This window comes from Catellatospora chokoriensis, assembly GCF_011297315.1.
Lineage (GTDB): Bacteria > Actinomycetota > Actinomycetes > Mycobacteriales > Micromonosporaceae > Catellatospora > Catellatospora citrea.
Genome location: NZ_JAAOTI010000011.1, coordinates 223,270 through 280,360, shown reverse-complemented (window position 1 = coordinate 280,360; position 57,091 = coordinate 223,270). Strand labels below are relative to the sequence as shown.

50 protein-coding genes and 1 tRNA gene are annotated in these 57,091 nt (G+C 74.0%); 26 read left to right on the top strand and 25 right to left on the bottom strand.

Going from position 1 to position 57,091, the window contains the following annotated elements; translation table 11 throughout:
- Positions 1-80 precede the first annotated feature (80 nt).
- Together HAV39_RS18865 and HAV39_RS18860 are read left to right on the top strand one after the other, a co-directional pair.
- Positions 81-536 carry a MaoC family dehydratase gene (locus HAV39_RS18865; RefSeq protein WP_191840515.1) on the top strand — a complete coding sequence of 152 codons (456 nt, stop codon included), beginning with the start codon at positions 81-83 and terminating at the stop codon, positions 534-536.
- Complete coding sequence (locus tag HAV39_RS18860) at positions 533-964, top strand: NUDIX hydrolase (protein ID WP_191840514.1); 432 nt, start codon at positions 533-535, stop codon at positions 962-964. Before HAV39_RS18865 ends, HAV39_RS18860 begins: the two co-directional genes overlap by 4 nt.
- A gap of 12 nt (positions 965-976) precedes the next feature.
- On the opposite strand, the gene HAV39_RS18855 is transcribed toward HAV39_RS18860, so the two are convergent.
- From HAV39_RS18855 to HAV39_RS18840, 4 genes are all read right to left on the bottom strand, one after another.
- Positions 977-1,414: a hypothetical protein gene (locus HAV39_RS18855; RefSeq protein WP_191840513.1), complete on the bottom strand. Its 438-nt coding sequence runs from the start codon at positions 1,412-1,414 to the stop codon at positions 977-979.
- Between the two features lie 278 nt (positions 1,415-1,692).
- The gene (locus tag HAV39_RS18850; RefSeq protein WP_191840512.1) at positions 1,693-2,583 is read right to left on the bottom strand and encodes a MauE/DoxX family redox-associated membrane protein; all 891 of its coding nucleotides are present in this window, start codon (positions 2,581-2,583) and stop codon (positions 1,693-1,695) included.
- A 115-nt stretch (positions 2,584-2,698) separates the two neighbouring features.
- The gene (locus HAV39_RS18845) at positions 2,699-3,301 is read right to left on the bottom strand and encodes a cell wall protein (protein ID WP_191840511.1); all 603 of its coding nucleotides are present in this window, start codon (positions 3,299-3,301) and stop codon (positions 2,699-2,701) included.
- A gap of 17 nt (positions 3,302-3,318) precedes the next feature.
- Positions 3,319-3,729, bottom strand: a complete 411-nt coding sequence (locus HAV39_RS18840) for a septal ring lytic transglycosylase RlpA family protein (protein ID WP_239120920.1) — start codon at positions 3,727-3,729, stop codon at positions 3,319-3,321.
- Positions 3,730-3,988: 259 nt separating this feature from the next.
- Here HAV39_RS18840 and HAV39_RS18835 point away from each other — a divergent pair, with 259 nt between their 5' ends.
- The 5 genes from HAV39_RS18835 to HAV39_RS18815 are packed head-to-tail and all read left to right on the top strand — an operon-like array spanning position 3,989 to position 9,399.
- The gene (locus HAV39_RS18835) at positions 3,989-5,296 is read left to right on the top strand and encodes a YbfB/YjiJ family MFS transporter (protein WP_191840510.1); all 1,308 of its coding nucleotides are present in this window, start codon (positions 3,989-3,991) and stop codon (positions 5,294-5,296) included.
- A 4-nt stretch (positions 5,297-5,300) separates the two neighbouring features.
- Entirely contained in the window at positions 5,301-5,711 is a 411-nt protein-coding gene (locus HAV39_RS18830) for a universal stress protein (protein ID WP_191840509.1), read from the top strand.
- Positions 5,712-5,730: 19 nt separating this feature from the next.
- The gene (locus tag HAV39_RS18825) at positions 5,731-6,720 is read left to right on the top strand and encodes a GlxA family transcriptional regulator (RefSeq protein ID WP_191840508.1); all 990 of its coding nucleotides are present in this window, start codon (positions 5,731-5,733) and stop codon (positions 6,718-6,720) included.
- A gap of 44 nt (positions 6,721-6,764) precedes the next feature.
- The gene (locus HAV39_RS18820; RefSeq protein WP_191840507.1) at positions 6,765-7,559 is read left to right on the top strand and encodes a hypothetical protein; all 795 of its coding nucleotides are present in this window, start codon (positions 6,765-6,767) and stop codon (positions 7,557-7,559) included.
- 4 nt (positions 7,560-7,563) lie between these two features.
- Positions 7,564-9,399 (top strand): glycoside hydrolase family 15 protein, encoded by a 1,836-nt coding sequence (locus HAV39_RS18815; RefSeq protein ID WP_191840506.1) that lies wholly within the window; start codon positions 7,564-7,566, stop codon positions 9,397-9,399.
- Between the two features lie 80 nt (positions 9,400-9,479).
- On the opposite strand, the gene HAV39_RS18810 is transcribed toward HAV39_RS18815, so the two are convergent.
- On the bottom strand, positions 9,480-10,154 hold the full coding sequence (locus HAV39_RS18810) for an esterase/lipase family protein (RefSeq protein ID WP_191840505.1): 675 nt from the start codon (positions 10,152-10,154) through the stop codon (positions 9,480-9,482).
- A gap of 118 nt (positions 10,155-10,272) precedes the next feature.
- Between HAV39_RS18810 and HAV39_RS18805 the strand changes: the two genes are divergently transcribed.
- The 3 genes from HAV39_RS18805 (at position 10,273) to HAV39_RS18795 (ending at position 14,922) form a co-directional block, all read left to right on the top strand.
- A complete protein-coding gene (locus HAV39_RS18805; RefSeq protein ID WP_203736643.1) occupies positions 10,273-13,041 on the top strand; it encodes a LuxR C-terminal-related transcriptional regulator in 2,769 nt (922 codons plus the stop codon).
- Positions 13,042-13,105: 64 nt separating this feature from the next.
- Positions 13,106-14,473 (top strand): transaminase, encoded by a 1,368-nt coding sequence (locus HAV39_RS18800; protein WP_191840504.1) that lies wholly within the window; start codon positions 13,106-13,108, stop codon positions 14,471-14,473.
- Positions 14,473-14,922 carry an Lrp/AsnC family transcriptional regulator gene (locus HAV39_RS18795; RefSeq protein WP_191840503.1) on the top strand — a complete coding sequence of 150 codons (450 nt, stop codon included), beginning with the start codon at positions 14,473-14,475 and terminating at the stop codon, positions 14,920-14,922. Before HAV39_RS18800 ends, HAV39_RS18795 begins: the two co-directional genes overlap by 1 nt.
- 109 nt (positions 14,923-15,031) lie before the next feature.
- On the opposite strand, the gene HAV39_RS18790 is transcribed toward HAV39_RS18795, so the two are convergent.
- The 9 genes from HAV39_RS18790 to HAV39_RS18750 form a co-directional block, all read right to left on the bottom strand.
- Positions 15,032-15,847: a class F sortase gene (locus HAV39_RS18790; RefSeq protein ID WP_239120919.1), complete on the bottom strand. Its 816-nt coding sequence runs from the start codon at positions 15,845-15,847 to the stop codon at positions 15,032-15,034.
- On the bottom strand, positions 15,828-16,340 hold the full coding sequence (locus tag HAV39_RS18785) for a hypothetical protein (RefSeq protein ID WP_191840502.1): 513 nt from the start codon (positions 16,338-16,340) through the stop codon (positions 15,828-15,830). The genes HAV39_RS18790 and HAV39_RS18785 overlap by 20 nt, the downstream gene beginning before the upstream one ends.
- Before the next feature lie 71 nt (positions 16,341-16,411).
- Positions 16,412-17,737 carry a vWA domain-containing protein gene (locus tag HAV39_RS18780; RefSeq protein ID WP_191840501.1) on the bottom strand — a complete coding sequence of 442 codons (1,326 nt, stop codon included), beginning with the start codon at positions 17,735-17,737 and terminating at the stop codon, positions 16,412-16,414.
- A complete protein-coding gene (locus HAV39_RS18775; RefSeq protein WP_191840500.1) occupies positions 17,734-18,912 on the bottom strand; it encodes an AAA family ATPase in 1,179 nt (392 codons plus the stop codon). The genes HAV39_RS18780 and HAV39_RS18775 overlap by 4 nt, the downstream gene beginning before the upstream one ends.
- A 130-nt stretch (positions 18,913-19,042) precedes the next feature.
- Positions 19,043-20,692 (bottom strand): ankyrin repeat domain-containing protein, encoded by a 1,650-nt coding sequence (locus HAV39_RS18770; RefSeq protein ID WP_191840499.1) that lies wholly within the window; start codon positions 20,690-20,692, stop codon positions 19,043-19,045.
- Positions 20,689-21,831, bottom strand: coding sequence for a leucine-rich repeat domain-containing protein (locus tag HAV39_RS18765; protein ID WP_239120918.1), 1,143 nt, complete (start codon positions 21,829-21,831; stop codon positions 20,689-20,691). The genes HAV39_RS18770 and HAV39_RS18765 overlap by 4 nt, the downstream gene beginning before the upstream one ends.
- Positions 21,828-23,333 carry an SDR family NAD(P)-dependent oxidoreductase gene (locus HAV39_RS18760; protein WP_191840497.1) on the bottom strand — a complete coding sequence of 502 codons (1,506 nt, stop codon included), beginning with the start codon at positions 23,331-23,333 and terminating at the stop codon, positions 21,828-21,830. Before HAV39_RS18760 ends, HAV39_RS18765 begins: the two co-directional genes overlap by 4 nt.
- A gap of 25 nt (positions 23,334-23,358) precedes the next feature.
- Positions 23,359-23,431: transfer RNA gene (locus tag HAV39_RS18755), tRNA-Cys, on the bottom strand.
- 379 nt (positions 23,432-23,810) lie between these two features.
- Positions 23,811-24,647 (bottom strand): patatin-like phospholipase family protein, encoded by an 837-nt coding sequence (locus HAV39_RS18750; protein WP_244958831.1) that lies wholly within the window; start codon positions 24,645-24,647, stop codon positions 23,811-23,813.
- 336 nt (positions 24,648-24,983) lie between these two features.
- Here HAV39_RS18750 and HAV39_RS18745 point away from each other — a divergent pair, with 336 nt between their 5' ends.
- From HAV39_RS18745 to HAV39_RS18725, 5 genes are read left to right on the top strand one after another with little or no spacing between them, the layout of a single operon-like run.
- Entirely contained in the window at positions 24,984-25,913 is a 930-nt protein-coding gene (locus HAV39_RS18745; protein ID WP_191840495.1) for a DUF4132 domain-containing protein, read from the top strand.
- 2 nt (positions 25,914-25,915) lie between these two features.
- Positions 25,916-30,694, top strand: coding sequence for a hypothetical protein (locus tag HAV39_RS18740; protein WP_191840494.1), 4,779 nt, complete (start codon positions 25,916-25,918; stop codon positions 30,692-30,694).
- On the top strand, positions 30,691-31,848 hold the full coding sequence (locus HAV39_RS18735; RefSeq protein ID WP_191840493.1) for an ATP-binding protein: 1,158 nt from the start codon (positions 30,691-30,693) through the stop codon (positions 31,846-31,848). Before HAV39_RS18740 ends, HAV39_RS18735 begins: the two co-directional genes overlap by 4 nt.
- Positions 31,841-35,350: a DUF5682 family protein gene (locus HAV39_RS18730; RefSeq protein ID WP_239120917.1), complete on the top strand. Its 3,510-nt coding sequence runs from the start codon at positions 31,841-31,843 to the stop codon at positions 35,348-35,350. The genes HAV39_RS18735 and HAV39_RS18730 overlap by 8 nt, the downstream gene beginning before the upstream one ends.
- Positions 35,351-35,393: 43 nt before the next feature.
- A complete protein-coding gene (locus HAV39_RS18725) occupies positions 35,394-37,334 on the top strand; it encodes a hypothetical protein (RefSeq protein WP_191840491.1) in 1,941 nt (646 codons plus the stop codon).
- A 79-nt stretch (positions 37,335-37,413) separates the two neighbouring features.
- On the opposite strand, the gene HAV39_RS18720 is transcribed toward HAV39_RS18725, so the two are convergent.
- On the bottom strand, positions 37,414-38,256 hold the full coding sequence (locus tag HAV39_RS18720; protein WP_191840490.1) for an SDR family oxidoreductase: 843 nt from the start codon (positions 38,254-38,256) through the stop codon (positions 37,414-37,416).
- A 231-nt stretch (positions 38,257-38,487) separates the two neighbouring features.
- Between HAV39_RS18720 and HAV39_RS18715 the strand changes: the two genes are divergently transcribed.
- Both HAV39_RS18715 and HAV39_RS18710 read left to right on the top strand, forming a co-directional pair.
- A complete protein-coding gene (locus tag HAV39_RS18715; protein WP_191840489.1) occupies positions 38,488-38,742 on the top strand; it encodes a DUF6343 family protein in 255 nt (84 codons plus the stop codon).
- 69 nt (positions 38,743-38,811) lie between these two features.
- The gene (locus HAV39_RS18710; protein WP_155392128.1) at positions 38,812-39,165 is read left to right on the top strand and encodes a VOC family protein; all 354 of its coding nucleotides are present in this window, start codon (positions 38,812-38,814) and stop codon (positions 39,163-39,165) included.
- A gap of 36 nt (positions 39,166-39,201) precedes the next feature.
- Here HAV39_RS18710 and HAV39_RS18705 read toward each other — a convergent pair whose 3' ends face one another.
- Positions 39,202-39,780: a TIGR03086 family metal-binding protein gene (locus tag HAV39_RS18705; RefSeq protein ID WP_191840488.1), complete on the bottom strand. Its 579-nt coding sequence runs from the start codon at positions 39,778-39,780 to the stop codon at positions 39,202-39,204.
- A 108-nt stretch (positions 39,781-39,888) separates the two neighbouring features.
- Between HAV39_RS18705 and HAV39_RS18700 the strand changes: the two genes are divergently transcribed.
- The 5 genes from HAV39_RS18700 to HAV39_RS18680 all read left to right on the top strand — a co-directional run bounded on the left by HAV39_RS18700 (position 39,889) and on the right by HAV39_RS18680 (position 43,651).
- Entirely contained in the window at positions 39,889-40,494 is a 606-nt protein-coding gene (locus HAV39_RS18700; protein WP_191840487.1) for a putative antibiotic biosynthesis monooxygenase, read from the top strand.
- Between the two features lie 39 nt (positions 40,495-40,533).
- Complete coding sequence (locus tag HAV39_RS18695; protein WP_191840486.1) at positions 40,534-41,154, top strand: SGNH/GDSL hydrolase family protein; 621 nt, start codon at positions 40,534-40,536, stop codon at positions 41,152-41,154.
- Between the two features lie 234 nt (positions 41,155-41,388).
- Complete coding sequence (locus HAV39_RS18690) at positions 41,389-42,003, top strand: glycine zipper family protein (protein ID WP_191840485.1); 615 nt, start codon at positions 41,389-41,391, stop codon at positions 42,001-42,003.
- 33 nt (positions 42,004-42,036) lie between these two features.
- On the top strand, positions 42,037-43,047 hold the full coding sequence (locus HAV39_RS18685) for an aldo/keto reductase (protein WP_239120916.1): 1,011 nt from the start codon (positions 42,037-42,039) through the stop codon (positions 43,045-43,047).
- A gap of 13 nt (positions 43,048-43,060) precedes the next feature.
- Entirely contained in the window at positions 43,061-43,651 is a 591-nt protein-coding gene (locus HAV39_RS18680; RefSeq protein ID WP_191840484.1) for a TetR/AcrR family transcriptional regulator, read from the top strand.
- Position 43,652: 1 nt separating this feature from the next.
- Here the strand turns inward: HAV39_RS18680 and HAV39_RS18675 are convergent, their stop codons facing one another.
- Both HAV39_RS18675 and HAV39_RS18670 read right to left on the bottom strand, forming a co-directional pair.
- Positions 43,653-44,312 (bottom strand): class I SAM-dependent methyltransferase, encoded by a 660-nt coding sequence (locus tag HAV39_RS18675; protein WP_191840483.1) that lies wholly within the window; start codon positions 44,310-44,312, stop codon positions 43,653-43,655.
- A 67-nt stretch (positions 44,313-44,379) separates the two neighbouring features.
- Positions 44,380-45,060: a hypothetical protein gene (locus HAV39_RS18670; RefSeq protein ID WP_191840482.1), complete on the bottom strand. Its 681-nt coding sequence runs from the start codon at positions 45,058-45,060 to the stop codon at positions 44,380-44,382.
- 94 nt (positions 45,061-45,154) lie between these two features.
- On the opposite strand from HAV39_RS18670, the gene HAV39_RS18665 reads away from it, so the two are divergent.
- Positions 45,155-46,213 (top strand): hypothetical protein, encoded by a 1,059-nt coding sequence (locus tag HAV39_RS18665; protein WP_191840481.1) that lies wholly within the window; start codon positions 45,155-45,157, stop codon positions 46,211-46,213.
- 60 nt (positions 46,214-46,273) lie between these two features.
- On the opposite strand, the gene HAV39_RS18660 is transcribed toward HAV39_RS18665, so the two are convergent.
- On the bottom strand, positions 46,274-46,771 hold the full coding sequence (locus HAV39_RS18660) for a hypothetical protein (RefSeq protein WP_191840480.1): 498 nt from the start codon (positions 46,769-46,771) through the stop codon (positions 46,274-46,276).
- Between the two features lie 219 nt (positions 46,772-46,990).
- Positions 46,991-47,917, bottom strand: coding sequence for a LysR family transcriptional regulator (locus HAV39_RS18655; protein ID WP_191840479.1), 927 nt, complete (start codon positions 47,915-47,917; stop codon positions 46,991-46,993).
- 95 nt (positions 47,918-48,012) lie between these two features.
- On the opposite strand from HAV39_RS18655, the gene HAV39_RS18650 reads away from it, so the two are divergent.
- Positions 48,013-49,203 (top strand): DMT family transporter, encoded by a 1,191-nt coding sequence (locus HAV39_RS18650; protein ID WP_191840478.1) that lies wholly within the window; start codon positions 48,013-48,015, stop codon positions 49,201-49,203.
- 633 nt (positions 49,204-49,836) lie between these two features.
- Here HAV39_RS18650 and HAV39_RS18645 read toward each other — a convergent pair.
- From HAV39_RS18645 to HAV39_RS18635, 3 genes are all read right to left on the bottom strand, one after another.
- A complete protein-coding gene (locus tag HAV39_RS18645; RefSeq protein ID WP_191840477.1) occupies positions 49,837-51,315 on the bottom strand; it encodes a saccharopine dehydrogenase NADP-binding domain-containing protein in 1,479 nt (492 codons plus the stop codon).
- Entirely contained in the window at positions 51,312-52,499 is a 1,188-nt protein-coding gene (locus HAV39_RS18640) for a type III PLP-dependent enzyme (protein ID WP_239120915.1), read from the bottom strand. Before HAV39_RS18640 ends, HAV39_RS18645 begins: the two co-directional genes overlap by 4 nt.
- A gap of 215 nt (positions 52,500-52,714) precedes the next feature.
- Positions 52,715-54,253: a M28 family peptidase gene (locus HAV39_RS18635; protein WP_425321548.1), complete on the bottom strand. Its 1,539-nt coding sequence runs from the start codon at positions 54,251-54,253 to the stop codon at positions 52,715-52,717.
- 147 nt (positions 54,254-54,400) lie between these two features.
- Between HAV39_RS18635 and HAV39_RS18630 the strand changes: the two genes are divergently transcribed.
- Complete coding sequence (locus tag HAV39_RS18630; RefSeq protein WP_203736737.1) at positions 54,401-54,856, top strand: acyl-CoA thioesterase; 456 nt, start codon at positions 54,401-54,403, stop codon at positions 54,854-54,856.
- Positions 54,857-54,871: 15 nt separating this feature from the next.
- Here HAV39_RS18630 and HAV39_RS18625 read toward each other — a convergent pair whose 3' ends face one another.
- On the bottom strand, positions 54,872-55,486 hold the full coding sequence (locus HAV39_RS18625; protein WP_191840475.1) for a TetR/AcrR family transcriptional regulator: 615 nt from the start codon (positions 55,484-55,486) through the stop codon (positions 54,872-54,874).
- A gap of 130 nt (positions 55,487-55,616) precedes the next feature.
- On the opposite strand from HAV39_RS18625, the gene HAV39_RS18620 reads away from it, so the two are divergent.
- Positions 55,617-56,204, top strand: a complete 588-nt coding sequence (locus tag HAV39_RS18620) for an ester cyclase (RefSeq protein ID WP_191840474.1) — start codon at positions 55,617-55,619, stop codon at positions 56,202-56,204.
- Between the two features lie 57 nt (positions 56,205-56,261).
- On the opposite strand, the gene HAV39_RS18615 is transcribed toward HAV39_RS18620, so the two are convergent.
- The gene (locus HAV39_RS18615) at positions 56,262-57,038 is read right to left on the bottom strand and encodes a nucleotidyltransferase domain-containing protein (RefSeq protein ID WP_191840473.1); all 777 of its coding nucleotides are present in this window, start codon (positions 57,036-57,038) and stop codon (positions 56,262-56,264) included.
- Between the last annotated feature and the right edge of the window lie 53 nt (positions 57,039-57,091).

Genomic DNA, 57,091 nt, shown 5'->3' with positions numbered 1-57,091 from the left:
GACGGCGCGGGCAGCCCATCTCTCGTCCGCGGCGCGACGCTCTACGATCACCGGGACCAGCCGTGATCCGGAGGTACGTCGTGAGAGTGTTCAGTTCCGCCGCCGACCTGACCGCCGCCGTCGGGCAGAGCATCGGGCCCGGCCCCTGGCACCCGGTCGAGCAGGCCCGGGTCGACACGTTCGCCGACGCGACCGGCGACCACCAGTGGATCCACACCGACCCGGTGCGCGCCGCGGCCGGGCCGTTCGGCGGGACCATCGCGCACGGCTACCTCACCCTGTCGCTGCTGCCGCTGCTGGTGCGTGACCTGTACGGGTTCGAGGGCGCCCGGATGGTCGTCAACTACGGGCTGAACAAGGTGCGCTTCCCCGCGCCGGTGCCGGTGGGGGCGTCGGTGCGGCTGTCGGCGTCACTGGTGTCCGTCGAGGAGGTCGCCGGCGGGGTGCAGGTCACCGCGCGGATGACGATCGAGACCGACCGCGCCGACAAGCCCTGCTGCGTCGCCGAGACGGTGACCAGGGTGTTCTTCGGATGAAGCGGGTGAGCAAGGTCGTCGCGTACATCGTGCACGACGGGCGGCTCGTGGTGTTCGCCCACGGTGACGACGAGACCCTGGCGCTGTCGGGGATCCAGGTGCCCGCGGGCACGGTCCGGCCCGGCGAGCTGCCCGAGGACGCGGTGCTGCGCGAGGCGTACGAGGAGACGGAGCTGCCCGGCCTGCGCCTGGTCCGCTACCTGGGCGTCGGCGAGTACGACGCACGCCCGTCGGCCGACGCCGTGCACGTGCGCCACTTCTACGAGCTGGCCGTCGACGCCGACGAGGTGCCCGAGCGCTGGACGACGTACGAGACCGGCGACGGCTCCCACGACCCGATCCGCTTCGACCTGTACTGGATGCCCCTGGAGCAGGCGCACGTGCTGGTCGGCGGCCAGGGCTCCCACCTCGGCCGCCTCTTCGACTGAGGCGGCCGGGCGTCAGTCCCAGCCGAGGCCGAGGAGCAGGTCGAGGAAGTCGGCGAGGCGCTGCGGGCCGCGGCATACCAGCCGGTGCGCGACGTCGCCGCAAGCCCAGCGGGCCTCGAAGCCGCGCCAGGTGGTGCCCGCGCTGACCCGCACCCGGTGCGGGCCGAGGTTGATCCGGGCGATCTGCCGCTCCATCGTGTCCTCGTCGAAGCCGAGCACGGAGTGCAGCTGGATCTCCGTCGTGCCGCGCCGGTAGGCCGTGAAGCGCTGGGTCGCGGTGCTGATCCGGTTGTCGGGGTCGGCCAGCCAGGCGGCGGGCAGCTCGGGCAGGCCCGGCCACGCGTCGACCGCGCGCCTGCCCCGTCCGGCCAGTAGCGCGGCGGCCGTGGTCAGGCCCGTCGCGGCGTGGCGCAGCGCGGTGGCCTGGAGCGGGGGGACGGTTGCGAGCACGGTGACTCCCGGAGGTCGCGGCGTGCGCGACTCGGGGTGGGGAGCGCGACGCGGTGAAGCGGCGGGGGTGGTCGCCGCGGGAGCCCGACGCTGCGCTCGTTCCTACAGTTCACACCACCGCAACCCGCCGCGCTGCCAAGAGCCCACTCTCCGGGAAAACGGATTCCACTCCCGCCGCCGGCCGCGCGCGGGCGAAGATCGCTGTCTCATGCCAAAACCTGAGGTCAGACCACGGGTTTGGACACGAGACAGCGATCTTCGCGGGCGGGCCGAGCGGCTCAGGCCGCTGCGGTGGCCGGGGTCGGGGACGGGCGGACCCAGTCCGGCTCGGGGGAGTCGGGAGGGGACTGGCGGCTGAGGAGGACCTGGCCGGTGGGCTCGTCGACGAGCACCACCCGCACCGCGGCGGGCTGGTAGCGCAGGCGTGGGACGGCGTACACCGCGGAGGCCTCCTGCCCGGCGTGGCGGGCGGTGAAGACCAGGATGCGCCACTCGTCGTCGTCCCAGTGCTCGCGCAGGTCGGAGGTGAGCAGTGCGGCGGTCTCCCGCCACACCGGGCTGCGGTGCAGCTGGTCCACCGTGGAGTCCAGCGGCACGTCGAATCCGCCCGCCGGCAGCGGCCGGGTGAGCTGGACCTTGAGCTGGCGCAGCGGGTCGAGCCAGTGCCGGTCCAGCTCGGGGGAGAGGGCGACCAGCAGGGCCGTCTCGGCCAGCAGCAGTGCCACGGCGGGCAGCGGCCGGGCCCACAGCACGCCGCTCCAGCCCGCGGTCGCGGGCAGCGCGACCAGGCTCGCGGCGATCAGGCAGGTGGTGCGCGCGAAGGAGCGCCACCGCACCGGGGTGCTGGTCGCCGACAGGCATCCGCACGACGACTCGGGTGCGGCGAGGCGGGCGTAGGCGAGGTAGCCGGTGAAGCCGAGCGACAGTGCGGCGGCGGCCAGCGCCTCGGCCGGCAGCGCGGGTGGGGCGAGCAGGACCAGCCCGAGTGCCGCCTCGACCGCGCCGACCAGCCGGTATGCGGGCAGCGCGCGGGTGTCGCCGACGAGCCGGCCCAGCGCGCTGCGTCCGGCCGCCGCGGCGGCGTGCGGGGAGAGCAGCTTGAGCCGGGCCGACCAGAGCAGCACGATGCCGAGCAGCAGCGGCTGCAGCGGCGCGATCCACGAGATCATCGATCCTCCGGGGTGTCGAAGGGCGTCGTAGGGGAGCGGGCGGACGCCGGGGGTCGCAGCGTCCGCCCGGATTCGGCGGCGGCGCCGGGCGGGTGTGCCGTCCGGCGCCGCCCGGTCAGGCGTTCGCGTACACGGTCGCGATCTCGACTTCGTTGGTGTCGGGCACCCACGCGCCGATGACCTGGACGTGCTTGCCGACGCGCAGCATGGACATGTCGGCCACGGCCGGGGTGTCGTTGTAGCGGGCGGCCGAGGTGCCGGGCACCAGGTGGCCGACGATGCGCTTGCCCTTGTGGTCCAGGTGCAGCACGTTGCGGCCGATGGCGGCGATGTGGGCGTGCACGTTGACGATGTTCACCCACACCGAGTCGGCGGCCAGGGTGCCGTCGGGCAGGCGCAGGCCGCGGGCGTACAGGCCGTCGCCGATGGCGACCTGGTCGAACGTGGTGGGGCGCAGCTTCCAGATGCTGGTGCCGCTGGTGATCCGGATGCGCCACAGCGCCAGGTCGGAGCCGGTCACGAACAGCATCCCGGCGCTGATGCCGGTGATGCGGCCCTCGGCGAAGTCGGGGTCGGGCGCGCCGGGCTCGGTCGTCTGCTCGCCGGCGGCGAAGGCCGCCTCCGGCGCGAGCGAGCCGAGCGCGGTCGCGCCGGCCAGGGCGGCGCTGCCGACGACGGCGGAGGTGAGCAGGCGGCGACGGTCGACGGTCTCGGTCATGTCGATTCCTTCCCGGCTCAGACGGTGTCGACGCTGCAGGGCAGCAGGCCGGCGGAGAGGCTGCCGATCTGGCTGAACGCGGCCGGGGTGAGGTCGACGATGCGGTTGGTGCCGCACACCGAGCCGCAGCAGGCGCGCTCGCCGCACCACAGGTCGGTCTGCGGGCCGCAGTCGGCGATCGTGGTGCCGACGCGCTTTCCGTTGCAGCGGTTGGTCGTGTAGTGCCGGAAGCCGCAACCGCGGCGGGTCATGCTGACACCGCAGGCGTCCGGTCGGGTGATGTTGAAACAGGCGGCCGAGGCGTTCGGCCAGGCGTGCTGGTAGCTCCCGCTGTTGCAGGTGCCGCAGGCGCCGTGCCCGGCGGTGCCGCACGGGCCCCAGGAGTTGCCGCAGCAGAACCAGGACATCGTTCCGGTGAGGGCAGCCACTTTCCGCCTCCTTTCGTGGTGGGGGTGTTTACCAGGAGGAGCGGCGATGGGCCCATCGACGTTTGTCGAACATCATGGAGGGCGGAGAGCTTCGCGGTCAATCCATACAATGAAATATTTCTTCAGGCATGCAGATGGTGGTCAATGGCTCGAACCGAGGGTGGGGCGTCTCGAAAGGCGGCGATGGACTCACTGCCGCCGCGCCTTGACCTGTGTGGGCCGGAAACCCCGGCCACGCACGGCAAGGAGAGACGACGTCATGGACGACAACCGCGGCCTGCGACCACAGGTCATGACCGCGCTCGCGCTGGCAGCCGGGCCGGTGGTGGCGCTGGGCTTCACGCGTTTCGCGTACGCCCTGCTGCTGCCGCCGATGCACACCCAGCTGCACTGGAGTTACGCCCAGGCGGGCGCGATGAACACGGCGAACGCCGTCGGTTACATCATCGGCGCGGCCACCGCCGCGTACTGGGCCCGGCGGCTCGGCGGGTCCGCCGCCTTCACCGGCAGCCTGGCCGTCGGCGCGCTGGCACTGCTCGCCGCCGCCGCCACCGCGCACCTCACCGGGTTGCTCGCGCTGCGCTTCGTGGGCGGTTTCGCCACCGCCGTCACCTTCGTGGTCGGGTCCACCCTGGCCGCGCGGATCGCGGTGGGCGTCCACCAGCGGCGCTCGGCGCTGCTGGTCGGCGTGTACATGGCGGGCGTCGGCATCGGGGTGGTGCTGTCGGGCCTGATCGTGCCCGTGGCGCTGGCCGCCGGTGGCTGGCGGCTCGGCTGGCTGCTGCTGGGCGTGCTGTCCGTGCTCGCGGTGCTGCCGGCCCGGTGGGGGTCGCGTGCCGTGGCCGAACCACGCGGCGCGCACACCGCGCTGCTCAGCCGGGCGCAGATCCGCCGGCTGGGCCCGACGTTCGCCTGGTACGTGCTGTTCGGCGCGGGCTACGTCAGCTACATGACCTTCGTCGTGGCGCTGCTGCGCGGCCAGGGCCTGGGCGCCGGGCTCACGGCCGTGTTCTTCGTGGTGCTGGGCGCGGTCTCCGCGCTCACCACGCTGACCGTGTGGGGCCGGGTCATCGGCCGGCTGCCCGGCGGCCGCGCGCCCGCCCTGGTCGCGGCGCTGGTGCTGCTCGGCGTCCTGCCGGTGCTGCTGATCGAGGCGGGCCCGTTCGCGGCGCTGCTGTCGGCGGTCGTGTTCGGCGCGGGCTTCATGGCCGGCCCCACCGCGGCCACCCTGATGGCGCGCCGCATGCTGCCCGCCGAGGGCTGGGCCGCCGGCATCGCCCTGCTCACCGTCGCGTTCTCGGCCGGCCAGGCGATCGGCCCGGTGCTGTCCGGGCTGCTGTCCGACGGCCCCGGCGGCGTCGCCCGTGGACTGTGGCTGTCCGCCGCCCTGCTCGGCGTCGCCGCGCTGGTCGCGCTGTGGCAGCGCGAGCATCCCGTCGACCCGCAGGCCGTGGCCGACGGCGCTCGTCACGGCGAGCCGGGCCCCGTCCGGGCCGCCGCCGCCGCCCGACCGAGGGCCGTGCCGGCCCCCGGCATGCTCGCCCCCGTCCCGACCCGATCGGAGTGACCCCATGTTCGACACCATCCTGGCCGCGATCGACGGCTCGGCCCGCGACGAGCACCTGCTCGACACCGTCGCCTACCTGGCGCGCACGAGTGGCGCGAACGTCCACGTGGCGCACGCCGACGAGTCGATGATTGTCTACGACACCATCGTCGACCTGGAGGACGACGCCGTCGCCCGCAAGCTCGTCCGCGCGGCGGTCGAGCGGCTGCGGGACAGCGGGATCGTCGCCGACGGCAGCGTGCTGCCGGCGCTCCACGCCGACGTGCCGCGGCTGCTGGTGGACCGGGCGCGCTCGGTCGGCGCGGACCTGATCGCGCTCGGCCCGCGCCACCACGGCCGGCTCGGCGCGCTGGCGGGCAGCGTGAGCAGCGACGTCAGCCGCCTCTCGGCGGTGTCGGTGCTGCTGGTGCAGTGAGGTGAGGAGGCCGTCCGGCATGGGTGCGACGCGCGAGGTCGTCGTGGTCGCCTACGACGGCGTACGGCTGCTCGACGTCACCGGCCCGGTGGAGGTGTTCACCGTCGCCGACGAGCACGGGGCCGACTACCGGGTGCGCATCGCCTCGCCGGGCGGCGCCGACGTGCGCACCAGCAGCGGGGTGCGGCTGGGCGCGGACGTCGCGCTCGCGGACGTGGCGCCGGGCATGCACGTGCTGGTCGTGCCCGGCGCCCCCGACGTGGCCGCCAGCGAGCGGAACACCGCGCTGCTGGCCGAGGTCCGGCGGCTGTCCGCGGACGCGGGCAGCACCGCCTCGGTCTGCGCCGGCGCGTTCGTGCTGGCCGCCGCAGGACTGCTGGACGGGCGCCGGGCGGCCACCCACTGGGATCTGGCCGAGCAGCTCGCCGACCGCTACCCGAAGATCGACGTCGACCCTGAGTCGATCTTCGTGCGGGACGGGGCGGTCGTCACCTCGGCCGGGGTCACCTCCGGCATCGACCTGGCGCTCGGCCTGGTCGAGGAGGACCACGGCCCCGAGCTGGCCCGGCTGGTCGCCAAGCACCTGGTGGTGTTCCTGCAGCGCCCCGGCGGCCAGTCGCAGTACAGCGTGCGGCTGCGCGGCGGCGGACGGCACAGCGAGGTGCTGCGGCCGGTGCTCGACGCGGTGGTGCTCGACCCGGCGGGCGACCACTCGCTGGCCGCGATGGCCGGCCGGGCCATGCTCAGCGTCCGGCAGCTCACCCGGCTGTTCCGGGACGAGACCGGGATGAGCCCGGCCAACTACGTGGAGCTGGCCCGGGTCGAGGCGGCGCAGAACCTGCTGGAGACCGGTGACGAGCCGCTGGACGTGGTCGCGCGGCGGGCCGGGTTCGGCTCCCCGGAGACCATGCGCCGGGCGTTCCTGCGCCGGCTCGGCATGCCACCGGCCGCCTACCGGGGCAGGTTCCGCACCTCGGGCGCGCTGCGCGAGGACCGGACGGCGCCTTGAACCGACCGGCCGCCGCCCGCCGCCGATGGGCGTACGCTGCAAAGATGGATGCGACGCGAGCGGGCGTCGGCAGCGACCCGCTGGCCCATGTCAATGTCTCCCGGCTCCGGTCCGACCTGCGGGCGGTGCAGGCCCTCGGCACCACGTCCGGGGCGATGCAGGCGTGCACCGTGAGCGCGGACATCCGCCAGGCCTACGGCACGGCGCTGCGCGCCCGCGACGAGGCGGCGGCCTACCTGCACGGCAACCGCGACTGGACCACGGAGGACCTGGCCGAGGTGATCTGCGGCCACCGCGCCGACGAGAGGCGGGTGCGCCTGATCGCCGAGTGGTCGACGGCCCCGCAGCACCTCTATGACGCCGGGCATGAACTGCTGCACCGCCAGCAGCTGGCCAACGAGCTGCGCGACCTGCTGTCCGAGGCCCGCGCCACGGCGGTGCACCACCTGCGCGAAGCCGAGCTCATGCTGCCGCCCGACCCGCTGACCCGGGTGCACAAGGCGACCGACATGGTCCGTTTCAGCAGCTACCACCTGGACGTGGTGGCGGCCAACCGCAACCTGTACGCGGCCAACCTGGTCGTGCACCACGAATGGGACCTCGACGAGATCGCGGAGCTGGCCGAGACGGAGCCGGACGCGATCGCCGGCGCCTTCGACGCGGCCCGCACCAACCCGCCGTCGGACGCCGACTCCCGTTCCGTGCGGGAGCTGGCGGCGATCGCGGCGGCCATCGCCGCGCGCCGCAGCCACTGGGAGTCCGCGCGCCAGGAGGCCGTGGCCGAGTGCCTGGCCGCGGGCGTCGATCCGGAGCGGGTCGCCGCTTACGCCGGAGGCTGAGCCGATGAGCGGTGTGCCGATCGCCGACCACGCCCTGCTGTCGGACTGCCATACCGCGGCGCTGGTCACCCGGCACGGCTCGGTCGACTGGCTGTGCTGCCCCCGCTTCGACAGCCCGTCGGTGTTCGGCCGGCTGCTCGACGACGACGCCGGACACTGGTCCATCAGGCCGCTCGGCCCGTTCACCGCCACCCGGCGCTACCTGGACCAGACGCTGGTGCTGGAGACGACCTTCCACACCCCGACCGGCACGCTCGCGGTCACCGACGCGATGGCGGTGGGCCCGAACGAGCACCCGCACGGCCACTCCCTGGGCGTCGGCGCCCCGCACATGCTGGTGCGCGCCGTGAGCTGCCGCGACGGCGAGGTGTCGATGCGCCTGCGGTTCGAACCCCGGGCCGAGTACGGCCTGCTGCGCCCGCTGATGTCGCAGGTGCCGGGCGGGCTCAACGTCCGCGGCGGGCCCGAGTGGCTGATGCTGTCCAGCCCGATGCCGCTGACCTGCGCCACCGGCAGCGCGTACGGGGAGGTCACGCTGCGCGTCGGCGACGAGCTGCTCTTCGCCCTGCACCGCTCGACGTGGGGGCTGGAGCCGGCCCGCATCTGGACGCAGGAGGAGATCGCCGACTGGATGACGGTCACCGTGCAGTCCTGGCGGGCCTGGTCGAAGCTGCACCAGAACTACGAGGGGCCGTGGCGCGAGCTGGTGCACCACAGCGGCCGGGTGCTGCAGGGGCTGACGTTCCGGCCCAGCGGCGCGATCGTCGCCGCGCCGACCACCTCGCTGCCCGAGAGCGTCGGCGGGGAGCGCAACTGGGACTACCGCTTCGCGTGGGTGCGCGACGCCAGCTTCACCATGGAGGCGCTGTGGGTCGCCGCCTGCCCGGACGAGGCCGGTGACTTCTTCACCTTCATGACCACGGCCGCGGCGGGCGCGGTCGGCCCGGACGCCCCGCTGCAGATCATGTTCGGGGTCAACGGCGAGCACGACCTGACCGAGCGCACCCTGCCCCATCTGCGCGGCTGGCGCGACAGCCGCCCGGTGCGGGTCGGCAACGGGGCCTGGAACCAGCACCAGATCGACGTGTACGGCGAGCTGCTCGGCGCGGCCCACCTGCTCGCGGACAAGATCTCCGAGATGGACGAGGACATCCGCGCGTTCCTGGTCGCGCTGGCCGACACGGCCGTGGTCCGCTGCCGCGAGCCCGACCACGGCATCTGGGAGGTGCGCGGGGAGCCCCGGCACTTCGTCTACTCGAAGGTGATGTGCTGGGTGGCCCTGGACCGGGCGATCGCGCTGGCCGGCCGGCTGCAGGCGCAGGACCGGGTGCCGGCCTGGTCGGCGGCCCGCGACGAGATCCGCGAACGGGTGCTGCGCGACGGCTGGAATCCCGCCGCCGGTGCGTTCACGCAGTACTTCGGCTCGGCCGACCTCGACGCGTCGTGCCTGATGATGCCCATCGTGGGCTTCCTGCCCGCCGACGACCCGCGCATGCTGGCCACCATCGACGCGATCGCCGACCGGCTCACCGACGAGCGCGGCCTGGTCTACCGCTACCGCACCGAAGGCGGCGTGGACGGCCTCGCCGGTGACGAGGGCACCTTCCTGCTGTGCACGTTCTGGCTGGCCCAGGCCCTGGCCGAGGCGGGCCGGGTGAACCGGGCGACCGAGGTCTTCGAGCGCGCCGCCGCGTACGCCAACGACGTAGGCCTGCTCGCCGAGGAGGTCGACCCCCGCACCGGCGAACTCCTCGGCAACTTCCCCCAGGCCTTCAGCCACATAGGCCTGATCAACGCCGCCTGGTCCATCACCCAAGCCCGCCACCGCGCCGCCCTGTGACCGAAGGAAGGGCACCTTCTTATCGGTTTCCGTAGAGCAAGGGCACCTTCTTAACAAGAGGGTGCCCTTGAGCTGCGGGATCAGGACTTGAGGAACGTGCGGACCTTCACGGAGACCGGGTCGCTGACCAGCAGCCAGGCGTGCTCGATGCAGCCCACGTTCGTGTTGGTCGCACCGGACAGGAGCGTGCTCTCGTCGGGGTTGATGAACTCGTCGCAGTTGGACCAGTAGGTCTGGTAGCGCACCCCGCCCGGCGTCTCGTCGCCGGCGTTGAGGTCGCGCAGGAAGGAGCTGTCCGGGGCCATCTCCGCGCAGGAGGTGATCAGCCACGAGCAGATCGGGGTCAGGTTGGTGCCGTGGTTCGGCCCGCCGAGCGACACCCACTGGTCCACGGACGACGTGCCGCCGAGGAACTTCAGGTACCACCGGGAGTTCAGGCTGCCCATGGAGTGCGCGACGATGTCGACCTTCGCCGCGCCGGTCTGCGCGCGCACCGAGTCGACCAGGGTGCGCAGCTGCGCGGCGATGGTCTTGTTGGACTTCGTGATGTCGTACGACATCGCGAACAGCCGCCCGCCGCTCCACCCGTCGGCCTTGAAGTCGGCGATCATGTCGTTCCAGTTCCAGGCCCCGCCCTTGTAGCCGTGCACGAAGATGACCGGATCGCGTTCGGCGGCCTGCGCCGGCGACGGCGCGACCACGACCATGGCGAGTACGGCGCACAGCGAGCTGAGCAGGCCGGCTGATTTTCGCATCTGTCCTCCTCGATGGAGTTGAGTGGGACAGAGCGTGCGTGATGTCGTGCGTGCTTCGCATCCGTGAAACAACGCATCGGTCTTTCGCGGAACGTTAACTTGTGAGTAACTTCTGGACGTGACCCCGTTGCCGAGCCCGCTGCACGGCCGCGACAGCGCACTGCTGTCGCTGTCGTCCATGCTGGACGGGGCCCGCACCGGGCGCGGCGGCGCGCTGCTGCTGCGCGGCGAGCCGGGGTTCGGCAAGACCGCGCTGCTGGCGTACGCCATGGGCGAAGCCCCGGACTTCCAGCTGCTGCACGGGTGCGGGACCGAGGCGGAGGCGGAGCTGCCCTACGCGGGACTGCACCGGGTGCTGCGGCCGGTCGCCCGGCGCGTGCCCGAACTGGCCCCGCGGCAGGCCGAGGCGCTGCGCCGGGTGCTCGACGGGGAGGCCGACGAGTCCGACCACCGCGCCTGCCTGCTGCCCGCGGCGCTGCTCGCCCTGCTGGCCCTGCTCGCCCGGGACGGGCCGGTGCTGGTCTGCGTGGACGACGCCGACCTGCTGGATGCGCCGTCGCGCGAGGCCCTCGCCTTCGTCGCCCGGCGGCTGGACCCCGCCGGCGCGGTCATCGGCGACGCGGTCGTCATCCTGCTGACCTCCCGTCCCGACGACGGGCTGCCACCGCCGGGGCTGCCGGTGCTGGCGCTGTCCGCCCTGGACGACACCGCCTGCGCAGCGGTGGCCGACCAGGCCGCACCGGTCGCCGTGGCCGAGGGCGTACGCCTGCGCCTGGCCGCCGCCGCCGCGGGCAACCCGCAGGCCGTCACCGAACTGGTCGCCGCGCTGACCCCGGACCAGCTGCGCGGGGTGTGCCCGCTGCCCGAGCCGCTGCCGCCCTGTGCCGGGCTGCAGCACGCGTTCCTGCGCCCGGTCCGGGCGCTGCCGGACCCGACCCGGCGGCTGCTGCTGATCGCCGCGGCCGAGGAGGAACTCGACGCGAACCTGCTGGTGCGCGCCGCCGACGCGGCAGGCATCGACCTGGCCGCGCTGGAGCCGGCCGAGTCGGCCGGGCTGGTGCGCGTCGGCCCGGCGGGCGTGGAGTTCCGCCATCCCCAGCTGCGCGCCGCGATCTACCGGACCGCGCCGCTGGCCCGCCGCCGCGCCGCGCACGCCCTGCTGGCGGGCCTGCTGGACGCGTCCCGGCAGCCGCTGCGCCGGGCCTGGCACCGGGCCGCGGCGGGCCTCGCGCCCGACCACGAACTGGCCGAGGAGCTGGAGTCGGCGGCCACGTCCGCACGCCGCCGCGGCGGGTTCGCCACCGCGTCCGCGGCGTACGAGCGCGCCGCCGAGCTGAGCACCGGCGACGACGGCGCCAAGGCGCGGCGGCTGGCCGCGGCGGCCCGCGACGCCTGGCACGCGGGCCGCTCCGCGCACGCCCGTGACCTGCTCGACCGCGCCCTGCCGGTGGCTCCGGGCGCGGCCGCGCGCGGCGAGCTGGAGCTGCTGCGCGGCGACATCGACCTGCGCGACGGCCGGGCCGTCGACGCGTACGAGGCGCTGCTGACCGCCGCGCACCGGCTCGTCCCCATCGACCCGGAACTGGCCATCCGGGCCATGATGCGAGCCGGCGAGGCCGGCGTGTACGCCGGTGACCACCACCGGTTCCTGCAGGTCGCGGCACAGGCGGCCCCGCTGCGCGCGGCGGGCTGCTCGCCGCAGGCCACGGTGATGCTGGACTACCTGGAGGCGCTGTCGGCGATCTTCCTGGGCCGGTTCGGCGCGGCGCTGGCCCCGCTGCGCGCCGTGCTCGACGGGGCCCCGCGCATCGACGACCCGTCCGCGCTGATCTGGGCCAGCATCGCCGCGCTCATCCTCGGCGACAACGCCCAGGGCCGGGTGATGGCCGCCCGCGCGGTCGCGCTGGCCCGTGGGCGCGGGGCGCTGACCATGGTGCCCAAAGCACTGGAGTTCAGCGCGTACGCCGAGTTCTGGACCGGACGGCACGCCGCCGCGACGGCGAACGCGCTGGAGGGCCTGCGCGCCGCGACCGAGACCGGCCAGGGCAACGGGGCCTGCCACCACCTGGCCGCGCTCGCCCTGCTCGACGCGATCCACGGCGACGAGCAGACCTGCCGGCTGCGCGCCCGCACCGCGCTGGACCGCGCCGGCCTGTACGGGCTCGGCCTGCCCGCCGCGCTCAGCACCTGGGCGCTGGCCTTCCTCGACCTGTCACTGGGCCGCCACGCCGACGCCGCGGGCCGCCTGCGCGGCCTGGCCAGGGCCGGACCCGGCCAGGGGCACATGGCGGTGGCGGCGCTGTCGGTGCCGACCTACGTGGAGGCCGCCGTGCGCACCGGCGCGGCCGACGCGGCCCGCGCCGCGTTCACCACCTTCGAGCCGTGGGCCGACAGCACCAGCAGCCCGGACAACCTGGCGCTGGCCGCGCGCTGCCGGGCCCTGCTCAGCGAGGGCGGCCAGGCCGAGGAGCACTTCCGCGCGGCGCTGGACCTGCACGCGATGGGCGAGCGCGCGTTCGAGCGGGCCCGCACCGAACTGCTCTACGGCTCGCTGCTGCGCCGCCGCCGCAAGCGCACCGAGGCCCGCGTCGAGCTGCGCAGCGCGCTGGAGTCGTTCGAACGCCTGCACGCCGACCGCTGGGCCGCCTGGACCCGCGCCGAGCTGCGGGCCACCGGCGAGTCCGCCCGCCCGCGCCTGGCCGAGCCCGACGGCGAGCTGACCCCGCAACAGCGCCAGATAGCCCGCCTCGCCGCGCAGGGCGCCACCAACCGCGAGATCGCCGCCCAGCTCTTCCTCAGCCCGCGCACGGTCGAACACCACCTCGGCAACATATTCGCCAAACTGTCCGTCCGCTCCCGCGTCGAACTCGCCAACCTCCTGCCGTGACCGAGGCTTTGAAAATCAAAGCTTGATGGTCGGTTTGCTTCAGAGATCGTGTTATCGTGCGCGCATGACCACCCTTGATCGTAGTCGGGTGACCGCCCTGGTGGACCGGGAACGGGAGACCTACCGCGCCGGGCACCCGGAGTCGCGGCGTGTGCACGAGCGTGCCGAGCACCTGTTCGGGCGGGTGCCGATGACGTGGATGAGCAAGTGGTCGGGCGGCTTCCCGCTCGCGTACGCCACCGCGCACGGCAACAAGATCACCGACGTGGACGGTCGCACGTACCTCGACTTCGCGCTCGGCGACACCGGCGCCATGGCCGGGCACAGCCCCCGGGCCACGGTCGGCGCGGTGCACCGGCGCATCGCCGTCGACGGCGGCATCACCACCATGCTGCCCACCGAGGACGCCGAATGGGTCGGCGCGGAGCTCACCCGCCGCTTCGGCCTGCCGCGCTGGTCGTTCACGCTGTCGGCCACCGACGCCAACCGCTGGGCGGCCAGGCTGGCCCGCCTGGTCTCCGGCCGGCCGAAACTGCTGGTCTTCTCGTACTGCTACCACGGCTCCGTGGACGAGACGTTCATCGTGGTCGGACCGGACGGCAAACCCCGCAGCCGTCCGGGCAACGTCGCCCCCGCCGTCGACCCGACGCAGACCACGCGCGTCGCCGAGTGGAACGACCTCGCCGCGGTCGAACGCGAGCTCGCCCACGGCGACGTGGCGGCGATCCTCGCCGAGCCGGCGCTCACCAACATCGGCATCGTGCTGCCCGAACCCGGTTTCCTGGACGGGCTGCGCGAGCTGGCCACGAGGTACGGCGCGCTGCTGATGATCGACGAGACGCACACGATCTCGGCCGGACCCGGCGGCATGACGGCCCGCGACGGGCTGCGCCCGGACGTGTTCGTCATCGGCAAGTCGCTGGGCGGCGGCATCCCGTGCGGGGCGTACGGCCTCACCGAGGAGATCGCCGACCGGGTACACCGGATCACCGCCACCGGCAGCGCGGACATCGTCGACGTCGGCGGCGTCGGCGGCACCCTGGCCGGCAACGCGCTGTCGCTGGCCGCGATGCGGGCCACGCTGGACGAGGTGCTCACCGACGACGCGTTCGCGCACATGATCCGGCTCGCCGGGGACTACACCGAGGACGTGCGGCGCATCCTGGACACCGCCGACGTGCCGTGGTCGGTCACCCAGCTGGGGGCGCGCGCGGAATACCGCTTCACCCGGCCCGCGCCGCGTACCGGTGGCGAGTCCGCGGCGGCCGCCGACGACCTGCTCGACGAGTACATGCACCTGTACACGCTCAACCGCGGCATCCTCATGACGCCGTTCCACAACATGGCGCTGATGTGCCCGGACACCACCGACGCCGACATCGCCCGGCACACCGAGGTGTTCGAGCAGGCCGTCGCGGAACTGGTCGGCTGATGGAACTCGACGCGACCGACAAGGCGCTGATCCGGCGGCTGCAGGTGGACGGGCGGGCGTCGTACACCGACCTCGGGCAGGAGGTCGGGTTGAGCGGGCCCGCCGTACGCCAGCGCATCCAGCGCCTGACCGACGCGGGGGTCATGCAGATCGCCGCGGTCACCGACCCGCTGAAGACGGGCCGCCCGGTGATGGCCCTGCTCGGCATCCGGGTCGACCGCGACGCCGCCGCGGTGGCGGCCGCGCTCGGCGAGCTCGACGCGGTGGTCTACCTGGTGGCCACGGCCGGTTCGTTCGACCTGTTCGCCGAGGTCGTCTGCGCGACCATGGCCGACCTGTCCGCCCTGGTCAACGACCACGTCCGCCCCGTGCCCGGCGTCGCCGCGATCGAGTCCTTCCCGTACTTCGGCATCCACGTCCACCGCTTCACCTGGGGCGTCCCCGACTGACCGGCCACCCTGCCGGAGCCGGGCCTCGCTGCGGTGATCATGAAGTCAGGGGAGCGACACGCCGTCGAACACTGCCATAAGTTCATGATCAACGCGGGCGGCGCGGCGGTCAGCTGGGGCGGGCGGGGCGGGTTTTGGTGAGGGTGGCGAAGACGACGATGTTGTTGAGGTAGTTGCGGTCGGTGCGGTCGTAGGGCGGGCCGCAGGTGACCAGGCGCAGGCCCATGTCGTCGGTGGCGCCGTAGACGCGGTGGGCCGGGAACTCGTCCTTGGGGAAGGACTTGACGACGTCGACGGTGAAGGTGGCCAGCGAGCCGTCGAGGCGCTGGACCTCGATCTTCGTGCCGGGTTTGAGCGAGCCCAGCTGGAAGAAGACCGCGGGGCCGCTGGTACGGGTGTCGACGTGGCCGACGATGACGGCGTTGCCGCGCTCGCCGGGGCTGGGCCCGTAGCGGTACCAGCCGGTCAGGTCCGGGTGTTTCAGTTCGGGGACCTGCAGGCTGCCGTCGAAGTTGGTGCCGACGGTGACCACCACCGCGTCCACCTTGATCGACGGGATCTTCACCCGCACCGGGGCGGACCGGTCCAGCGGCCGGATGCCGCGCGCGTCGGGCCGCCGGTCGGTGTCGACGAGCTGGTAGCGCCCCGCCGCGTCGTCGGAGGGCTGGGGCGGCCCGGCCGGGGTGATCAGGAACGCGGCGGCGATCAGCCCGATCCCGGCCAGCGCCGTGCCGGCCAGGAGCAGGATCGCCCGGCGGCCGGTGCGGCCTCGGCCGCGGTGGCGGCCCCGGCGGATCTCGGCCGCGGTCAGCGGCACGACCTCGGGTCCGGAAGCAGCCAGGGGTGCGACGTCGGGCGAGGGGGCGGCTGAGGTCTCGGGAGCGGGTCCGGCGCCGGACGCCGGCTCAGGCGCAGTGGTGGCCACGGTACCTCCGGCTCCGGAACAGCAGCACGACACCGCTCAGGCTGGACAAGGCCAGCAGGCCGGAGCCCGCGCCGAGCAGGGCCCGGCTGGGGCCGTCGGAGGTGGACCCGCCGCCGCCCGCGGGCGCGCCGGTCGGCGAGACGACCAGCGTGCCGGCGCCCGTCTCGCCGTCACTGCAGGTGACGTTGAGCTGGTAGGTGCCCGGCAGGGTCGTCGACGGCACGGTGAGCTCGGCGTTGAACGCGCCCGGCCCGCCGTCGGTGTACGGGTTGAGCGTGATCTCGGACGGCCCGCCGATCGGGGTGCTGCTGACCGACGCGGACACCGCGCCCGCACCGCAGTATGCGGCGAGCGTGAACCGGCCGCCCGGCGCGACCGCGGACGGGTTCACCGTGACATCGGCCGCGGCGAGCGCCACCGACGGCGAGACCAGCGTCGCGGCGGCGACGCCGATGGCTGCGGACAGGGCCGCACGCCGAAGAGACGTACCCATGGCTGCTTTTCCTTCCCCGGAGATCCGAAGATCTGCTGGGTATTACAAAAGCACCCAATCCCTGCCGCAGTTCACGTTTTGCCTGAAGTCATGGTGATCGGGATCGCTTCGATCCAGGATGGAGGCTTGGGCGCGTCCGCCCCGACCAGACCGGCGATGATCCGGGTGCGCGACAGCGCCGCGTCCGGCCACGGCGTGTACCCGTCGGTCAGCACGATCACGAAATGCGGCGGCTCGGGCACGGCCAGCGCCGCCCGGATGCCGACCCGCATGTCGGTGCCGCCCCCGCCGGCAAGCACGACCTCCCCGACGGTGGACACCCGCCGCGCGGCGTGCACGTCGGCGTCGCAGGCCAGCACGGCGACGCGGTTGCCGCGTACGCCCACCGCCCGCAGCACCCCGCCGACCTCGGCCAGCACCGCCGCCAGGTCGTCGTCGGACATCGAGCCCGAGGTGTCGATGACGATCGCCACCCGCGGCAGCGGCCGCCGCAGGCTCGGCAGCACCACACCCGGCAGCGCGGCCCCGCGCCGCGACGGCCGCCGGTACGTGTAGTCGACCGCCCCGCCCGCCCAGGCCGCCGCCTCGCGCACCGCGCCGGCCAGGGCCTGCCGCCAGTCGATCGTCGGTTCGAGGACCTGCTCCGCCCAGCGCTGCCAGCCCGCGGGCACGGTGCCGCGGCCGCGGGCGTGGGCGCGCACCGCCTGCGCGGTCTGCCGCCGGATCGCATCGGCCTCCACCCCGCGCACGATCGGCGCGGCCGCCTCGGGCAGCTCCCACGGGGACTGGTGGCCGTGCGCGCCCGAGCCGCATTCGACCGCCGGGCAGTCGCACGGGGCGCCGCCACCGCCGCCGCCGTCCGCGTCCACGGCGGTCGCGGCGCAGCGGCCGCGGCAGCGCGGCGTGGCCGGCAGCGACGGCAGGTACTGCTCGAACAGCTGACCGGTGGGCAGGTCGTACAGCGCCGGATGGATGCGGCCCTCGGGCAGCGGCAGGCCGTCCGCGACCAGGTCGTCGTTGATCTCGCAGTCCTGGGCGAGATTGACCCGGTGGTGGTCGGCGCGCTGGTCGGCGGTCAGCCGGTCGGCCCGGCCGTGGTGGTCGCGCAGCAGGTGCGCCACCTCGTGGATCCACACCCCGGCGAGCTGCTCGACCGGGGTGTCCTCGACGAACCTGGGGGACACGTAGCAGCGCCAATGCCGGTCCACGCCCATCGTCGGCACCCGGTCCGTGGGCACCACGGTCAGGCTGTACAGCGCGGTGGCCAGGTAGGGCCGGTCGCCCGCCGCCCGGAACCGCGCGGCCAGCAGCTTCGCCCGGTCCAGCGCGACGCTGCGCGCCGGGGGCCGCTCCGCCGCTCCGTCCGGCGGCGGGCCCGTGGTCGAGGGCGCGGTCATCGCGCGGCCGGGAGCATTCCCGACAGGCTCAGCACCTCGACGAAGGCGTCGATCGCGGCCGGCACCGGCCAGTCCGTGTCCCGCAGCGCGGCCAGGTCCAGCGCGGCCCGCGCGGCGACGTCGGGCACCCCGGCGTCGACCGCCTTGGCCAGCACCACCCAGCCCGCGTCCCAGCGCTGGTGGGTGGTGCGCGCCTGCACCGCCGACACCACCGCGGTCAGGAACGCCAGCTGCCGGTCACCGCGCTCGGGCAGCGCGAACGCCTTCGGGTCGGCCAGCACCCGCTCCGGATCGGGCAGGTCCAGCTCCTCCAGGTACGTGCTGAACTCCAGACCGGCCCCGTCGCCCACCGCGCCCACCAGGGCGGTGGTCAGCGCGTCCCGGCCGGTGTCGGTGGACAGGTGGAAAGCCAGCAGCCGCAGCGCCATCTCCCAGCTGCGCGGCGACGGCCATGCCCCGCCCCGGCTGTCGGCGTCGCCGGGCAGGTGGTGCACCAGGCCCGGCCGCGCAGTCAGGAAACCCGCGACGGTGCCCCGGGCCCGGGCCACCGCGCCCGCCATGCGCGCCGGATGCACCACCGGCACGGTGATCGCGGGCCAGGTGCCGGCCAGGCCGCGGGCGACCACCCGCGGGTCGTGCGTCCAGTGCAGGTGCACGAAGCGGTTGGCCAGCGGCGGGCTCAGGTGCCAGCCGTCGGCCGCGCTGGCCGGCGGGTTCGCCGCGGCGACGATCCGGATCGACGCGGGCAGCTCCAGGCTGCCGACCCGGCGCTCCAGCACCACCCGCAGCAGCGCGGCCTGCACCGCCGGGGGCGCGGACGACAGCTCGTCGAAGAAGAGCAGGCCCTGCCCGGTGCGCGCGAGCCGCACCGCCCAGTCCGGCGGCGCCATCGGCACCCCGTCGGCCGCCGGGTCGTCGCCGACGATGGGCAGCCCGGCGAAGTCCGACGGCTCGTGCACGCTGGCGATCACCGTCTCCAGCGGCACCCCCAGGCCCGCCGCGAGCTGCTGCAGCGACGCGGACTTGCCGATGCCCGGCTCGCCCCACAGCAGCACCGGCAGGTTCGCCGACACCGCCAGCGCCAGCGCCTCGACCCGGGGATCGGCCACCGGCTCGCTGCGCCACGCCCGCGTCGCCGCGATCAGCTCGTCCGCCGTCCGCAAAGCCTCACTCACGCGTACTCCTCGCTTCGCTCGTCGCACGCGGTCGTGCCGATCCCGGCTCGCTCGCTGTGCTCGCTCACGTATTCCTCGCTTCGCTCGTCGCACGCGGTCCCGCGGCTCATGGTTCGCTCACCGCACGCGGTCACGTGCGCTCCTCGATGTATTTCGCGATCAGCTTGAGGTCGCGGTGGTTCTCGCCGCTCTCGTCCTCGTAGTACTCCATGCCCTTGTACTCGACCAGGTCCGAGACCGAAGTGCCGTTGTCGTCCTCGGCCTTGGGGTCCGCGCCTGCCTTGAGCAGCGCCAGCACCAGCGCGGGAGTGCCCACCCAGCCCACCGCGACGTGCAGCGGGGTGCGCTTGCGGTGGTCGCGGGCGTCGATCGGCAGGCCCGCGGCCAGCAGCCGGGGCAGCAGCACCTCGTGGTCGAGGCAGCGCAGCAGGTGCAGCAGGGTCGAGCCGCGGCCGTCGCGCACGTGCGGGTCCAGGCCCGTGTCGAGCAGCGCCAGCAGCGTCTGCGTGTCGCCGTGCAGGATGGTCTGCATCAGCTCGCGCCGCTGGTCCCGCAATGCGCGGGGCAGCCGGGTCCGGCCGTCGGTCCAGCCCTGCTGGGCGGCGAAGCAGCCGGCCACCTTGCCGCCGAGCGCCTTCAGCGCCTGCTCGCGCTGCACCTCCTCGGGCGTGTGGTCGAGCGGGACGAGCCGCCCGCCGGCGTTGCCGATCCGGTGCCACTGCCCCCGGCAGCGCACCCGCACCGGCGCGAAGGCCGGCCCGCGGGCCGCGACCGGGCCGTCCGGCACGCCCGGGAACAGCGCCGCGCGCACCAGCGGGTGCAGGTCCGCGGGCGCGATCAGACCGCGGTACAGCAGTTCCAGATCAGGGGGTACGCGGTAGCGCGGCTCGGCGAGCACGGGCAGCTCACTGCGGCGCTCGTCCTCGCCGAGCATCCGGACCCGCACCGTGTCGCCGTCCGGGGTGAACAGGAAGCGCAGCCGCCAGTCCGCGTTGAGGACCACGCCCTCGGCGGCGTACCGCCGGGCGAGCGCCCGCACCGCGGGGGCGAGCGCGATCAGGTGCGACCGGTGGCCGAGCACCTGCTCGCGGGTCACCCTGTAGTGGCTGTACCGGAACGCGGGCAGCGTGTCGTCGAGTTCCAGGCCGGCCTCGCGCCAGGCCTCGACCAGGTGGTCGGCGGCGAGCAGGTGCGCCGAGCGCTCGGCGCGGGCGGGCGCGCCGTCGCCGCGCGCGGTGGCGAAGCCGTCGAACGGCACGGGCGCTCCGTCGGGGGTCAGGAACGGGAGCCGCTGCGCGTCGCCGCCGTACGCCTCGCGCAGCCCCGCCGCCTCGTCCCCGTGCCACAGGTGGCCGGGCAGCTCAGGTCCGGGGGCCTTGCCCAGCGGCGCCACCGTCAGCCGCAGCCGCTGCGAGCCGTCCACGGTCTTGGGCAGCTCGACCTGCAATGCCACCGTGTCCTGGTCGACGACGCCGACGCGGGGTGCGAGCGTGAAGACCAGCGCGGTGGCCAGGCTGGTCCGGCCGCCCAGCGCCCGCGGCAGGTGCCAGCGCAGCAGGTCGGGTGCGAACCCGGCCAGTTCCGCGCCGACCCGCTCGGCCGTGGCGGACCCGAAGCGGCGGCCCACGTCGGCGAGGTCGACGTCGGTGTCGACCCGGCCCGCGGCGCATGCCCCGCGCCAGTCCCCGGCCAGCCGCCGGTCAGTGCACTCGGCGATCATCCGGGGCGGCACGGCGTACCGGCGCACCCGCTGCCAGACGGTCAGTTCGGCGCCGGTCACCGGTACACGCTCGCGATCGCGCTGATGTCGGGGTGCGGCTGCTCGGCCGGGCCCAGGGTGGCCGCGGCCAGCCGCCGCAGCCGGCGCGGCACGCCGTGGTTGATGCCCAGGTAGCGCAGCGGCATGTCGTCGTTCAGCGCGGCCAGCAGCAGCTTCGCGCCGCGCCCCGTGATGCCGGTGAAACGCAGGTCCAGCCGCCGCAGCCGGCTCGCGGGCAGCACCGCCGCCAGCGCGGCCGCCCCGGCGTCGCCGACCGTGTTGGGCAGCGCGCCCAGCGCCCGCTCCGACGGCGGCCGGGCCAGGTCGAGCGCGGTCCACGCGCCCAGCCGCGCCGCCAGCGCGGCCACCCCGGCCGGGGTGAGGCCGTTGCCGCCCAGGCCCAGGGTCATCGGCAGGCCCTCGACCGCCTCGCCCAGCGCGGCCGCGCCGTCGTCGCCGAGATGGTTGGCGGCCAGGTAGAGCTCGCGGACCCGGCCGTCGCGCACGATCGCCGACAGGGCGGGGACCGCGTCGGGACGCAGCCCGTTGCCGCCCAGGAAGAGCCGCTCCAGCGGCGTCTGCCGGTGCGCCAGCACCTCGGCCAGGGCCTGCAGGCCGTGCCGGGTGAGCCCGGTGTTGACCAGGTCCAGGGTGCGCAGCGTGGTGTTGGCGGCCAGGGCCGCGCACAGCCGGGCCACGCCCTCGTCGCCGATCGGGTTGCGTTTGAGCCACAGCGCCCGCACCGTCGCGTCGGCGGCGAGCCGGTCGGCCAGCGCACCCGCGCCGTCCGCGTCGATGCGGTTGCAGCCCAGGTAGACGGTCTGCACGTGGTGCCCGGGCGCGAGCGCGTCGGCGACCGCGCGGGCCCCGTCGCTGCCCAGGCCGTTGGTGCCCAGCAGCAGGTGGGTGGCGTGCGGGAAGCGTACGGCAGCCTGCACCACCCGGGCCGCGGCCAACGGGCCGAGACCCTGCTTGCACAGGTCGAGCCGGCCGTCTGGCTGCAGCGTGCCGCGCGGGAAGTCCTCCGCCGCGGCGACCCCGGCCGGGTCGCCCAGCCGGGCCAGCAGCGCGTCGAAGTCCGCCGGATCGGCCAGCCCCGCCTCGGGATGGGCGATCGCCGGGCAGCGCACCGGGTTCGCGGGTGTCTCGTGCTCGGTCACCATGCCACCTGCCGGTAGTCCTTGAGGAACGCCCCGTGCACCGGGTCGCCGGCCTCGGCGCGCACGATCGGGTCGTACACCCGAGCCGCGCCGTCGATCACGTCCAGCGGCGGGCGGAAACCGGCCTCGCGCTGGGCCTGCTTGTCCGGGTGCGGCCGCTCGTCGGTGACCCAGCCGGTGTCGACGCTGTTCATCAGGATGCCGTCGCCGTGGTAGTCGTCGGCCAGCGTGCGGGTCAGCATGTTCAGCGCCGCCTTGGCCATGTTGGTGTGCGGGTGGCGCTGCGTCTTGTTGTCCCGGGAGAAGCTGCCCTCCATCGCCGACACCTGCACCACGTGCCGCACCGGGTGTGGTGCCGCGGCCAGCAGCGGGCGCAGGCGCGAGGTCAGCAGGAACGGCGCGAAGGCGTTGACGACGTGCACCTCCAGCCACTCGCGCGGGCTGACGTCCTGGGCGTGCAGCGTCCAGGAGTTGACCTCGCGCAGGTCCAGCGGCTGGCCGGTCTCGTCGGTGTGCCCGGCCGGGAACAGCGCCTGCGCGAGGTCCGGCAGCACCACGGCGGTGTCCGGGCGGTGGCGCGCCGCCGTGGTGGCGATCGCCGCGGCCGGGCCGGTCAGCGGCAGCAGCTCGGCCGCGCGCACCTCGCGGTGGTATGCCGCGGGTCGGTGCAGGGTCTGCGCGGCGTTGTTGACCAGGATGTCGAGGTGGTCCCAGCGCTGCCCGACCGCGTCGACCAGGCCGAGCACCCCGGCCAGGTCGAGGAAGTCGGCGCCGTGCACGTGCAGCCGGTGCGACCAGGCGGCCGCGTCGGGCAGCGCGCCGAAGCGCCGTGCCGCGTCCCGGGGGAAGCGGGTGGTGACCAGCACGTCCGCGCCGTCGCGCAGCAGCTTGAGCGCGATGTGGAAGCCGATCTTCACACGGCCGCCGGTGACCACGGCGCGGCGGCCGGTCAGGTCGCAGCGGGCGTCGCGGCGCGCGCGGTTGTGCTCGGCGCACGGCGGGCAGAGCTGGTGGTAGTCGGCGTCGACCTGCCGGAACTGCTCCTTGCACACGTAGCAGCGGCGCGGCCGGTGCAGCAGCGGCCGCGCGGGGCGGCCCTGCTCGCCGGCTGCGACGGCCGCCTGCGTGCTCCGGTCGCCGTGGGGCAGCGGGCGGTGCCCGGCCGCGGCGTGGGGGATCTCCTCACGGAAGCGGCTGGCCGTGGCCAGCAGCTGCCGGTCGAGCTGCTCGCGGGTCGCGGCCCGGTCGGCCTTGCGGCGCTTCTTGCCACCGCGGTGCGCCGCGGTGACGGCCCGTTCGACGGCCAGCGCCGCGGTCCCGTCCAGCTCACCGCGCCCGGCGGCGGCCAGCACCCGCAGGCAGGCGTCGAGATCGGACGGTGTCACCGGTCCGGGCGCTGTCACGGGGCTGGACTCTGCCGTGGGGCCGGGCGTCGCCGCCTGGCCGGGCGAGGCCGCCGCGGGCACGCGTGCCGCCGGCACGTCCGTGCTGCTGTGCGGCATCCACCCTCCCCAGGCCTGGTAGGGGCGAGACTGGTCGGATTCGAACCGACGTCCTCCAGCTTGCAGTCAAGGCGCGACGACCTCTGCGCTACAGCCTCGCCGCGCGGGACGATACCCGACCCGGCCGACACGTCACCGACCCGGCCGCCGCAGGCCGCTGCCGGTAATCGGTTAACAAGGGCACCTTGCTCTACGTATAGAGAGGGGAAGGTGCCCTTCCTTTCCTCAATGGAGGGTGGGGAGGAAGGGTTCGGGGAAAAGAAGGCGCCCGTCTTGGCAACCACGGGGGAAGTCGCCAAGACGGGCGTCGCCATCGAGCATAGCGCTAGCGGAGGGCTTTGGCCACTCCGGGCCCGCGCGCGCGGGGGAGAGTGGTGTCACATGGTGTTTTGGCTGGTCAAGGTATTGAGGCAGGGATGGTGGTGCACGTTGCTCGGAGGTCACTGGGAGCCTCCTGAAGGGATCGTCGGCGGGCGGTCAGCACCACACCGCGGCGACCTGGGTGACGACCTGCGCGGCCTGGGCGCGTCCGGCGCGGGCCGAGCCCGCGCGGTGGGCCGGATCGAGCATGTTGCGGCCGATCGCGGTCCGGGAGTCCCGGTCGGGGCTGATGACCGTGACCTGGGTGCCGGCGGCCTTCAGTTCGGCGACGTGGCGGGCGGTGCTGGTGACCAGCCCGCCGCCGACCGTCACCGGCGCGATGATGACCACGCGCCCGTGCCCTCGGGCCAGGTCGGCGTTGGTCGCCGAGCGCATCCCGCCGTCGATGTAGCGGTGGCCGTTGACCGCCGCGGGCGGCCACACGCCGGGCACCGCGCAGCTGGCGGCGACGGCGTCGATGAGCTCCACCCCGCTGTCGCGGTCGAACACGGTGAACTCGCCGGTGTGCGCGTCCGACGCGGTGATCTTCAGGGGCTGCTCCGGCCACTCGACGACGGGCAGCCGGGACGCGATGACCGCCTTGCGCTCCTCGGGCGTCATCGACGCGGCGGCCAGCGCGAGCGCGCCGAGCCGGGCCCGGTACTGCTCGGGGGCGCGGCTGCGCACCATCGCCCAGCCGTACGCCAGCAGGGTGCGCATGCCGAGGCGGGCCGCGACCTCGTCCTTCGGGTCCTCCAGCTGGGTCTGGTAACGCTCCTCCAGGCTGGGTTCGCTGGCCATCACCGAGGCGACCACGGAACCGGCCGAGGTGCCGATGAGCAGATCGGCGGTGCTCAGGTCGACGCCGGCCTCGGCGAGTCCGGCCAGTATGCCCAGTTCCCACGCGATACCGGTGACCCCGCCGCCACCGAGCACGAGCGCTCTGCCCTTCACCGCCGCCTCCTCCGTCACCGCTGACGCGCTGCCCAGCGGCCGGACGACGCCCGCCCCGTCGGGCCGGTGGCGCACCCGGCGCTGGACCTTCGACGGTACTCCCGAGGCGCTTGGTCCTGCCTGCATATACCCGGTGAAATGGCTCTCCGTGCGTCGCGGCGGGCAGCCCGGCCCGACGCGGCACGGGGACCCCGCTGCGAGCAGCCATGGACGGTGTGGCCGAATGGTTCCCGGTCGGTATGCCGCGGACGGGGCGGGGCCGCGACCAGCCGTTTGCCGGACTGTCGGCACGGTGGTTTAGCGTCCGGTGTCTTCGACAGGGAGGTGGCCGTCCACATGGGATGGTTGGTGGCATCGGGTGGCTATGAAGTCACCCTGCGCGGCAGCGATCTGATCGCCCGCAACGCCAAGGGCAAGGAGCTGAAGTCGGTGCCGTCGGCGCTGCGCGACGACCCGGTGGTGACCGGGCTGCGGCAGCTCACCGAGTGGCTGGGCCGGCACGAGGCGCAGTGCCGGTCCGACATCGAGCGGTGGATGGTCCGCTCGCTGCCGGTGCCCGTCGCCGTGCTGGCCGACGTGTGGGCCGACGAGACCTGGCGGGCGGCGCTGACCGACCTCGTGGTCGGGGTGCTCGACGACGACGGCGCCTTCGACCCGGACGAGGTGGGCTTCCTGCGCGACGCCGCCGCCGGGCAGATCGGCATCGTGAACCTCGACGGCGACACGGTGCGGCTGCCCGCCACGCGGGTGGTGATCCCGCACCCGGTGACCCTGCCCGACCTCGACGACCTGCGCGAGTTCGCCGCCGACCTGGGTGTTTCCCAGTCCGTGGACCAGTTGTTCCGGCAGATCTTCGTCCGGCCGGCCGATGCGGATCCGTCCGCTCGGCGCGTCGCCGACTACTCCGGCGGCAAGTACGCCGAGCTGCGCCACCTGACCGCGCGTGCCACCAAGCTCGGCTACCCGGTGCGCGGCGGCAACGCGGTCTGCCGCGTGTTCGAGGGCGGCGTGTCCGTCGAGGCGCGCTCGTGGGTCGGCTCCGACGACCCGTACTACGAGACCGAGACCGGGGACCTGGTCTTCACCGACCGCAACGGCACCGCGCTGACACTGGCCGAGGTCGGCCCGGTCGCCTGGTCCGAGGGCACCCGCATGGCCGCGGCCCTGTACGCGGGGCGCGTCGTGGAGAAGGACGAGGACGAGGACTCCGCCGAGGACCAGGTCGCGGACGACGACGAAGACGAAGACGACGAGGACGAGGACTAGTCATGAGCGAGCAGAACCTCACGTTGTTGGAGGCGGGAGCGGTGCTGCCCGCCGGGTCGCCGGTGGCCAAGGACGACACCGTCGACGCGCTGACCTCGCGCACCTACCGGCACCCGGTGCTGGGTGAGCGCGCCGTGGTGCGGCTGGTGCCCGCGACCATCGGCGCGGCCGAGGACCTGAGCATGGAGTTCCTCGGGTTCGACAAGCCCGCACCCGTCAACGAGGTCGGCCTGGTCCGCCAGCAGGCGCTGGGCTTCCCCGCCTGGGCGCTGGTCCACGACCCGGCCAACGGCCACCACGCGCTGGCGCTGGTCAAGGAGATCGAGCGGCTGGCCCGGCAGGCGAAGTCGCGCATCGGCCCGGCCAAGGACGGCTTCAACGCCCTCGGCGAGCGGCTGGCCCGCGCCGTGCCGCACTTCCTGCCGACCTACTACGAGGAGGCGGGCCGGGCGTTCCTGGCCGCTGACAGCACCACGTACGCGGCGACGATGTTCGGCAAGGCGCGTGACGCCGAGCGGGCGTACGCGCTGCACATCGACGAGGAGCGCCAGCACGCGGTGTTCCTGGAGTTCGCGCTGGCCGGCGCGCTGACCGCGAAGGCGCTGTCGCAGCACGCCCGCGAGCTGTCGGCGCGCTGCACGCCCGCGGACGCGTACGAGCGCTTCCTGCGCCTGTGCGTGGAGCGGACCCTGGGCGGGCTGCCGCCGTACGCGCAGATGCACACCGACCTGCGCCGCCTGGCCAAGGCCGCCAAGCTCGACCAGGGCGAGGCCGACCGGCAGGTGCTCGACCAGCTGCTGTCCGCGCCGTCGCTGTCCCGCGCGCCGGAGGGCTTCTGGGCCGCCTATGCCGGGCCGCTGTCCGAACTCGCCGCCGCCGACCCGACCCTGCGCGGCCGCCTGCTGGGCATGTTCCCGCAGCACGTCGCCGACGAGGTCTGGCTCGACGTGCTGGAGCAGGCCGGGGCGACCGCCGCGCTGACCGACCCCCAGGGCACCGTGCCGTTCGCGGCCGAGTCGCCCGACGGACCCGCGGGCTGGCTGGGCCGCTTCGACGTGCACCGTCAGCGCCGTGGGCGGCGCGACAGCCGCTCGGTCAAGCTGCTGGCGCTGCTGGAGCGGATGTCGGGCCGGTTGAAGGCCGACGGGCTGCCGGTGGTGCTGTGCCGCCGGCACAGCGGCGTCGACCTCGACCTGCTCGACGCGTGCCTGGCGCTGGGCGTGCCGGTCGCCGATCCCGACGACTCCGCCCGCTACCAGGTGTCGCGCTGGCTGTCCGACGAGCGCGAGGGCCGCCGCGACCTGGTCGCCGTCGCGGGCGACGGCCGTTTCCTGGGCGCGCTGGCCGACAACCTCGAGCAGCACCTGCGGCCGAACTACCGGGAGACCGCGGGCGACCCGGAGCGGGTGCGCGCCGTCACGGCCGTGCCGGGCCTGCGCACCGCCGCGCACACCCTGCTGGACCTGATCGCCGCGGACACCGCCCGGCACGGCCTGCCCGCCCTCGCCCGGCACCTGGACCGCCTGGCGCTGCTGGGCTGCCCCGACGGCGTCGCGGTCAACCCGGAGGCCGCCGAGCGCGTGCTCGGACACGACGTCGCCGCGATGCTGGGCCGCTCGCTGCGGACCGGCCTGCTCGACGAGCTGGGCTGGCCCGCGCTGGAGGAGGCGGTCGCCCGGCTCGGCGTGACCGCCGCCGACAACGAGGACACCATCGGCATCGTCAACCAGTACCCGTACCTGGTGCTGCGCCGTGGCGACATGGTGCTGGTGGTCGGTGAGCACGGCGTCGAGCTGGAGCACATGCTGCGCATCCCCGCCGACCAGCGCCACTACCTGTGGCGGCTGGTGCTGCGCTACGTCGACAAGCAGCTGCTGGTGTGCTGGGACGTCGGCCGGGAGCGGGCCGGCTACTGGAGCGGCGCGCCCGACGACGTGTTCACCGTGCCCGACAACGCCTTCGACATGTCGGACGCCATGTCGCTGCCGCTGCCCGGCGGTGGCCGCACCCTCGGCGGACGGCCGCTGCACGTCGGCGACCGCAGCGAGCGCCACACCGGGCGGGTGCTCACCGACGGCGCCTCGTACTGGGTGATCCGGCACAACGGCGACAAGCTGGTGTGCCAGGAGTTCGACCCGGCCACCGGCGAGCGCGGCCGGGCCAGCCTGCCCGCGTTCCTGGAGGACGGCGCGGTCGACGGGGAGTCGCTGGTGCTGCACCTGTCACGGCTCGCGCCGCGCGACCCGGTCGCCGCCGGACAGGCGTCGCCGCTGCTCGGCTGGCGAGTGCGCCGCCGTGCCGACGGCAGCCTCGTGGGGCAGTCGACCGACGGCACCACGTACGCCCTGCCCGCCGGAGCCGGTATCCGCGGCGACCTGTCCGGGGCGGTGCGCCTGCCCGGCTCGGACGCGGTCTGCGGCGTGTTCGCCACCCGTGACTGGCGGCGCAGCTCGATGACCCTGGCCGACGCCGAGGGCTGGCTGCTCGGCGAGTACACGGTGCCGCAGGGCCCGTCGGCGTACGCCCGTGGCACCCGGCTGGTGCCGGGGGCCGCGTACTGGCACCTGCTGCGCCCGCGTGACGAGGCCGGTTCGGCGGCGCTGCGCGCGGTCACCGACGAGTGGTGCGCGGCGATGCTGCGTGAGGCCGTCGCGGCGATCGCCGCCGCGGACGACGCCGCCGCCACGCAGGAGGCACTGGTCGCCCTGGTCGCGCAGCACCTGCCGGAGGTCACCGACCCGTCGCTGCGGGCCGGGGTCGCCGGGCTGGTGGAGCGGGCCGCGGTGCACGTCACCCGCCTGACGGAGCTGCGCGACCGGTGCGAGGGCAAGGCCGTCGAGACCGCGCCGAAGCCGGCCGCGGAGTGGACCGGCGGCGTGCAGGACCACCTGCTCAGCGCCGCCCTGTCCGGTCTCATCCGGTACTGCTACAGCCGCAACGACAGCGCGGTGCGCCTGTTCGCCGCGACCGGCGCGGCGTTCACCGCGGAGCAGGCGCCCACCGGCCAGCTCTACCTGGACGCCGACGACGACTGGTTCGACGCCCTCGGCATCCTGCCCGCCGCGATGTACCGCGCGGCGAGCCCGGTGACCAGCCCCGAGCACCGGGCCGCACTGGTGGAACTGCTCACCGTGGTCGCCCGCAGCGGGCTGCTCACGCCGGGCTCGCGGCTGCGCGAGGTCGAGCTGAAGGCCGACCAGCCCGTCGACGAGGACGGGCTGCCGGGCACGGTGCTGACGTTCGGCGCCCGCCGCCTGCTGGTGCTGTCGGCCGACGCCGACGACCGCGAGGTGAAGGGGCTGGAGTACGCCGCCGACGGGGTGTTCGGGGCGCTGCCCGGATACGCGATCACCCGGGAGCGGACGCTGGACACCGGCGGGGCCACCCCCGACCGGATCACCGAGTTCACCCGCCTGCTGGCCGAACACGGGCCGATCGCCTGGCAGCACGAGCGGGTCGCCGGGCTCTCCGACACCGCCGGGATCAGCCTCGCCGAGGCCACCATGGTGCTGGCGGGCCTGCCCCAGCAGGCGTGGCACAAGGCGGAGTCGGAGTGGGTGCGCGAGCTGCTCGGCGTCGACGCCGCCGCGGCGGGCGCGGCCGCGAGCCGGATGCGGTCGGGCAGCGTGACCGCGACCGCGCGGCTGCTGGCCCTGCTGCTGCCTGCGGACCTGGCCGCGCTGTGGCGGTCCGGCCCGGCGGCCGCGGAGTTCGCCGCCGCCTGGACGGAACGCCACGGCGTACGCCGCCCGGTGCGCGACGACCTGATCGTCGCCATCGACAAGGCCGATGTGGACGGCTCGATGAACGCCTCCGAACTGATCCACGGCATCGCCAACCCGGACACCTGCCGGTGGCTGCGCGGCTCCGTCGACGGCATCGACGACGACGACGTGTTCGTCGCGCTCGCCAAGTGCCTGCCCTGGCTGGTCTACCACCTGCCGGCCGACGACCCGATCCGGGCCGCACTGCCGCGCGCGGTGGAGCTGGCCCAGGCCAGGCTGGCCGACCCGGCGATGTCCCTGCCGGCCGGCTACGTCACCGAACGCAAGATCGACGCGCTGCTCGCGGCGACCGGCACGACCCGGGTGGACGGTGCCGACGGCAGCATCTCGGCCGGGGCGGTGCTGCTGCCGCCGGACACCGGCTGGCGCGTGGTGCACGTGCGCCCGGCGCTGCTGACCGGCGTCGACGACCCGGTGCTGCATGTGCTGCGGGCCAGGCTCGACAGCCACCAGGACGGCGTCGACGCGGCGCTGCACGCGCTGCTCGGCGGCCAGCTCGCGCGGCTGGTCGGCTACCCGGTGCCGGCCGGGATCGACGGGTTCGCCCAGGATCCGACCCGGTCCGTGCCCGACCTGGTGGCCCGGGTCGCACAGGAGCGGGGCCTGCCCGCCGACGCGGCCGCGCTGTACCTGCAGCTGCTCGCGCTGCCCGACCCGACCGACCGCAACACCGCGCTGTGGACGGGCTGGAAGCCGGCCCGACTGAAGGCGGCCCGCGCCGCGCTGGCCGCCACCGACCTGGTGGTCGAGGCCAAGCGGCCGCGCGCCGGGCGCAGCCTGTTCCTGCCCGGTGGCTGGCTCGCGCTCAAGGCCCCGCACCTGCCGCTGGAGCGGTGGAAGCTGCCGCTGCTCATCGGCGGTGAGAACGGGGTGTCGGGGCTTGCCATCGTGCTGCCGGTCGCGCCCGCGCCGCAGCTGTTCGCGCTGGCCTGGGACAGGATCACCGCGGGCGACGGACCCCGATTCGACGAACTGGTAACCGAGAGGCGCCGATGACCACCACCACGACCGCCCGGCAGGTCGATCCTGCCGAGCACGCGTACGCCGGCGAGCTGGCGTTCCTGGCCGCGTACGACGGCGGGCCGCGCCCGCCCGGCTGGCGGCTCACCCCGCGCGCCGTGGTCACCTTCATCACCGGCAGCGACGGCCGTGAGCTGGAGCTGGCCAAGGAGGACCGCCGCGACGGCCTGCCCAGCAAGCTGACGATCCCGGCGAAGTTCGTCGGCGAGCGGGCCCTGGTCGAGCGGTGCGTGGTCACCCTCGCCGGGGAGCGCGGCCTGCTGCTGGTCGGCGAGCCGGGCACGGCCAAGTCGATGCTGTCGGAGCTGCTGTCCGCGGCCGTCTGCGGCAGCAGCGAGCTGGTCGTGCAGGGCACCGCGGGCACCACCGAGGACCAGCTGCGCTACGGCTGGAACTACGCGCTGCTGCTGGCCCACGGCCCGAGCAGCGAGGCGCTGGTGCCCTCGCCGATCCTGTCGGCGATGCGCACCGGCTCCGTGGCCCGCGTCGAGGAGATCACCCGCTGCCTGCCCGAGGTGCAGGACGCGCTGGTGTCGCTGCTGTCCGACCGCCGCATCGCGGTGCCGGAACTGGCCGGCACCGACGGCGCGACCGTGCACGCCGCGCCCGGCTTCACCCTGATCGCCACCGCGAACCTGCGCGACCGGGGCGTGTCGGAGATGTCGGCGGCGCTCAAGCGCCGCTTCAACTTCGAGACCGTCGGCCCGATCGGCGACCTCGCGGCCGAGACCGCGCTGGTCGGCAAGCAGGCCCGCGCGGCGCTGGAGCGGGTCAAGGCCCCGTTCGCGGTCGACGACGCGGTGCTGGAGGCGCTGGTCACCGCGTTCCGGGACCTGCGCGAAGGCCGTTCGGTCGAGGGCTGGGACGTGGAGCGCCCGTCGACGGTGATGAGCACCGCCGAGGCCGTCGCCGTGGCGACCTCGCTGGCGCTGGCCCAGGCGTACTTCCCCGGCGACCGCGACGTGCTGTCGCTGCTGCCCGGGCACCTGCTCGGGGTGGTGCGCAAGGACGACCCGGCCGACGGCGCGAAGCTGCTCGGCTACTGGGACGGGGCGGTGCGCCGCCGCGCGGAGGACGGCGCCCGGTTGTGGCGGCGGCTGTGGGAACTGCGCGATGTCCTCGGTGGCTGAGACGACGGCGGTGGAGGCAGCGGCGGTGGAGACGACGGCGCTGGACGGCGACCCGGCGGTCGCCGTCGCCGAGCTGGCCGGGCAGCGCGACCCGTTCCTGATCGGCGTGCGGCACCACTCGCCCGCGCTGTCGGTGGTGCTGCCCGACCTGCTCGACCGGCACGCGCCCGAAGCGCTGCTGCTGGAGCTGCCGCCTGAGCTGGGGCAGTGGCTGCCCTGGCTGGCCGATCCCGACACCACCGCGCCCGTCGCCCTGGCGGGCGCGGTGGGTGACGCGGGTCTGGCGTTCTACCCGTTCGCGGACTTCTCGCCGGAGCTGGCCGCGGTCCGCTGGGCGCACCGGCACGGCGTGCCCGTCGTGCCGTGCGACCTGCCGCTGGCCGACCGGGCCTGGCACGAGCGGGAACAGCCCGCGGCCGGACCGGCCGGGCAGCGACTGTCCCTGGCGTCCGCCCTCAAGGGCGCGGCCACCGGCCGCGCCGACGAGGACATGTGGGACCGCATGGTCGAGGCCCGCGCGCCGGGCGCCGACCCGGAGGCGGTACGCCGGGCGGCGCTGCTGGTCGGCTGGGCGCTGCGCCGCGACGCCGAGACCGGCGACGGGGTGTCCACCCTGGACCTGCGCCGGGAGGCGCACATGCGCGGCTGCCTGGCCGAGCACGCCGGCAAGCGGGTCGCGATGCTGGTCGGCGCGTTCCACGCCCCGGCGCTGCGCGAGGCGGGGCAGGCGAACCCGGCCGCGGCGGGCACCAAGGTGGTGACGTCGCTGGTGCCGTACACCTTCGGGCTGCTCGACGCCCGGTCCGGCTATCCGGCGGGCATCCGCGACCCGCAGTGGCAGCAGTCCGTGCTCGCCGCCGCGGGCGACCCGGCGCAGGTCGAGGCGGCGGCGCTGGCCGCCGTCGTCGCGGTGTGCGCCCGGGTGCGCGCCGCCGGGCACCCGGCCGGGCCCGCCGAGGCGCGCGAGGCCGTCCGGCTCGCCGTCGACCTGGCCCGGCTGCGCGGCCTGCCCGCGCCCGGCCGCGGTGAGCTGGTCGAGGCGCTGCAGAGCGTGCTCGCGCACGGCGAGGTGCTCGGCCGCGGCCGCGTCGTCGCCACCGCGATGGAACACGTGCTGGTGGGGGACCGGCGGGGGCGGCTCGCCCCCGGCACCCCGCGCTCCGGGCTCGGTCCCGCGGTGCGTGACCTGCTGGCCGCGCTGCGGCTGCCCGGCCCCGGCGACGCGGCCAAGGACACCCGGCTCGACCCGCTGCGCTCCGACCTGGACAGACGCCGCGAGACGGCCCTGCAGCGGCTGGCCGCCTGCGGTGTCGCGTACGCCGAACCCGTGGCCGGTGACGGCGGAGCCGGTGGCGTGGACGCGATCACCACCCGCTGGCGGCTGCAGTGGACCCCGCACACCGAGGCCGGCATCGAGGTCGCCGGGCTGCGCGGGGTGACCCTCGAACAGGCCACCGAGGGCGCGCTGGCCGAGCGCCGCCGTCGCGAGACGGGTGCGGGCGGCCCGTCGGCGGCCGAGGTGATCGAGGGTCTGCACGCCGCCGCGGTGTGCGGCCTGCCCGCGCTCGCCGCCCGGCGGCTGGCCGAGGTCGCCACGCTGGTGCCCGCACAGGGTTCGCTCACCGAGGCGATGACGGCACTGGCGCTGCTCGACCGGCTGCGCCTCGGCCACGTGCCGGGCCTGCCCGAACCGGACCGCACTGCCGTCGCCGCGGCCGCCGAGGCGGTGGAGACCGCCGCCGTCCGCCAGGTCGACGGGCTCGCCGGCGCCGAGGACGTCGCCGACGCGCGGGCGCTGGCCGCGCTGGCCCAGCGCGCCGAGGCGTCCGGGTCGGCCCTGCGGCTGACCGACGCGCTGGCCCGGCTGGCCGCCCGCGGCACGCCGCTGATGGCCGCCGCCGCCGGTGCGGTGCGGGTGCTGCTCGGCCATGTGCCCGCGGAGGAGTTCGGCGTGCGGGTGGCGTCCTGGGTGGACACCGCGGGCACCGACGAGGCCCGCCGCGCCCTGCAGGGTCACGTCAGCGGCCTGCTGGCCGTCGCCGAACCGCTGCTGCAGGCCGCCTCCGGGGTGCTCACCGGGCTGCTCGACCGCGTCGAGACCCTGCCCGACGAGGCCTTCCTGACCAGGCTGCCCGCACTGCGCGGCGGCTTCCACACCGCCAGCCCCGCCGGGCGCGACCGGCTGCTGGCCGTCGTCGACGAACGCCTCGGCGGGCAGGTCGCCGACCTCGGCGACGTCGACGATCCCGACGGGCTGCTGGCCCGGCTGCTCGCCGATCGCGCGGGCCGGGCGGCGCTGGTGGAGCTGGGCCTGCTCGCCGCCGACGGTGCGGCGCCCGCGCTGGCGTCCGCCGACGGGGCCGCGAGCCCCGGCCCGGACGCCAGGCCCGCGCCGTCCGGCGAGCTGTCGCCCGCCGACCGCTGGCGGCTCATCCTGGGCCGCGACCGGTCCGGCATGGGCGGCAAGGCCCGGCGGTACGCCACCGCGCTCGACGAGCTCTACGGCATGGGCCGGGGCGAGGGCGCGCGCGAGGACCGCGGCGCCGGAGCCGGCCGCGAGCCGTCGTTCCCCGGCGTACGGGAGTGGTCCGAGGAGCTGTCCGCGCTGTTCGGGCCGGGCGTACGCGAGGAGGTGCTGGCCGCCGCCGTGGAGTCCGGCCGCCTCGACGCGGCGCTGGAACTGGACCCCGACGCGGTGCGTCCCTCCATGGACCTGCTGCGTGACGTGCTGTCGCTGGCCGGCGGCCTGCCCGAGGCGACCGTGGCCCGGCTGCGTCCCCTGGTCGCCCGCATCATCGCGGAGCTGACCAGGGAGCTGGCCACCACGCTGCGCCCGGCGCTCAACGGCCTCACCACGCCCCGGCCCACGTCCCGCCCCGGCGGGCGACTGGATCTGGCCCGCACCCTGCGGGCGAACCTGCCCGCCGCCCGTCGCGGCGAGGACGGCCGGGTCACCGTGGTGCCCGAGCGGCCCGTGTTCCGCACCCGGGCCCGCCGCGGCGTCGACTGGCGGCTGGTGCTGGTGGTGGACGTGTCCGGCTCCATGGAGGAGTCGGTGATCTGGTCGGCGCTGACCGCGTCCGTGCTGGCCGGGGTGCCCGCGCTGAGCACGCACTTCGTCGCCTTCTCCACCGAGGTGGTGGACCTGACCGACCGGGTCGGCGACCCGCTGAGCCTGCTGCTGGAGGTGAAGGTCGGCGGCGGCACGCACATCGCGGCCGGGCTGCGCCACGCCCGGTCGCTGATCACCGTGCCGACCCGCACGCTGGTGGTGCTGGTCAGCGACTTCGAGGAGGGGTACTCCATGGGCGGCCTGCTGGCCGAGGTCCGCGCGCTGGTCGAGTCCGGCGCGACCGTGCTGGGCTGCGCCAGCCTCGACGACGCCGGGCGGCCGCGCTACTCCGTCGCGGCCGCGGGGCAACTGGTCGCGGCCGGTATGCCGATCGCGGCGCTGAGCCCGCTCGAACTGGCCCGCTGGGTCGGCGAGCGGGTGCGCGGATGAGCCCGCGGAGCCACGGCGTGAGCCGCCGGACGGGGGAGCGATCGTGAGCGGGCTGCCCCCGGTGACCGCCCCGGCGCTGGCGGAGACGCTCGACGCGCTGCCGGGACGGCTGCGCAAGAAGGTCGACGACGCCGTCACCCGGGCCGCGGCCTGGCCGGTGTCCACGGCCGACGGCCAGGTGACGGTGGCCGTCGACGAGAGCACCACGGTGACCCTGGTGCTGACCGGCGGCGTGGTGCGCACCGGGGCCGACGCCCGGTGCAGCTGCCTGCTCGCGCCCAACTGCCTGCACCGGGTCGCGGTGCTGGCGCTGGCTTCGGTGCACGACGGCGTGGACGACGTCCCGGAGCCCGCCGGGCTGCCGGACCCGGCGAGCCCGGGACCGTCCGACGCGGACGCCGGGTCGCCGACGACCGTCGGCGCTCCGGTGACCCGCAAGGGCCGCCGGAGCGGATCGCCGGCGGGCACGCCCGCCGGGGCCGCCGGCGGCGAGGCCGGGGCCGCCGACGCCACGGCCGGTGAGGCGGCGGCCGGCGAGCCGGGTCCGGACGGCTCCGGGCCGGTGGCGCTCAGCCCACGGCAGCGGGACGCGGCCGACGGGCTGTGGCGGGCCGGGGCGGCGGTGCTCGCCGCGGGCACGTCGGGCAGCGGGCTGGTGCTGCGTACCGCGTTGCTGCGAGCCGTGCACGAGGGCCGCGCCAACGGGCTGCACCGCGCCGCGGCGGCGGGCACCCGGGTCGCCGCCGGGCTGCAGGCGCTGCGGGAGGCGCAGCCGCAGTTCCGGCTCGCGGAACTCACCGACGACCTGCGCGAGCTGCTGACCGTGTCGCACCGGCTGCGCGCCGGGGACCTGCCCGCCGAGCAGTCCGCCGACCTGCTCGGCGTGGCCCGGCGCGGCTACGACCCGCAGGCCGGGCTGCGCCTGTACGGCCTGTGCACGGTCCCCGTCGTCGCCGAGTCCGGCTACGCGGGCACGGCCACCTACGTGGCCGACCGCGACGGTCGGCTGTGGACGGTCACCGACGTCGCCCCCGGTGGCGCGGACCGGGCCGCGCGCTCCGGTGACACGGTGGTGGCGCTGGGGGAGGCCGGGCTGACCCACCGCGAGCTGACCCGCGCGGGCATGATCGTCTCGGGGGGCACGGCCAGCGCCTCGGGCCGGCTGGGCGCGGGCAAGTCGGTGCGCGCGGTGCGCGCCACCGGGGAGGCCTGGACCGAACCGCCCCTGCGGGCACTGTGGGAGCAGCCGCTGGACGAGCAGGTCGCGCGGGCCTTCGCGGCGCTCGCCGAACCGGTCGGGGACCGGGCGGCCGGATCCGACCTGGTGTTCCTGTCGGTGCGGCTGACCGGCGCGGCGACCGGGGACGCGGTGCTCGCGGAGACCGCCGACGGGGCTCCGGTGCTGCTCACCGTCGCCGACGACCATCCGGAGCTGCCCTACCGGGACAACCTGCGGCTGCTCGGCACGGCGCCGGGGCTGGAGCTGCTGGTGGTGGGCCGTCCCGACCCCGGTCGCCGGGCCACCGTGCAGGCGCTGTCGATCGGGCTCACGCCCGGCGCCGGCGACGGGCTGCGGCTGCCGCAGGCCTGGTCCGGGCACGCCGATCTGGGATACGACCGGTTGCACCGCAGCCAGCTGATGTCCGGCAAGCCGGTGGCCGCCGTCGCGGCGCGCCCGCCCGCGACCGGTGACCCGGCGCTGCAACTGCTGCGCCGCCACCTGGAACGGGTGGTCAGCGGCGGGCGGGCCGTGCACGCGCTCGCCGACGACCAGACGCGGCGGCTCCGGCGGGCCCGCCTGGATCTGGGCGCGCACCTGCTGGGCGAGCTGGCCGCGGCGGCCCGGTTCCGGCCGCGGGACCCGTTCGGCCGTCTCACCGGCGACGACGCGGAGGGCTTCACCCGGGCCTGGCTGGCCGCGGCGGTCTACGAGCAGCACGCCACCTCGGCGCTGACCCACGCCACCTGGCTGCCCCGAGGCTGAGCGCGCATCCGGTCCGGCCGCGACGTCGTCCGCGCGACCGGACCGGGTGCGCCAGCAGAAGGTCCCGCCCGGTCCGGCCTCAGCCCAGGCGCAGCAGGTCGTCCAGGGTCAGCGGGGCCACGCCGGTGAGCCGTTCGACGGTGTCGGTGACGGTCGCCAGCGAGCCGTCCCGGATCGCCAGGTAGGTGCTCACCCACGCCTCGACCTGCCAGTCCGGGGCCTGGTAGACGGCCCGCGAGGCGTACGCCTCCTCGACCGTCTCGTCGTGGTAGCTCGTCTGCCGCCCGGTGACGAACGTGATGATCTCGGCGACCTGTTCCAGCGTCAGCGCCTGCGGCCCGCTCAGCTCGTAGACCTGCCCGTCGTGGCGGCCCGGTTCCCGCAGCACCAGCACGGCGACGTCCGCGACGTCGTCGATGGCCACCCCGGCCACCTTGCCGTCTCCCGCCGGGCCCCGCAGCACCCCGTCCCGCCCGGCGAACAGCGGCATCATCTCCAGGTACAGGTTGTTGCGCAGGAACGTCCACGCCAGCGGCGTCGCGCGCAGGTGCTGCTCGGTGGCCCAGTGGTCGCGGGCCAGCGTGAACGTCGCATCGGCGCGCGCGCCCGCGAACGATGTGTACACCAGCCGGCGCACTCCGGCGGCGACGGCCGCGTCGATGAACGTGCGGTGTTCGTCGACCCGCTCGGCGGACTCCGCGCCCGACACCATGAACACCGTCTCGATCCCGGTCAGCGCGTCGCGGACCGCCGCGCCGTCGCGGTACGCCGCCATGCGCACGTCCACACCGGGCAGGTCGGGGGCACGGGAGGGGTCGCGCACCACCAGCCGCTGCGGCAGCCCGGCGTCGGCGAGGCGGCGGGCCACCTGCGCGCCGAGACGGCCGGTGGCCCCGGTGACGGCGATCGTCGCGTCGGACATGGACCTCTCCTGCCTGATGGGCTGCCTTCCCATGGTAGGCGGGAGCGGTGCCGGACAGGGCTGACGGCGTGCTGGTCTTCGCCGGGGCCGATGCCGCTGCCGGGGCGAGAGACCGTGAGTTCGGCTTCCGTCCCCCCGCGACCGCGGCATGCTCGGCGCCGCGGCTGCCTGACGGCCGCTGGTTCGGCCAGGCCCGCCCCGGTGCGGACTAGAATGGCGGGGAGGGACACGATGACACGACAGCGGCCGGACGGCACTCACGATCATCCGTACAGCGCGCTCAACCTGCGCCTGGCACTCGCCGGTTTCGGGCTGGTGTTCGCGGGGGTGCTGGCGGTCATCTCGTTCGCCTTCGGCGCGACCTGGCTGGGCTGGTTCAGCGTGCTGCTGATGGCCGTCACGGTCGTCGACCTGATCGTGATCTCCCGCCGGCGGCGGCAGCGCCGCCGGGAGGACCACGGCGCGCCCCATTCGCTTTTCGAGTGAGCCGACCGTGCGAACCGGACCGCGGTGAAGTTTCCCTGCTGCCCAGGTCAGGCGGCATATCATCGAGAGATGATCAACGGTATGCATGCTCTGATCTACAGCACGAACGCCGACGCCGACCGGGCCTTCTTCCGCGACGTGCTCGGCTTCCCGCACGTGGACACCGGTGAGGGCTGGCTGATCTTCAAAGCGCCGCCCGCGGAGATCGCCTTCCACCCGGCCGACGCGCACACCCGCTGCGAGCTGTACCTGACCACCGACGACGTGGAGACCACGGTGGCGCAGTGGAGCGAGCGCGGCCTGGAGATCATCGTCGCGCCGGCCAAGCGCGAGTGGGGCACCGAGGCCGTGGTACGCCTGCCCGGCGGCGCGACCCTCGGCGTCTACCAGCCCACCCACGTCACCGCCTTCAGCGCGGCCTGATCCCGGCACCGCCCGCGCCCGTCCGCGGGGACCGCGTCAGTCCGGGGCCCAGCCGGGATCGCGGCCGAAGGCGGCCAGCAGCCGGTCCTGCGCGTCGGCCCCGTCGGGCAGGACGATCCGCGGGCCGATGACCCCTGCCCCGCGGTACTCGTTCTCCTCCACGTCGAACCAGTCCGCGACCACCTTCACCGCCTGCTGGTCGAGCGCCGGGTCGACCCCGAGCGCCACGGCCAGGTCCCAGGCGTGGATGAGGTGGTCGGCGGTGAGCTGGTAGGCGTACTCGCTGGCGGCGGTGTCGCCGAAGGACAGATGCACGACCCGGTCCATCGCCCCGGCCGCGGTGACCGCGGCCTCGGCCTCGCGGGCCGCGTCGGCGGCCGCGGTGACCGGATCGGCGCCGAGCAGGTCGCCGGCGAACCGGTCGCCGACGTCGTCGACGGTGGCCCCGGCGAACAGCGGCACCGTCCAGCGGTCCTCACCCACCAGATGGTTGACCAGCGTACGGACGTCCCACTCCGGGCACGGCGTGGGCGACGACCACTGCTGGGGCCGCACCTGCGCGACGCGGTCGGTGAACTCGGCCAGACTGGCCCGGTAGCCGTTGAGCAGGTCCATGGCATCCACCTCGCCAAGCAGTATATGCAGGCCGAACGTGCCGAGATCCGGCTTCGGCGACCCGGGTGGCCGGATGGGACGTACCGTCGGGGGGAGGGGAGGTCCGTCATGTTCGTCCAGGTCATCCGCGGCCGTGTGGCCGACCCCGAGGCGGTGCGCGAGGCGTTCGAGCGCTGGGTGCGCGAGCTGTCCCCGGGCGCGGACGGCTGGCTCGGCAGCACCGGCGGGGTCACCGCCGACGGCCGGCTGGTGGTGCTCGCCCGGTTCGCCTCGGCGGAGGCGGCCCAGGCCAACAGCAGGCGCCCCGAGCAGGACCGCTGGTGGCAGGAGACGGCGGCGCTGGTGTCCGAGCCGAGCTTCCACGACAGCGCGGACGTGCGCGGCTACCTCGCCACCGGCTCCGACAAGGCGGGCTTCGTGCAGGTCATCACCGGCCAGACCACCGATCCGGACAAGATGATGGACAGCGTCGTACGGCTGTCGGCCAGCCTGCACGCGTTCCGCCCGGACCTCATCGGCGGCACGGTGGCCCTGCACCACGACGGCACCTTCACCGAGGCCGTGTACTTCACCTCGGTGGAGCAGGCCCGGGCGGGGGAGCAGCGGCAGCTGCCGCCGGAGCTGCAGGGCGCGCTCGACCGGGCCGAGGAGCTGACCTCGATGCTGTCGTACCACGACCTGACCGACCCCTGGCTGCTGTCGCCGCCGCGCTGAGGGTCGCGCCCCCCGGTCCCGGGCGCTTAGCATGGGCCGGTGATTTTCCAGCCCCGTCAGCGCATCGTGTTCATCGGCGACAGCATCACCGACTGCGGGCGGCGCGACGCCGCCGCGCCGTACGGCGACGGCTACATGAGCCTGGTGCAGGCCTTCGTCACCGCCGCCCGTCCCGAGCTGGGCCTGAGCTGGGTCAACCGCGGCGTCAGCGGCGACACCGTGCGCGACCTCGCCGCCCGGTGGGAGCGCGACGTCGTCGAGGAGCGCCCCGACTGGCTCAGCGTGAAGATCGGCATCAACGACGTCTGGCGCTTCTTCGAGAACCAGCTGGACGCCGCGGTCCCGCTCGACGAGTACACGGCCACCCTGCGCTCGCTGCTCGCCACGGCCGTCGAGCGCACCGGCTGCCGCCTGATCCTCGCCGACCCCTACCTGATCGAGTCCGACCGCGACGATCCGCAGTACGCGATGACCGCCGACTACGCCGCCGTCGTCGCCGCGCTGGCGAAGGACTTCGGCGCGCTGCACGTGCCGGTGCAGGCGGCGTTCGACCGGGTGCTGACCTCCACCGTGCCGGCCGACTGGGCCCACGACCGCATCCACCCGAACCTGGCCGGCCACGCCGTGATCGCCCGCGCCTTCCTGGACGTCATCGCCTGACCCGCGCCGCCCCACCGGGGCTGATGATCACCCGAGTTGCCTGGCACATGGGCGAATGCCGGTCCAAGATACGCCCGGTTGCCGGGCAAGTCGGGTGATCAAGACGGTCCGGGGGTGGTGGCGGGTGGGTAGGGTGCGGGCATAGGGGCGTATGCGGTCGGGGCGCTGTCGGCGCTGATCCAGGTCGCGGCGGCGGCTGCCGCGGCCGGATCCCTGCTGGGTGGGGGCGCGGCGGTGCTCGCGGCCTGGGTGGCCGCGGTCGTGGCGGTGCCCTACGGCTGGGTCCTCGGGCGGGTGCGGGCGTATCCGCCGAGCGGGCGCGGGGTCGCGCTGTTCGCGGTCGACCACACCTGGAGCCTGGTCAACACGATCGCCGGGGCGGGCTTCCTGACCGTCAACCTGGCCCGCGGCCACCACCTGGACCCGCCGCGCTGCTGCCATCGGGGCCGGATCGACATCCACGAGCAGGCCATGCGGGGGTACGCCACCACGCTGGGCAACGTGATCGCCGGTGGCACCGCGGCCAACGAGCGGCACGAGGACCTGCACGTCCGGCAGGCGCGCCTGCTGGGGCCGCTCTACCTGCCGCTGGTCGGGCTCAACTACGTCCTGTTCAGCGTGCTGCCGGTGTGGTGGCTCTACCACGATCACGACGGCTACCCGATCACCGGCCCGGGCCGTTACTTCACCCGCGGCGTGTACCTGCACGTCTGGCACGAGGCCTGGGCCTACCGCCGCGACGTCCGGGACCGCTACGGCGACCTGCCCGTGCGCAGGCCCGGCCGTCGCCGGCCGCGCCGGGCCCACCGGCACGGTGACCACGATCACTATACAGATGACAAAACTTGAAATCTGTCATCTGTCATCTGTACGGTTCTCGCCATGGCAACCAACACCATGACCACTCGCCCGCTCGGCACCTCCGGCCCGCGCGTCTCCGCGCTCGGGCTCGGCCTGATGGGCATGTCCGACCTGTACGGCCCCGCCGACGAAGCGGAGAGCATCGCCACGATCCACGCCGCCCTCGACGCCGGGGTCACCCTGCTCGACACCGGCGACTTCTACGGCATGGGCCACAACGAGCTGCTGCTGCGCGACGCGCTCCGGGGCCGCAACCGCGACAACGCCGTCATCAGCGTCAAGTTCGGCGCGCTGCGCGACGCCGCGGGCGGCTGGAACGGCGTCGACACCCGGCCGATCGCGATCAAGAACTTCCTCGCGTACACCCTCAAGCGCCTGGGCACCGACCACGTCGACGTCTACCGTCCCGCCCGGCTCGACCCGAACGTGCCGGTCGAGGAGACCGTCGGTGCGCTCGCCGACCTGGTCAAGGCCGGTTACGTCCGGCACATCGGGCTGTCCGAGGTCGGCGCGTCCACGCTGCGCCGGGCCGCGGCCGTGCACCCGATCGCGGACCTGCAGATCGAATACTCGCTGATCTCCCGCGGCATCGAGCACGACATTCTGCCCGCCGCCCGCGAGCTCGGCATCGGCATCACCGCGTACGGCGTGCTGTCCCGCGGCCTGCTGTCGGGCCACTGGTCACGCGAGCGCGCCACCGTGGCCGGCGACTTCCGCGGCCACCTGCCCCGTTTCGCCGGCGACAACCTGGACCGCAACCTGGCCCTGGTCGAGGCGCTGCGCGAGGTCGGGCAGGACAAGGGGGCCAGCGTCGCGCAGATCGCGGTGGCCTGGGCGTTGGCCCAGGGCGACGACATCGTGCCGCTGGTCGGGGCGCGCACCCGGGCGCGCCTGGAGGAGTCGCTGGGCGCGCTGCCGGTCGTGCTGACCGAGACCGACCTGGCGCGGATCGCGTCGGCCGTGCCGGCCGGATCGGTGGCCGGAGACCGCTATGACCCGCATTCGATGTCGGCGCTCGACAGCGAGAGGTAAGGTCTGCCTCGACATGGCAGATGCACCTCTCACTCCGGACCGGATCCTCGAAGCGGCGGAGGAGGCCCTCCGCCGCTTCGGACCGGCGAAGGCCAACGTCGTCGATGTGGCGCGCGCGCTGAACGTCAGCCACGGCAGCGTGTACCGGCATTTCCCCAGCAAGGCGGCGCTGCGCAACGCGGTCGCCGAGCGCTGGCTGGCGCGGCTCGCCGAGCCGCTGGCCGAGATCGCCGCCGAGCGCGGCCCCGCACAGCCGAGGCTGCGCCGGTGGCTGGACGCCCTGTGCGAGTCGAAGCAGCGGCGGGCGCGTGACGAGCCCGAACTCTTCACCACGTACTACCACCTGGCGCTGGAGGCCGACGAGGTGGTCCGGGCGCACGTCAACGCGCTGGCGGCCCAGCTCGGCGAGATCATCGCCGACGGGGTCGGGCGCGGCGACTTCGCGGTCGCCGACCCGTTCCGGGCGGGCCGCGCCGTCTTCGACGCGACCAGCCGCTTCCACAATCCCGCGCACCTCGCCGAGTGGAACGACCCGGACATGAAGGCCGCGTACGAGGGAGTGTGGCTGCTGATCCTCAGCGGCCTCGGCGTGCCGCAGAAGTGACTCAGGCCTTGGCCGGCCCGCGCAGCTCCCACACGCGGGTGTGCTTGACCGTCACGCTCTCCAGCGCGAACGGCGTCGGCACGTCATAGGCGGCCACCTCGCGGAACAGCGGCTTGGGCAGGAACGCCCGGTCCGGGTCGCCGACCAGCACCCGCGTGCCGTTCTTGACCGCCCGGCGCAGGAAACCGATCATCCGGTCGGCCATCGCCTGGCTGTAGAACACGTCCCCCGCCAGCACGATTTCGGCGTCGGCCGCGTCGCCGCCCAGGATGTCGGCCTGGTCCACCGACACGTCCGCGCCGTTGGCCGCCGCGTTGAGGCCGATCGCCGCGCAGGACAGCGGGTCGATGTCCACTGCGCGCACCGACGCCGCCCCGGTCAGCGACGCGGTGACCGCGACCAGCCCGGAGCCCGCGGCCAGGTCCAGCACCCGCTTGCCGGCCGTCGTCTCCGGGTGGTCGAACACGTAGCGGGCCAGCGCCTGACCGCCGGCCCAGGCGAAGGCCCAGAACGGCGGCGGCTGCTCGCTGCGGTACTCGCCCTCGGTCAGCTCCCACAGGCCGATCGGCTCGTCGGCCTGGTGCAGCTTGATCTCCGGCAGGAAGGGCACCGGGGCGAGTGCGGCGTACGAGCGGACGAAGTCAGCAGCGGTGTCGGTCACCCCCGAAGTGTGCCGCCTGCCCGCCTCCGCTCCGCACGGCGGGCCGGGTGAGCCTGCCCACGCTCCCTCAGGACGCCTCGGCCAACTCCTGGGCCTCGACCAGGATCGGGATCTCGGCGCCGTAGCGCTTCGGCAACTCGATCCGGGCCTCGGCGACGTCCTCCGGGGCGACGCCGAGCTTGAGGCCTTCGCCGCGGCCCCCGCCGAAGAAGACCCCCCGGATCTTGAGGCCGCGCCCCTCCCAGTACGCGAAGTCGGCGACGATCCGCTTGCCCAGGGCGTCCAGGGTGGCTGCGTTGAACCTGGCGTCGCGCAGATACAGGCAGACGTCGCCTGACGTCTGTGTGACGAAGGCGTCGAACTCCGTGTCGGGCACCCGGTAGACGGCCCCCTCCCCGCGGTCCTGCACGATCTCGGTTCCGGCGTAGGAGTTCGGGAAGCGGCTCTCCCCGGCTTCCTGGATCGACTGCAGGACGCTTTGCAGGACGTCGTCGCCCCCGTAGAGGTCCATGCCCTGATACATGCTTTGGCTGGGCATGGGGCGGTCGGGGCGGCAGCCCTTGGTCGGGGTGCCGGAGGTGTCGTGCGGCAGCCGTGAGCGGAACGTCGAGGTGGGCGCGGGGCCGGCTGACTGTCCGGCAGCGTCCCGTGGCGTGCCCGCCTGGGCATCTGGCCCCGCGCAACCGGTGAGCGTGGCGGCCAGCAGGAGCGCGGACGCCAGGGCGCGGTGCCGGGGAGGGATCATCATGACGGAAAGACGCACTGCCGTCCTTACCGGTTGCGTCTGGGTGTCTCGCCCCGTTTAGTGGGGTATGACCCGATTCGCGATCTGTGTTGCCGCGGTGCTGCTGACGGCCCTCACCCTGCTGTCGGTGACGGAGACCGACAGCAGGCCGTGGCCCGGCAAGCCCGATCCGGCCGCCGGGGCCGCGCCGGATCCGGCCGCGTCGGGGGAGCCCGCGGTGTCCGCGGCGGCGCAGACCGCGAAGCCCGCGGCGCCGTTCGGGGACACGCCGTCGCTCACCGTGCCCGGCGCGCTGGTCAAGGCCGGGCAGCCGATCGCCATCCACACCGCCGACCTGCCCGCCAGCGAGGCGTCCGGTCTGGTGGCCAGCCGCCGGCACCCCGGGGTCTTCTACTGGCTGCGTGACGGCGGCGGGGCCACCTCGCAGCGCCCGCGCGCCGCGCTGTGGACCATCAGGCTCGGCGAGCAGGCCCAGGCGTATCCGGTGCGCCGCGGCGAGAACTTCCCGTTCGCGCAGGTCTTCGAAGCGCCGAACACCGACTGGGAGGACGTCGTCATCGACGACGACGACAACCTGTGGATCGGCGACATCGGGGCCAACGACTGCGTGAGCAAGCAGTACCTGTACCGCACGCTGGAGCCCGAGCCGGACACCGACGACCCGTTCATGGTGACCGCGAAGTATCCGCTGGCCTTCCCGGACCCCGCCCCCGGGTGCAAGACCCGCAACGCCGAGGCGATGCTCTGGCTGGACGGCGAGCTCTACGTCTTCGCCAAGACCGCCAACTCCCCCGTGTACCGGGTGGTGCTGCCCGCCGAGCGCAACGCCCCGGTCGCCATGCTGCCGGTGGCGAAGTTCGACTACGCGGTGAACAAGATCTCGGTCAGCACGGTCTCCGACGACCGCACCCGGCTCACTCTGGCCGGTCACGCCCGCTACTGGGTGTTCGCCGCCGACCCCGCGCTGACCGGGGACGCGTTCCTGCGCGAGGCGATGAGCGGCAAGCCGGTGCACACGGCCACGTTCGACTCGGCGGCGGGCAACGCCTCGGTGGAGGGCGGCAGCTACGTGCCGGGCACGCACGACCTGCTCTTCGTCGCGGAGAACAAGGAGATCTTCCTGGTCCCCGACGGTCCGGCCGCCGACGTCCGCTGAGCGGCCCCGGAACGCCGGACCCGTGCCGAGGGAGGGTCGGCACGGGTCCGGCGCCGGTGGTCAGCAGCCGCCGCAGTTGTAGAACAGGATGTCCCAGTGGTTGCCCTCGTCGGTGTACAGATTGCCGGCGCCGGAGCGGTACTGGTAGCCCCAGCCGGAGATGTAGCCGACGTAGGTGAAGTGCGCGGTGATGTAGTTGCCGATGCACGCGTACTTGCTGATGTCGAGCTTGTAGCCGTTCCAGTGGCTGTAGGTGCCGGAGGAGTGGCCGGTCTCGGTGCCTGCGGTGATGTTGATGGCGCAGCCGCTGGCGCTCTTGAGCGTCTTGATGCCGTTGATGGTGACCTGGCGGACGTCGGTGAACGAGGTGCAGCTGGCGTTGTTGCGGTTGCTGCAGTTGCCGCTCGACGACCAGGTGATGCCGGCCGCGCTGAGCTGCGAGGCCGCCTGCGCATGGGTGAGGAACGTCGCCGCGTGTGCCGGACTGGCGAAGGCCAGCACGGACGCGACGACGCCGGCCACGATCACGGTGAGGGCGCGGGGTACGAAGCGGGACATGGGGATGCTCCTGGGGGTGTGGAGTTATTTGCCGTCCGCTGCGCAGCGATGGGAAGATTTTTACCACACATAGAAGAGTGACGCTAGATGGCAAAGTGTCACTCGACTCGCCGCGCTCCAGTGTGGACGGTGACGCCCGCATCCGCCGAAAGGGCCACTCACCTAGCAGCCTAGGACGACCTGGCGGTGGTGTCGCGGCACACCACCGCGGACGCGGGATCAGGCGGTGCGTGCGCGCATCGCCCGGTCCAGCCCGCGCATGCGGGCGGTGACCAGGTCGACCACGACGCGGCTGGCGGGGGAGAGCTCGCCCTCGCGATGGACCACGGCGAACGTCTCGTACATCGCCGGGCGCAGTGGGGCCCAGCCGAGGCCGGCCGGCAGCCGGTCACCGAGGCCGTGCAGCACGCCGCGCCAGGTGACCGTGTCGGCCAGGCCGCGGGCCGCGATGTCGAGGGCGGTCTCGGTGTCCTCCACCTCGATCCGGGGGCGCAGCGGGTGGCCGGTGCGCTGCACCGCCTGGGCGAGCTGGCGGCGGGTGGTGTCCGTCTCCCGCCAGCTCGCATCGGGCAGCACCAGCTGGGCGGCGGCGAGATCGGCGGGGGTGATCCGGGCGTGCAGCCGGGCCGGATCGGCGCTGACGTACACCAGCTCGTCGCGCAGCACCGGGGTGACGACCATGTTCTCGTCCTCCACCGGCAGCGCGATCACCGCCGCCTCCAGCCGCCCCTTGCGCAGGTGCTCCAGCACCTCGGCGGAGTTCTGCCCGACCAGCTCGACGCGCACTCCGGGGTGCCGCTGCAGCACGTCGGCGACCAGGTCGGCGGTGAGATAGAACCGGGCGGTGCGGAACAGCCCGAAGCGCACCGTGCCGGTCAGCAGCTCCCGCACCGAGGCCACGGCCCGCCCCGCCTCGTCGACGGCGGCCAGCGCCGCGGACGCGTGCGGCTGCAGGGCGCGGGCGGCCTCGGTCGGCACCAGGCCCCGCCCGACCCGCCGGAACAGGGTCGTGTCGAGCTGCTGCTCCAGCAGCCGGACCTGCTCGGAGATCGACGGCTGGGCGTAACCGAGGGCGCTCGCGGCGGCGGTGAACGAGCCGTGCTCCAGGGTGGCCAGGAAGCAGCGGAGCTGGTGCAGCGAGAGCACGGTTTCTCCTCGGTTCGATCTATAGGAAATGCCTTTGGATAGCGCTGGAAACCAAGGCTACCTCGATGGCTCGATGCGGCCTAACGTTCTGTGTCATGACCACCACCGCCTCCGCGCCCGCCGCCGTGAGCACGCCGCAGGCCCGTTCCGCCAGGCGCGGCACCGTGCTGGTGCTCGTCTCCGCGACCGGATTCGGCATGTCGGCGGTGTTCGCCAAGCAGGCGTACGCGGCAGGGTTCAACGTGCCGACGATGCTGGCCGGCCGGTTCGCGCTCGCGGCGGTGCTGCTGTGGGCCGTGGTCGCCTGGCGGCGCGCGCCGCTGCCCCGCGGGCGGGCCCTGGCCGTCAGCGTCGGGCTGGGCGCGGTCGGTTACGCGCTGCAGGCCGGGTTCTACTTCGGGGCGCTGGCCCGCATCGACGCCTCGCTGACGGCGCTGCTGCTGTACGCGTACCCGGCGCTGGTCACGGTGCTGGCGATCGCGCTGCGCCGGGAACGCCCGGACCGCCGCCGGCTGGCCGCGCTGGCCTGCTCGGCCGCGGGCATGCTGCTGATGCTCGGCGCGGGCGGCGTCGGCGGCTCGGTCGCCACCGGGGGAGTGCTGCTGGCGCTGGGCGCCGCGGTCGCGTACGCCCTCTATCTGACCGTCTCCGCCGGCCTGCCCGCCGGTGCCGACATCTTCGCGGTGACCGCGGTGGTGTGCGCCTCCGCCGCCGTCAGCCTGGCCGCCACGGGCTTGGCCACCGGCAGCCTGCACGCACCGCACCAGGTGTCGGGCTGGCTGTGGATCGTGTTGCTGGCCGTGGTGTCCACGGTGATCCCGATCGCCGGGATGTTCGTCGGCGTGCGTGACGTCGGCGCGTCCGCGGCGGCGATCCTGTCCTGTGCCGAGCCCGCCGTGACGGTGGCCACCACCGCCCTGGTCTTCGGCGAGCGCCTGAGCCCCGCCCAGGCCCTCGGCGGTCTGGCCGTGCTGGCCTCGGTCGCCGTGCTCCAACTGCGCCGGCGCGTGGTGGCCGCGCCGGTCGCCGCCGCCGCGGAGGTATCCTGCGACGTCCCCTCGCCGGCTGCCGGAGATGAGCACGTTCGTGAGACGCCTCGTACCCCTCGCCGTCGCGGCGGTGCTGCTCGCTGGGGGCTGCGCCCCCTCCGCCCCGGCGGAGTGGGCTCCCGCCCCGTCGGCGCCGGCCGCACCGTCCGCGTCGAGCGCCCCGTCACCCGCGGCGGCGCTCACCCCGGCGCAGAAACTGACCGCGGTCCTCGTCACCGACGAGGCGCTGGCGGCTGAGTTCACCGAGGCGGGCACGGACCTGGAGCGCACGTACGACGGTGAGCGCGCGCCGGGTTCCCCGTCCGGCACCGTCACCGCCTGCGGGACCCGGGCGGTCTCGTCCACCAAGGACGCCAAGCAGGTCCAGGCGCATGTCCGGGCCTGGGTCGTCAACGGGGCGGTGCTGACGCAGGAGGTGCACGTGCTGCCCCGGCAGCGCGCCGAGGACGTGGTCGCCAAGGCGGCGAGCACGCTGAAGGGCTGTGCGAGCTACTCCGACCACGGGGACAGCTATCGCCGTACGGCAGGCAACAAGATCGAATTACCTGCCCCGGTGAAGGGGACCGCCGCCTGCTTCGCCGTCTCCGGGACGGTCAACTGCTTCGCCTACCTGGGGCGCGGTGGGGTGGTGACCACCGTGTCGAGCATGGGCGTGGACCAGCGGAGCGCCGAGTGGTGGCTGGAGCGCATCATGACGGTCGCCGAACACCGCCTGGAAGGGCTGCCCGCCTGACCCGTCTCGGCCGCGCCACCCCTGGCACCGCCCATGAACGCGCAGCGGCCCCGTTCACCTGCAGGTGAACGGGGCCGCTGCGTTAGGAAGGTGCCCTTCTACAACACATGGCGATGTGAAGGTGCCCTTCCTTTGCCTTAGACCAGGAAGTTCTCGAAGGCCCAGGGTTCGGTGTCGTCGCCGGTCTTCGGGCGGAAGTTGGCGAACGGCTCGTAGTAGGAGCTGCGCGGGGTCCAGTCGGTGTGCACCGAGGGGACCGGGCCCAGGTAGGGGTTGGCCACGTCGAGGACGGCCTCGGGGTCGAGGTCGTCGGGGACGCACAGGCCCCGGTTCGGGTTGTTGACCATCCAGTAGACCGCGCCCAGCACCGAAGCGGCGACCTGCAGCGTGGTGGCGTTCTGGTGCGGGACCAGGGCGCGCGACTCGTCGATGCCGAGCTGCGAGCCGACCCACCAGCCGTTGAGCTCGTGGCCGAGCAGGAGCACACCCAGCTCGTCGATGCCGCTGATGATCTCGTCGTTCATGATGCGCTGGTCGGTCTGCAGCGTGTAGCCGTTCATCTGGCACTCGTGCAGGCTGTTCAGCGCGGCGTCGGACGGCTGGTACGCGTAGTGCACGGTGGGGCGGTAGACCGCCTTGCCGTCCTCCCACACGGTCAGGTGGTCGCTGATGGTGAACGCCTCGCCGTGGCGCACGACCATGCCGATGATGGGGCCGCCGAGCGGCACCCAGGACCGGACCTTGGTGGTGATGCCGGTCTGGGCGAGGCAGATCTGGTTCTGCGGACCCGACTCGTGGGTGTACGCGTTGGCGGGCAGCTTGGGCTCGTGGGTGCCCCAGCCCATCTCGGCGGGCGCGATGCCCTCCTCGTAGAAGCCCTCCACGGACCAGGTGTTGACGAACTCGCCGACCTGCTTGGGCTTGTCGCTGACCTGGGTGTCGCGCTCGGAGATGTGGATCACCTTGGTGCCGGTGAGCATGCCCAGGGCCGCGAAGTCGCGGCCGGCCAGGGCCTCCTCGAGCTTGGCCTTGCGGGCCGGGTCGAGCGGCTTGGGCAGGCGCTCGGGCTCCTTGAGCATCGCGGTGGCGATGTCCATCAGGGCGATCTTGGCCCAGTGGCTGACCAGGCCGGGATTCGCGCCGTGCTCGACGATCGCGGTCGGGCCGTCGGCCTTCCAGCCCTTGGCGCGCTCGCGCAGCTTCATGTGCCGGGCGTACAGCGTGCGCGACTGCGGGGTCGCGTTGAGCTGGTCGGCGTACGGGTCCCACTCCTCGACGGAGGTGTCGACGTAGAGGGTGCCGTGGCGCTGGCACCAGTCGATGATCACGCCGGTGTCGATGTTCCACGCCAGGTTGATCAGGACGTCGCCCTCGCCGACGTACTCGGCGAGCTTGGTCTCGATGTTCTCCGGGGTGATGCGCTCACGCACGTAGGTCGCGCCGGCGGCGGTGACCTCCGCGGCGGTGTGGGCGAGGTCCTCGAAGTCCATCACGGTCAGACGCGTGAAGTCCATGTCGACGTGGCGCAGCAGCAGGGGCTGCAGGCACTGGGACACCGAGCCGCTGCCGAGCAGGAGGATGCGGCCGCCGAAGGCGAGCTTGGGGATCGTGGTCACGCGTTGTCTCCGATACAAAACGTTGCTAATGGTGCAAACCCGTTGAATCCAACGGAAGAATACGTGGTGGTGTAGGCGCCGGTGCCGAGGATGTCGACGTAGTCGCCCGGTTCGAGGTCGAGGGGCAGCCGGTAGGGCGCCTTCTCGTAGAGGATGTCGACGCTGTCGCAGGTCGGCCCGGCGAGCACGACCGGACCGGTCGGCTCCCCGTCGCGTGCGGTGACCAGGCGGTACTGGATCGCCTCGCCCTCCGTCTCGGCCAGCCCGCCGAAGCGCCCGATGTCCAGGTAGACCCATCGGTGGTCATCGTCATAGGACTTCTGGGACACGAGCACGACCTGTGCCCGCAGCACTCCCGTGTCGGCCGCGATGAAGCGTCCGGGCTCGATCGCCAGCGTCGGCCGGTACGGGCCGAAGTGCCGCTCGACCGCCGTGTTGATCGCATCGGCGTACGCCTCGATCGGCGCGACCGGATCCTGGTATCCCGTGGGGAAGCCGCCGCCGCAGTTCAGCAGCGTCAGGTGGATGCCGCGCTCGGCCAGCTCGCGGAAGACCTGGGCGGCCTGCGCGACGCTGGGATCCCAGCGGGTCGGATCCAGTTGCTGCGAACCGACGTGGAACGACACCCCGATCGGCCGCAGCCCGAGATCTCGGGCCTGGGCCAGCAGGGACACCGCCATGTCCGGGGCGCACCCGAACTTGCGGCTCAACGGCCACTGCGCACCCGCGCTGCCGGCCAGCAGGCGGCAGAACACCGCGGAGCCGGGGGCGTGTTCGGCGAGTTTGCGCAGCTCCGCCTCGCTGTCGAAGACGAACATGCGTACGCCGCGATCGTAGGCGTAGCGGATGTCCGCTGCCTTCTTGATCGTGTTGCCGTACGACAGCCGGCTCGGATCGGCGCCTTCGGAGAGGCAGAGATCGATCTCGGCGGGGCTCGCCACGTCGAACGAGGAGCCGAGCTGGGCGAGTTGCCTGATCAGCTTCGGCTGGGGGTTGGCCTTCACCGCGTAGAAGACGGTCGTCTCGCGGAAGGCGCTGGTCAGGCGGCGGAACTGCTGCGCCGCGACCTTCAGATCAATGACCAGGTAGGGAGTCTCGCGCTGGTCGGAGTCGAGGAAGTCCTGGATCTCGCGGTTTCCTGCCGCGATCATGGTGACCAGGGTCTTGCCGTTGGTCATCGCCATCGTCTCGCTAATCCTCCAGTGAAAATGGTGAATGCGGCCCTTTGATTGCCGACGGTGGAGTCTAGGGCCAAATGGTGAACGGACCGCCCTCGGGATGCCGCGACGCAGTGTGTCGATACTCATACTCCGGGTGGGTGACGCTCGGCCGTGGACGTGAGCGGAGCCCCACCCGCGCCGCCGAGCAGCGCAGGTGGGGCTCCGGTGATCGACGCAGGTCAGGAGACCGTGATCTTGACGTCGTCGACGCCGGCCTCGACGAGGCTCGCCGTGGACGCGTCGGCGGCGGAGATCAGGATCCGCACCGACTGGCCCGCGTACGCCGAGATGTTCCAGGTGCCCGCCGCCCAGGAGCCGTTGCGGTTGCTGGCCGCACCCGCCTGGGTGAACAGGACCGCCGTGCCGGTGTTGTGCACGATGGAGATCCGGAAGTAGTCGGCGCTGGACGAGTTGGAGCCGTGCGCCAGGTACCAGTTCAGGCTCAGGTTGATCGTCCCGCTGGCGGGCAGGGTCACCGCCGGCGAGCGCACGCTGGTCACGCCGCCGTCGAGGTCGTAGTCGCCCGCGGCCGTGCCCGCCAGCCGCCCGGTGACCAGGTCGTTGCTCCCGGAGACGGTGGTGCCCAGCTGCTTGGCGCCGCTGGAGTTGGTGTCGGCCGGGTCGCCGCGCTCCCAGGCGCCGGTGGTGGCGGTGTCGGTCGCGCTCGGGTTGGTGGTCCAGCCGGTCGCGGTCTCGAAGGTGTCGGTCCACACCGTGGTCGCCGGGGTGCCGGTGGCCAAGGTCCAGAGGGCGTACGCCGCGGCGTCGCCGGCCCGGTTCAGGATCGTGTCGTTGATGTTGGCCGGGTAGGTGTCGCACGACGAGTGGTAGCAGGGGTCGTAGTCCCCGGTGGTGCCGCCCCACTTGGTGACCTGCGCCGAGGTCTTGTTGGCGCTCGCGCCGGCGGCCACGCCCGAGGTCTGGATGCCGACCGCGTTGAACGACGCGTCGTCGGAGCGGCCCGCGCCCTCGACGTTCTCCTCCGGGTTCAGGCCGGGGAAGTTCGTGTCGTAGTACGCCTTCAGGACCTGGCCGATGCCGGAGGTGATCCGGTTGATGAAGTAGCCGCCGTTGGTCGAGCCGACCATGTCGAAGTTGAAGTAGCCCTTGATCTTGGTGCGCTCGGCCGACGGCAGGCTGTTGGCGTAGAACTCCGAGCCGTTGAGGCCCTGCTCCTCGTCGGTCCAGAAGCCGAACCGCACGTGGTTGAGCATCGACGGGTTGGTCGCGGCGAGGGTGAGCGCGATCTCCAGCACGGTCGACGAGCCCGACGCGTTGTCGTTGATGCCGGGACCGGCCGCGACGCCGTCGAGGTGCGCGCCGAACATGTAGACCGTGTTGGCGTCGCCGCCCGGCCAGTCCGCGATCACGTTCGGGCCCGCCCCGCTGGTGCAGCCCGAGGTGCAGTTCTGCTTGACCACGGAGAAGCCCGCCGCGACCAGCTTGTTGTAGACGTAGTTCACCGACGCCGTGTAGCCCGCGGTGTTGGACCGGCGGTTGCCGCCGTTGCTGCTGGCGATGGTCTGGAACTGCTGCAGGTGCGCCTTCACGTTGGTCAGCGAGATGTCCGGCGCGGCCAGGGCCAGCGCCGCTGCCTTCGCGGCGGCGGTCGCGGGGGCGGCGGTGGCGGCCGCGGGGGCGGCCAGCGCGGTGCCCGCCAGGGCGAGCGCGAGCAGGGCGCGTTTTGCTGCGTAGGGTCGCAAGGCCTGACTCCTCAGGGGATCACAGGGTGTGCCGGGGGTTACCGGCAGGCGCAGACTAGCCATCGAAATGATTAATGCGAATAGATGGAAGTAGCGGTTGACCGTACCGTGACCTGTGCCCCGCACCGACCTTAGCGATCGTTCAGTTACGCTGGACCGCGCGTGATCGTCAGGGCGGAGGGGCGTGCGATGGCCGAGCCGGTGCTCACCTACCGGGGCGCGGTGTACCCGTGGCACTGCGACCACATGGGGCACATGAACGTCATGTGGTACGTCGGCAAGTTCGACGAGGCGACGTGGAACCTGTTCAGCACGCTGGGCCTGACGCCGGACTACCTCCGGTCGGCCTCGCGCGGCATGGCAGCGGTGGAGCAGCACATCGTGTACCAACGCGAAGTCTTCGCCGGCGACACGGTCTCCGTGCACTCTGAGCTGCTGGAAGTTCGCGAGAAGGTGATCCGGTTCCGGCACGCGATGACCAACGCGTCCGGCGAGACCACCGCGGTCACCACGCTGACCGCGGTGCACCTGGACACCGCGCACCGCCGCTCGTGCCCGATGCCCGCCGAGGTCCTCGCCGCGGCGCGCGAGCTGCTCACCTCAGCCGGCGAGGACTGACCGCCGCCGGGCCGGTCAGCAGAGGGCGGCCCGGGCCGTCTGGCACAGGACCTTCTCGGCCCGGTCCCAGGACCAGCCGTTCTCGACCACCAGCGTGCGCCAGCCGGTCGGGCCGAACCACAGCCACAGCAGGTCGGCGGTCTCCTGCACCGAGTAGCGGTGCGGCGGTGCGCCCACCTGGCGCAGGTGCCCGGCTACGTCGTGCAGCGCGCCGCGGTAGGCGGCGGTGGCCCGCTCCCACAGCGCCGGCCCGTTCTCGTGCACGGGCAGCGCCTTGAGGATCGCCTCCTGCGCCTTGAACTGGGTCTCGTTTCCCGCGCGGGTGCCCCGGGCGAGGGCCTGCAGCACGGCCTCCGGCGTCGGCAGGGCCAGGATCCGCGCGACGGCCTCCTGGTAGCCCGACAGCGAGACGGCCTTGTCGACGATCCGGTCCAGGATGTCGGCCTTGCTGCCGACGCTCGCGAACACGGTCTTCGACGCGACGCCGGCCGCCGCGGCGATGTCGGCGACGGTGACCCGGCCGTAGCCGCGCTCGGCGAACAGCTGCTCGGCCTCGGCCAGGATCAGGGCTCGCGTCTGCGCGGCCGCCTTCTCGCGCAGCGGGGAGACGTACACGCGCTTGTCGGGCATGGTGCCCATCCTACGGGACATGGCTACCGCTTTGACATATTGAATAGGTCGTCTATAACCTCAAATTATGGCGGCGCACAGCCCGCGCCGCCAGTGAACAGACCCGCACCCGGGCGAGAGGTGAACGACGATGGCGATGGACCACGAAGAACTGGCGGCGGCCCTGTTCCGGATTCTCGAAACAGGCGACCCCGGCCTGGCGGCGCAGGTCGTCGGCCCGGACAACCACAACCGCGAGGCCGCCGTCGCACCCGTGGCGTGCGCCACACCCGGCCCGGCCGGGACCCTGGCCTCCGGCGCCTGGCTGCGCTCGGCCTTCAGCGGCCTGCGCTTTCCCGTGCTCGGCGTGGCCCGCAACGAGCACCAGGTCTGGATCCGGCTGCGGATGCAGGGACGGCACACCGGTCCGTTCGTGCGCTTCCGCGACGGCGCGCTCGACCAGGCCGTCCCGCCCACCGGCCGCGACATCGACTTCGAACAGGTGCACCTGCTCGACATCCGCGACGGCCGGGTCGTCCGGCACGAGGCGGTGCGCGACGACCTGACGATGCTCGGCCAGCTCGGCGTCTTCCCGCCGACCCCGGCCCTCGCGGCGCGCATGGTCGCCTGGAAGGTCTCCGGCCGCGCCGCGCGAGCAGCCGACCGGGTGTCGACACTGGCCGCCGAGGCGGCCGGGCTCGCCTCCGGCCACCGCGCCGCGGCCCACCGGCGCGCGTGACGCCCGACCATCGGTTCGGCCCGCCCGGCGGCGTTGCTCAGCGGCGGGCCGGGCGGGTCACGGGTGCCAGCGGGTGCGGGCGTCGGTGACGACGTCGGCGACGAGCTGGAGGGACGCCAGGCCGTCGGCGGCGGTGAAGGGCTCGTCCTCGCCGGCGCGCGAGCGGACCGCCCGCCAGCACAGCTCGGCCCACTGCGGCAGCACCTGCGCGGTGTGGTGCGCACCGCCGGTCTTCGTGGTCACCTCACCGGTCGTCAGCGTGTAGTGCAGCCGGCCCGGCCCGGTTGCCGCCCACAGCACCGGATCCGCCGGTATCGGCAGGTCCGGCGGCAGGGCCGCGAACTGCGGCGTGGCCTGCTCGGCGAAGCCCGCCCAGTATCCGGACAGGTTGTCCAGCAGCCACCGGCGCAGCACGCCCTCGTCGAGCGCCACCTCGGGCCGCTCGCCCAGGATCGGCAGGCCGTGGCGGGCCAGTTCGAGCCAGGTCACCGGGTTGTGCTGCCCACCCGCCTTCGCGGGTTGGAAGTCGCCCGCCAGGATCTGCGGCGCGGTGTCGCCGTCCACCGGCGGCGCGGCCAGCTGCGCGCGGGTCAGGTAGATGCCGTCATAGACCGGGCCGTTCTCGGGCAGCGACAGGTGCGCCTTCGCCAGCCTGCCCAGTTCCTCGGCGGTCGGGACACGATCCATGACCGCGACGAAGTCGATGTCGCTGCGTCCCGGCCAGTAGTCGCCCAGCGGCACCGACCCGGTCACGAACAGCCCCGTCACCAGACCCCGCACCCGCTCGTCGAGCGCCCTGACGTGCGCGGCGGTCACCCACAGTTCCTCGAACACCCGGCGATTATGCCCAAGACCTCGCCACCTCGCCGTCTCTGCGGTCATCGGCC

Excerpts from the sequence above, each read along its gene's own strand:
- HAV39_RS18850 (WP_191840512.1), bottom strand. The coding sequence starts at position 2,583 with ATGATCTCGTGGATCGCGCCGCTGCAGCCGCTGCTGCTCGGCATCGTG.
- HAV39_RS18740 (WP_191840494.1), top strand. The coding sequence starts at position 25,916 with ATGAGCGAGCAGAACCTCACGTTGTTGGAGGCGGGAGCGGTGCTGCCC.
- HAV39_RS18620 (WP_191840474.1), top strand. The coding sequence starts at position 55,617 with ATGGCGATGGACCACGAAGAACTGGCGGCGGCCCTGTTCCGGATTCTC.
- HAV39_RS18835 (WP_191840510.1), top strand. The coding sequence starts at position 3,989 with ATGGACGACAACCGCGGCCTGCGACCACAGGTCATGACCGCGCTCGCG.
- HAV39_RS18815 (WP_191840506.1), top strand. The coding sequence starts at position 7,564 with ATGAGCGGTGTGCCGATCGCCGACCACGCCCTGCTGTCGGACTGCCAT.
- HAV39_RS18705 (WP_191840488.1), bottom strand. The coding sequence starts at position 39,780 with ATGGACCTGCTCAACGGCTACCGGGCCAGTCTGGCCGAGTTCACCGAC.
- HAV39_RS18760 (WP_191840497.1), bottom strand. The coding sequence starts at position 23,333 with ATGCCGCACAGCAGCACGGACGTGCCGGCGGCACGCGTGCCCGCGGCG.
- HAV39_RS18680 (WP_191840484.1), top strand. The coding sequence starts at position 43,061 with ATGGCAGATGCACCTCTCACTCCGGACCGGATCCTCGAAGCGGCGGAG.
- HAV39_RS18670 (WP_191840482.1), bottom strand. The coding sequence starts at position 45,060 with ATGATGATCCCTCCCCGGCACCGCGCCCTGGCGTCCGCGCTCCTGCTG.
- HAV39_RS18715 (WP_191840489.1), top strand. The coding sequence starts at position 38,488 with ATGACACGACAGCGGCCGGACGGCACTCACGATCATCCGTACAGCGCG.
- HAV39_RS18780 (WP_191840501.1), bottom strand. The coding sequence starts at position 17,737 with ATGACCGCGCCCTCGACCACGGGCCCGCCGCCGGACGGAGCGGCGGAG.
- HAV39_RS18720 (WP_191840490.1), bottom strand. The coding sequence starts at position 38,256 with ATGTCCGACGCGACGATCGCCGTCACCGGGGCCACCGGCCGTCTCGGC.
- HAV39_RS18810 (WP_191840505.1), bottom strand. The coding sequence starts at position 10,154 with ATGCGAAAATCAGCCGGCCTGCTCAGCTCGCTGTGCGCCGTACTCGCC.
- HAV39_RS18785 (WP_191840502.1), bottom strand. The coding sequence starts at position 16,340 with ATGGGTACGTCTCTTCGGCGTGCGGCCCTGTCCGCAGCCATCGGCGTC.
- HAV39_RS18625 (WP_191840475.1), bottom strand. The coding sequence starts at position 55,486 with ATGCCCGACAAGCGCGTGTACGTCTCCCCGCTGCGCGAGAAGGCGGCC.
- HAV39_RS18800 (WP_191840504.1), top strand. The coding sequence starts at position 13,106 with ATGACCACCCTTGATCGTAGTCGGGTGACCGCCCTGGTGGACCGGGAA.
- HAV39_RS18825 (WP_191840508.1), top strand. The coding sequence starts at position 5,731 with ATGGGTGCGACGCGCGAGGTCGTCGTGGTCGCCTACGACGGCGTACGG.
- HAV39_RS18685 (WP_239120916.1), top strand. The coding sequence starts at position 42,037 with ATGGCAACCAACACCATGACCACTCGCCCGCTCGGCACCTCCGGCCCG.
- HAV39_RS18660 (WP_191840480.1), bottom strand. The coding sequence starts at position 46,771 with ATGTCCCGCTTCGTACCCCGCGCCCTCACCGTGATCGTGGCCGGCGTC.
- HAV39_RS18820 (WP_191840507.1), top strand. The coding sequence starts at position 6,765 with ATGGATGCGACGCGAGCGGGCGTCGGCAGCGACCCGCTGGCCCATGTC.
- HAV39_RS18845 (WP_191840511.1), bottom strand. The coding sequence starts at position 3,301 with ATGACCGAGACCGTCGACCGTCGCCGCCTGCTCACCTCCGCCGTCGTC.
- HAV39_RS18795 (WP_191840503.1), top strand. The coding sequence starts at position 14,473 with ATGGAACTCGACGCGACCGACAAGGCGCTGATCCGGCGGCTGCAGGTG.
- HAV39_RS18860 (WP_191840514.1), top strand. The coding sequence starts at position 533 with ATGAAGCGGGTGAGCAAGGTCGTCGCGTACATCGTGCACGACGGGCGG.
- HAV39_RS18640 (WP_239120915.1), bottom strand. The coding sequence starts at position 52,499 with ATGGCGATGACCAACGGCAAGACCCTGGTCACCATGATCGCGGCAGGA.
- HAV39_RS18700 (WP_191840487.1), top strand. The coding sequence starts at position 39,889 with ATGTTCGTCCAGGTCATCCGCGGCCGTGTGGCCGACCCCGAGGCGGTG.
- HAV39_RS18710 (WP_155392128.1), top strand. The coding sequence starts at position 38,812 with ATGATCAACGGTATGCATGCTCTGATCTACAGCACGAACGCCGACGCC.
- HAV39_RS18745 (WP_191840495.1), top strand. The coding sequence starts at position 24,984 with ATGGGATGGTTGGTGGCATCGGGTGGCTATGAAGTCACCCTGCGCGGC.
- HAV39_RS18650 (WP_191840478.1), top strand. The coding sequence starts at position 48,013 with ATGACCACCACCGCCTCCGCGCCCGCCGCCGTGAGCACGCCGCAGGCC.
- HAV39_RS18735 (WP_191840493.1), top strand. The coding sequence starts at position 30,691 with ATGACCACCACCACGACCGCCCGGCAGGTCGATCCTGCCGAGCACGCG.
- HAV39_RS18830 (WP_191840509.1), top strand. The coding sequence starts at position 5,301 with ATGTTCGACACCATCCTGGCCGCGATCGACGGCTCGGCCCGCGACGAG.